Annotated in this window: 51 protein-coding genes and 4 tRNA genes (2 of these 55 only partly in view); 24 read left to right on the top strand and 31 right to left on the bottom strand. The window is 50.8% G+C overall.

Annotation, left to right across the window (positions count from 1 at the left end; all coding sequences use genetic code 11):
- Positions 1–828, bottom strand: the 5' portion of a protein-coding gene (leuC, locus tag C4F51_RS10610) for a 3-isopropylmalate dehydratase large subunit (protein WP_193909624.1). The gene continues 597 nt to the left of window position 1, outside the view; only the first 828 of its 1,425 coding nucleotides appear in the window; it begins with the start codon at positions 826–828; its stop codon lies beyond the left edge, outside the window.
- Positions 829–986: 158 nt separating this feature from the next.
- Between leuC and C4F51_RS10615 the strand changes: the two genes are divergently transcribed.
- Both C4F51_RS10615 and C4F51_RS10620 read left to right on the top strand, forming a co-directional pair.
- Positions 987–1,862, top strand: coding sequence for a LysR family transcriptional regulator (locus tag C4F51_RS10615; protein WP_193909626.1), 876 nt, complete (start codon positions 987–989; stop codon positions 1,860–1,862).
- A gap of 168 nt (positions 1,863–2,030) precedes the next feature.
- Positions 2,031–2,762, top strand: a complete 732-nt coding sequence (locus tag C4F51_RS10620; protein WP_193909628.1) for a TIGR04219 family outer membrane beta-barrel protein — start codon at positions 2,031–2,033, stop codon at positions 2,760–2,762.
- Between the two features lie 345 nt (positions 2,763–3,107).
- On the opposite strand, the gene C4F51_RS18405 is transcribed toward C4F51_RS10620, so the two are convergent.
- The 12 genes from C4F51_RS18405 to C4F51_RS10680 form a co-directional block, all read right to left on the bottom strand.
- The gene (locus C4F51_RS18405) at positions 3,108–3,359 is read right to left on the bottom strand and encodes a cytidine/deoxycytidylate deaminase family protein (RefSeq protein WP_407926920.1); all 252 of its coding nucleotides are present in this window, start codon (positions 3,357–3,359) and stop codon (positions 3,108–3,110) included.
- Positions 3,360–3,641: 282 nt separating this feature from the next.
- A complete protein-coding gene (locus tag C4F51_RS10630) occupies positions 3,642–8,195 on the bottom strand; it encodes a beta-propeller fold lactonase family protein (RefSeq protein WP_193909630.1) in 4,554 nt (1,517 codons plus the stop codon).
- A 799-nt stretch (positions 8,196–8,994) separates the two neighbouring features.
- Positions 8,995–9,438: a hypothetical protein gene (locus C4F51_RS10635; protein ID WP_193909632.1), complete on the bottom strand. Its 444-nt coding sequence runs from the start codon at positions 9,436–9,438 to the stop codon at positions 8,995–8,997.
- A 113-nt stretch (positions 9,439–9,551) separates the two neighbouring features.
- Positions 9,552–10,325, bottom strand: a complete 774-nt coding sequence (locus C4F51_RS10640; RefSeq protein ID WP_193909634.1) for an amidohydrolase — start codon at positions 10,323–10,325, stop codon at positions 9,552–9,554.
- Positions 10,326–10,418: 93 nt separating this feature from the next.
- The gene (aroC, locus tag C4F51_RS10645) at positions 10,419–11,516 is read right to left on the bottom strand and encodes a chorismate synthase (RefSeq protein ID WP_193909636.1); all 1,098 of its coding nucleotides are present in this window, start codon (positions 11,514–11,516) and stop codon (positions 10,419–10,421) included.
- A gap of 166 nt (positions 11,517–11,682) precedes the next feature.
- Positions 11,683–12,606 carry a 50S ribosomal protein L3 N(5)-glutamine methyltransferase gene (prmB, locus tag C4F51_RS10650; protein ID WP_193909638.1) on the bottom strand — a complete coding sequence of 308 codons (924 nt, stop codon included), beginning with the start codon at positions 12,604–12,606 and terminating at the stop codon, positions 11,683–11,685.
- A 128-nt stretch (positions 12,607–12,734) separates the two neighbouring features.
- Positions 12,735–13,670, bottom strand: coding sequence for a DUF4892 domain-containing protein (locus tag C4F51_RS10655; protein WP_235992320.1), 936 nt, complete (start codon positions 13,668–13,670; stop codon positions 12,735–12,737).
- A 4-nt stretch (positions 13,671–13,674) separates the two neighbouring features.
- A complete protein-coding gene (locus tag C4F51_RS10660; protein WP_202987665.1) occupies positions 13,675–14,547 on the bottom strand; it encodes an alpha/beta fold hydrolase in 873 nt (290 codons plus the stop codon).
- Positions 14,548–14,590: 43 nt separating this feature from the next.
- Entirely contained in the window at positions 14,591–15,055 is a 465-nt protein-coding gene (gene sixA, locus C4F51_RS10665; RefSeq protein ID WP_193909639.1) for a phosphohistidine phosphatase SixA, read from the bottom strand.
- Positions 15,056–15,069: 14 nt separating this feature from the next.
- On the bottom strand, positions 15,070–15,495 hold the full coding sequence (locus C4F51_RS10670; RefSeq protein ID WP_193909641.1) for a DUF4389 domain-containing protein: 426 nt from the start codon (positions 15,493–15,495) through the stop codon (positions 15,070–15,072).
- Entirely contained in the window at positions 15,495–16,514 is a 1,020-nt protein-coding gene (locus tag C4F51_RS10675) for an NAD(P)H-dependent glycerol-3-phosphate dehydrogenase (RefSeq protein WP_193909643.1), read from the bottom strand. Before C4F51_RS10675 ends, C4F51_RS10670 begins: the two co-directional genes overlap by 1 nt.
- 523 nt (positions 16,515–17,037) lie before the next feature.
- A complete protein-coding gene (locus C4F51_RS10680) occupies positions 17,038–17,532 on the bottom strand; it encodes a flavin reductase family protein (protein WP_193909645.1) in 495 nt (164 codons plus the stop codon).
- A gap of 218 nt (positions 17,533–17,750) precedes the next feature.
- Between C4F51_RS10680 and C4F51_RS10685 the strand changes: the two genes are divergently transcribed.
- The 10 genes from C4F51_RS10685 to ppnP all read left to right on the top strand — a co-directional run bounded on the left by C4F51_RS10685 (position 17,751) and on the right by ppnP (position 23,110).
- Positions 17,751–17,827 (top strand) — tRNA-Pro (locus C4F51_RS10685).
- A gap of 37 nt (positions 17,828–17,864) precedes the next feature.
- A tRNA-Arg gene (locus C4F51_RS10690) sits at positions 17,865–17,941 on the top strand.
- A 47-nt stretch (positions 17,942–17,988) separates the two neighbouring features.
- Positions 17,989–18,064, top strand: a tRNA-His gene (locus tag C4F51_RS10695).
- 373 nt (positions 18,065–18,437) lie between these two features.
- The gene (folD, locus tag C4F51_RS10700; protein WP_193909647.1) at positions 18,438–19,286 is read left to right on the top strand and encodes a bifunctional methylenetetrahydrofolate dehydrogenase/methenyltetrahydrofolate cyclohydrolase FolD; all 849 of its coding nucleotides are present in this window, start codon (positions 18,438–18,440) and stop codon (positions 19,284–19,286) included.
- A 228-nt stretch (positions 19,287–19,514) separates the two neighbouring features.
- On the top strand, positions 19,515–19,814 hold the full coding sequence (locus C4F51_RS10705; protein ID WP_193909649.1) for a hypothetical protein: 300 nt from the start codon (positions 19,515–19,517) through the stop codon (positions 19,812–19,814).
- 87 nt (positions 19,815–19,901) lie between these two features.
- Positions 19,902–20,663 carry a tRNA pseudouridine(65) synthase TruC gene (gene truC, locus C4F51_RS10710; RefSeq protein ID WP_193909651.1) on the top strand — a complete coding sequence of 254 codons (762 nt, stop codon included), beginning with the start codon at positions 19,902–19,904 and terminating at the stop codon, positions 20,661–20,663.
- Position 20,664: 1 nt separating this feature from the next.
- A complete protein-coding gene (rsuA, locus tag C4F51_RS10715; RefSeq protein ID WP_193909653.1) occupies positions 20,665–21,354 on the top strand; it encodes a 16S rRNA pseudouridine(516) synthase RsuA in 690 nt (229 codons plus the stop codon).
- Between the two features lie 2 nt (positions 21,355–21,356).
- Complete coding sequence (locus C4F51_RS10720; RefSeq protein ID WP_193909655.1) at positions 21,357–22,403, top strand: methyltransferase; 1,047 nt, start codon at positions 21,357–21,359, stop codon at positions 22,401–22,403.
- Positions 22,404–22,624: 221 nt separating this feature from the next.
- Positions 22,625–22,700, top strand: a tRNA-Asn gene (locus C4F51_RS10725).
- A gap of 128 nt (positions 22,701–22,828) precedes the next feature.
- Positions 22,829–23,110, top strand: coding sequence for a pyrimidine/purine nucleoside phosphorylase (gene ppnP / locus C4F51_RS10730; RefSeq protein ID WP_193909657.1), 282 nt, complete (start codon positions 22,829–22,831; stop codon positions 23,108–23,110).
- 89 nt (positions 23,111–23,199) lie between these two features.
- Here ppnP and C4F51_RS10735 read toward each other — a convergent pair whose 3' ends face one another.
- From C4F51_RS10735 to C4F51_RS10745, 3 genes are read right to left on the bottom strand one after another with little or no spacing between them, the layout of a single operon-like run.
- A complete protein-coding gene (locus tag C4F51_RS10735) occupies positions 23,200–24,675 on the bottom strand; it encodes an alpha/beta fold hydrolase (RefSeq protein WP_193909659.1) in 1,476 nt (491 codons plus the stop codon).
- A 50-nt stretch (positions 24,676–24,725) separates the two neighbouring features.
- On the bottom strand, positions 24,726–25,406 hold the full coding sequence (locus C4F51_RS10740) for a TIGR01621 family pseudouridine synthase (RefSeq protein ID WP_193909661.1): 681 nt from the start codon (positions 25,404–25,406) through the stop codon (positions 24,726–24,728).
- Positions 25,399–26,931: a putative bifunctional diguanylate cyclase/phosphodiesterase gene (locus tag C4F51_RS10745; protein WP_193909663.1), complete on the bottom strand. Its 1,533-nt coding sequence runs from the start codon at positions 26,929–26,931 to the stop codon at positions 25,399–25,401. Before C4F51_RS10745 ends, C4F51_RS10740 begins: the two co-directional genes overlap by 8 nt.
- A 588-nt stretch (positions 26,932–27,519) precedes the next feature.
- Between C4F51_RS10745 and C4F51_RS10750 the strand changes: the two genes are divergently transcribed.
- Genes C4F51_RS10750 through C4F51_RS10760 form a run of 3 tightly spaced genes read left to right on the top strand, consistent with a single transcriptional unit; the run spans position 27,520 to position 30,298 of the window.
- Complete coding sequence (locus tag C4F51_RS10750; RefSeq protein ID WP_193909665.1) at positions 27,520–28,170, top strand: acyltransferase; 651 nt, start codon at positions 27,520–27,522, stop codon at positions 28,168–28,170.
- 54 nt (positions 28,171–28,224) lie between these two features.
- Entirely contained in the window at positions 28,225–29,778 is a 1,554-nt protein-coding gene (locus tag C4F51_RS10755; RefSeq protein WP_193909666.1) for an FMN-binding glutamate synthase family protein, read from the top strand.
- A complete protein-coding gene (locus tag C4F51_RS10760) occupies positions 29,771–30,298 on the top strand; it encodes a DUF3806 domain-containing protein (protein ID WP_193909668.1) in 528 nt (175 codons plus the stop codon). Before C4F51_RS10755 ends, C4F51_RS10760 begins: the two co-directional genes overlap by 8 nt.
- A gap of 100 nt (positions 30,299–30,398) precedes the next feature.
- On the opposite strand, the gene C4F51_RS10765 is transcribed toward C4F51_RS10760, so the two are convergent.
- Together C4F51_RS10765 and C4F51_RS10770 are read right to left on the bottom strand one after the other, a co-directional pair.
- Entirely contained in the window at positions 30,399–30,809 is a 411-nt protein-coding gene (locus C4F51_RS10765; RefSeq protein ID WP_193909670.1) for an HIT family protein, read from the bottom strand.
- Positions 30,810–30,854: 45 nt separating this feature from the next.
- On the bottom strand, positions 30,855–31,694 hold the full coding sequence (locus tag C4F51_RS10770; protein ID WP_193909672.1) for a 4-alpha-glucanotransferase: 840 nt from the start codon (positions 31,692–31,694) through the stop codon (positions 30,855–30,857).
- A gap of 73 nt (positions 31,695–31,767) precedes the next feature.
- On the opposite strand from C4F51_RS10770, the gene C4F51_RS10775 reads away from it, so the two are divergent.
- Entirely contained in the window at positions 31,768–32,223 is a 456-nt protein-coding gene (locus tag C4F51_RS10775) for a YaiI/YqxD family protein (protein ID WP_193909674.1), read from the top strand.
- Between the two features lie 594 nt (positions 32,224–32,817).
- Positions 32,818–34,671, top strand: coding sequence for a DEAD/DEAH box helicase (locus tag C4F51_RS10780; protein WP_193909675.1), 1,854 nt, complete (start codon positions 32,818–32,820; stop codon positions 34,669–34,671).
- 47 nt (positions 34,672–34,718) lie between these two features.
- Here C4F51_RS10780 and C4F51_RS10785 read toward each other — a convergent pair whose 3' ends face one another.
- Positions 34,719–35,210, bottom strand: coding sequence for a TlpA family protein disulfide reductase (locus C4F51_RS10785; RefSeq protein WP_193909677.1), 492 nt, complete (start codon positions 35,208–35,210; stop codon positions 34,719–34,721).
- Between the two features lie 17 nt (positions 35,211–35,227).
- Positions 35,228–37,342, bottom strand: coding sequence for a TonB-dependent receptor plug domain-containing protein (locus C4F51_RS10790; protein WP_193909678.1), 2,115 nt, complete (start codon positions 37,340–37,342; stop codon positions 35,228–35,230).
- A gap of 323 nt (positions 37,343–37,665) precedes the next feature.
- Here C4F51_RS10790 and mntR point away from each other — a divergent pair, with 323 nt between their 5' ends.
- Entirely contained in the window at positions 37,666–38,103 is a 438-nt protein-coding gene (gene mntR / locus C4F51_RS10795) for a manganese-binding transcriptional regulator MntR (protein ID WP_193909680.1), read from the top strand.
- Between the two features lie 53 nt (positions 38,104–38,156).
- On the opposite strand, the gene C4F51_RS10800 is transcribed toward mntR, so the two are convergent.
- Positions 38,157–38,438, bottom strand: a complete 282-nt coding sequence (locus tag C4F51_RS10800) for a hypothetical protein (protein WP_193909682.1) — start codon at positions 38,436–38,438, stop codon at positions 38,157–38,159.
- Positions 38,439–38,462: 24 nt separating this feature from the next.
- On the bottom strand, positions 38,463–41,384 hold the full coding sequence (gene rapA / locus C4F51_RS10805; protein ID WP_193909684.1) for an RNA polymerase-associated protein RapA: 2,922 nt from the start codon (positions 41,382–41,384) through the stop codon (positions 38,463–38,465).
- A 171-nt stretch (positions 41,385–41,555) separates the two neighbouring features.
- On the opposite strand from rapA, the gene C4F51_RS10810 reads away from it, so the two are divergent.
- The 3 genes from C4F51_RS10810 to C4F51_RS10820 all read left to right on the top strand — a co-directional run bounded on the left by C4F51_RS10810 (position 41,556) and on the right by C4F51_RS10820 (position 48,270).
- Positions 41,556–42,470 carry a D-hexose-6-phosphate mutarotase gene (locus tag C4F51_RS10810; RefSeq protein ID WP_193909686.1) on the top strand — a complete coding sequence of 305 codons (915 nt, stop codon included), beginning with the start codon at positions 41,556–41,558 and terminating at the stop codon, positions 42,468–42,470.
- Positions 42,471–42,617: 147 nt separating this feature from the next.
- Positions 42,618–44,519 carry an acyltransferase family protein gene (locus C4F51_RS10815; RefSeq protein ID WP_193909688.1) on the top strand — a complete coding sequence of 634 codons (1,902 nt, stop codon included), beginning with the start codon at positions 42,618–42,620 and terminating at the stop codon, positions 44,517–44,519.
- A gap of 733 nt (positions 44,520–45,252) precedes the next feature.
- Positions 45,253–48,270: a TonB-dependent receptor gene (locus tag C4F51_RS10820; protein WP_193909690.1), complete on the top strand. Its 3,018-nt coding sequence runs from the start codon at positions 45,253–45,255 to the stop codon at positions 48,268–48,270.
- 172 nt (positions 48,271–48,442) lie between these two features.
- Here C4F51_RS10820 and C4F51_RS10825 read toward each other — a convergent pair whose 3' ends face one another.
- The 5 genes from C4F51_RS10825 to C4F51_RS10845 all read right to left on the bottom strand — a co-directional run bounded on the left by C4F51_RS10825 (position 48,443) and on the right by C4F51_RS10845 (position 52,705).
- Positions 48,443–49,426, bottom strand: coding sequence for a malate dehydrogenase (locus tag C4F51_RS10825; RefSeq protein WP_193909692.1), 984 nt, complete (start codon positions 49,424–49,426; stop codon positions 48,443–48,445).
- Between the two features lie 225 nt (positions 49,427–49,651).
- Entirely contained in the window at positions 49,652–50,287 is a 636-nt protein-coding gene (locus C4F51_RS10830) for a dUTP diphosphatase (protein WP_193909694.1), read from the bottom strand.
- Between the two features lie 58 nt (positions 50,288–50,345).
- On the bottom strand, positions 50,346–51,134 hold the full coding sequence (locus C4F51_RS10835; RefSeq protein WP_193909697.1) for a TatD family hydrolase: 789 nt from the start codon (positions 51,132–51,134) through the stop codon (positions 50,346–50,348).
- Positions 51,135–51,238: 104 nt separating this feature from the next.
- On the bottom strand, positions 51,239–51,592 hold the full coding sequence (locus C4F51_RS10840) for a PilZ domain-containing protein (protein WP_193909699.1): 354 nt from the start codon (positions 51,590–51,592) through the stop codon (positions 51,239–51,241).
- Between the two features lie 72 nt (positions 51,593–51,664).
- Positions 51,665–52,705 carry a DNA polymerase III subunit delta' gene (locus tag C4F51_RS10845; RefSeq protein ID WP_193909701.1) on the bottom strand — a complete coding sequence of 347 codons (1,041 nt, stop codon included), beginning with the start codon at positions 52,703–52,705 and terminating at the stop codon, positions 51,665–51,667.
- Between the two features lie 96 nt (positions 52,706–52,801).
- On the opposite strand from C4F51_RS10845, the gene C4F51_RS10850 reads away from it, so the two are divergent.
- On the top strand, positions 52,802–53,440 hold the full coding sequence (locus C4F51_RS10850) for a pseudouridine synthase (protein WP_193909703.1): 639 nt from the start codon (positions 52,802–52,804) through the stop codon (positions 53,438–53,440).
- Here C4F51_RS10850 and tmk read toward each other — a convergent pair.
- Positions 53,437–54,084: a dTMP kinase gene (gene tmk / locus C4F51_RS10855; RefSeq protein WP_193909705.1), complete on the bottom strand. Its 648-nt coding sequence runs from the start codon at positions 54,082–54,084 to the stop codon at positions 53,437–53,439. The genes C4F51_RS10850 and tmk overlap by 4 nt on opposite strands.
- 232 nt (positions 54,085–54,316) lie before the next feature.
- Here tmk and C4F51_RS10860 point away from each other — a divergent pair, with 232 nt between their 5' ends.
- Together C4F51_RS10860 and lpxH are read left to right on the top strand one after the other, a co-directional pair.
- Positions 54,317–54,808 (top strand): peptidylprolyl isomerase, encoded by a 492-nt coding sequence (locus tag C4F51_RS10860; RefSeq protein ID WP_193909707.1) that lies wholly within the window; start codon positions 54,317–54,319, stop codon positions 54,806–54,808.
- An 8-nt stretch (positions 54,809–54,816) separates the two neighbouring features.
- On the top strand, positions 54,817–55,539 hold the full coding sequence (lpxH, locus tag C4F51_RS10865; RefSeq protein ID WP_193909709.1) for a UDP-2,3-diacylglucosamine diphosphatase: 723 nt from the start codon (positions 54,817–54,819) through the stop codon (positions 55,537–55,539).
- Between the two features lie 12 nt (positions 55,540–55,551).
- Here lpxH and C4F51_RS10870 read toward each other — a convergent pair whose 3' ends face one another.
- The 3 genes from C4F51_RS10870 to C4F51_RS10880 all read right to left on the bottom strand — a co-directional run.
- Complete coding sequence (locus tag C4F51_RS10870; RefSeq protein ID WP_193909711.1) at positions 55,552–55,917, bottom strand: DUF2956 family protein; 366 nt, start codon at positions 55,915–55,917, stop codon at positions 55,552–55,554.
- Positions 55,914–56,354, bottom strand: coding sequence for an META domain-containing protein (locus C4F51_RS10875; RefSeq protein WP_193909712.1), 441 nt, complete (start codon positions 56,352–56,354; stop codon positions 55,914–55,916). The genes C4F51_RS10870 and C4F51_RS10875 overlap by 4 nt, the downstream gene beginning before the upstream one ends.
- A 245-nt stretch (positions 56,355–56,599) precedes the next feature.
- On the bottom strand, positions 56,600–57,671 hold the 3' portion of the coding sequence (locus C4F51_RS10880; RefSeq protein WP_193909714.1) for a sensor histidine kinase. The gene runs 218 nt beyond the window's last position; the window shows 1,072 of its 1,290 coding nt (coding positions 219–1,290); its start codon lies off the right edge, out of view; its stop codon occupies positions 56,600–56,602.

Below are 57,671 nucleotides of genomic sequence, written 5' to 3' on the forward strand. Positions count from 1 at the left end.
ACCGTCGTCGCTGACCAGCTCACGCCAGGCGGTAACCGCCTTTTCCCAATCATCACCTTTGGGAGCGTAGGTGCGACCTTTAACGTAATCGATGGTGATGTCGTCCACAGCGACCATACCGGCACGAGCACCGGCTTCAATCGCCATATTACAAACGGTCAAACGCCCTTCCATGCTCATATCGCGGAAGACTTCACCGGCGAATTCCATGGCATGGCCATTGCCCCCGGCGGTGCCGATTTTGGCAATAATGGCCAATACCACGTCTTTCGGGGTAACGCCGTCGCCCAATTTTCCGTCTACACGGATCAGCATATTTTTCATTTTCTTGGCAACCAGACACTGGGTTGCCATCACATGCTCAACCTCACTGGTGCCGATGCCGTGCGCCAAAGCGCCCAAGGCGCCATTGGTAGCGGTGTGAGAATCGCCGCACACTACCGTCATGCCCGGCAAGCAGGCGCCGGTTTCCGGACCAACTACGTGCACGATGCCCTGACGGTGATCATTGATTTTGAATTCCACGATGCCAAATTCATCGCAGTTGTCATCCAGCGTTTGTACCTGAATCAGCGAGACCGGATCCTGAATACCCTTCACGCCAAACGCGCGCTCTTTGGTGGTCGTGGGTACGTTGTGGTCCGGGGTAGCCAGAATGGTATCTACGCGCCAGGGCTTGCGGCCCGCCATACGCAGGCCTTCAAATGCCTGGGGCGACGTCACTTCGTGGACGATATGACGATCAATATAAATCAACGCGGAACCATCATCGCGCTGCTGTACAAGGTGGGATTCCCACAACTTGTCATAAAGAGTTTTTGCGACCATTTTGACCTCACGGTGCGTCTTATCAACGCTATGTTTATGAGTAAATATCGTCGAGGACATTTACCGGTTGTTCGTTGTGCATGATAAATAGACAGCCGCCATAAAACAAATTTATAATTTTTATACATTGAATTCCAAATAGGAATACATCATTCATTATGGACAGTCGTTCTCTGAAAGCATTTATCGCAGTGACCGAAACCGGCTCCTTTTCGGCCGCAGCGGAAAATCTGCACCTGACCCAGCCAGCTATCAGCAAACGCATTGCCTTGCTGGAAGAGCAACTTGGCGTGCTGCTATTTGACCGCGCCGGGCGCCAGATTGCACCCACGCAGGCAGGTCAGGTTTTGCTGCCCTGGGCGCGGGAAATTCTGCAAGCGGTTACCGACGCCCAACGCGCCATTGATGATCTGCAAGGCGAGGTTCGCGGCAAACTCAGCATCGCTACCAGCCACCACATTGGCTTGCACCGCTTGCCACCCTGGCTGAAAGACTTCTCCAGGCGTTACCCGGATGTGAAACTCGACTTGCACTTTCTCGATTCGGAACAGGCCTACCAGGAAATTCTGCAAGGCCGCTTTGATCTGGCGGTAATTACCCTCGCCGAAGAGCACGACCCGCGCATAAGCTCGCAGCCACTCTGGATGGACCGGCTGCAATTTGTCGCCGCCCCGGGCCACCCGCTCACAGCGCGCAAACACATCAGTATTGAAGATTTGTCCGGTTTTCCGGCAATCATGCCCGACGCCAACACCTACACGACCAGACTGGTGCGCAAGGTATTTGATCAGCAACAGCAAACACTGGATGTCACCATGGTAACCAACCACCTCGACACCATAAAAATGATGGTGTCCATTGGGCTGGGCTGGGGTGTACTGCCAGAAACCATGCTGGATAAAAATCTCTCATCACTTGATGTCGACACACCCACATTGACCCGTCCGCTCGGTTGTATTTACCACCGGCAACGAAGCCTTAATAACGCTGCCAGCCGCTTTCTGGAGAGCCTTAAACAGACGCCAGCATCATAATTTCACGCAATTTTATGACACAGCCAACGAAACCCGAAAAAAAAGCGTTGGTCAGGCGCAATGTCTTTTAGGCTTGCAGTATTAGTGAATTTTCTTGCGTAAAATTCCCGTTAATTATCCTTGGTTTTATTTATCCCTGACTTTATTTATCCCTGAAGAGGAACCCACATGAAAAAAATCATCCCGGCGCTGGCCTTATCGCTGTTATCGCCACTCGCCTTCAGTGACAGCTTGCTCGGTATTCACGCCGAAGTGGGTCGCTGGAATGCCGATTACCACGGTGACCTTGGTGACCCGTCTATCAACGTTCGTGATTTGCGATTGCGCGAAAGTGATAACAATTTTTACTCGCTGGCACTGGAGCACGGTGTCCCCTTAATCCCCAACGTCAAATTGCAATACACCGACATCACCAGCTCGCAAAGCGCCACTATCAGCGACTTCTTTACGCTGGATGGCACCAGCTTTCTGCCGGGAACCGAAGTCGACACCCACGTTGACCTCAGCCACACAGACCTGATTCTTTATTATCAGCTGCTGGACAATACCGTTGAACTGGATTTGGGGTTGAATGTAAGACGTTTTGACGGCTACGTTGAAGCCAGCAGTTTTTACGCCAGCGAAAAAGCCAAACTGGATGAAACCATCCCGCTGGTTTACGCCAAAGCCATGTTCCACCTGCCCTTCAGTGGCTTCGCCGCCGGTGTTGAAGGCAGCTTTATAAAATACGACGGCAACCGCCTCAGCGACTACACCGCCAAAGTTCGCTACCTGTTTGATGGTGCAATCGACCTGGGCGTAGAACTGGGCTACCGCGAAATGTCATTCGACATTGATGAAAGCGTCGTGGCAGATGTGAGCTTGAAAGGACCTTATGCGGCGTTGTTGTTGCATTTTTAATCGTCAAAAAAGCAGCCGAGGGAGGCAGCCGCCTCCCCTGGTTTAGCCCGAATAAAAACCGGGTACTTATCATAAAGGCACATCAAACAGTTATAGATGCGGCCAATCGTAGAACACATCAATATCCGATTTATTTTTCCCACATGTTGATACTTGTTCTAGTCGCAACAGACTGTATGACTATCAAGAAGTTTTCCCACAGCGCTGATAGAAAATAGCACCTCTCTGTTTAAAACAGTCTCCACCTGAATCTCTATAAAACAGGCAAACCCTGGTGATTTTTGGCACTTATGCTCCATACTTCCTGCGAAGTGCTGACGCGCTAAACCACGTGACTGATAAGAACTACAGAGCAGCCCCATTTACCATAGACCAATGGTAAGGCATGAGTTCTCGCAGTGTTTTAAAGACCAGCCTGTTCTCATTGTTACTCACCGCAACAGCAACATCACCGCCCCAGTGAGACAGGCGCTCCTGACAGATTCCGCAAGGCGTTAAAATGATAATTTCAGAAACTTCGGACTCACGACACAAGCACAGAGAGTGCGTTATTTTTTCGTTAATTTTATGTGCTTCAATACACGCACCGGTTTCCATACACAATGACAAAGCATCATTTTTTGTATCCGGTGCAACGCTGGTTAATATTTTTCTGTTGCCAGTGCAGCCGCTCCACCCCAGCCAGAGGGATAGCGTGCATTGATCAGATTCAAAGCAGCGTCAAACAGTTTTTCTTCCATTTTATTATCCATATTCCCTATCTGTACTGAATGCTCAGCTCGTGCTTATTAACAATATATTTTGCTATCCAAAAACCGGCTGGAGAACCATAAAAAAACCCCACTTTTACAAAGTGGGGTTTTGCAATACTCCGGGCTATCAGATCGACAGGGCGACTCTATTCCGTAGTCTGCGTGAGCGGAACACACCCATCAGTCCTAGTAGAAGCAAGCTGATCATGCCCAGGCTACCACCGGACTTGCCCTTGCCTTCATTGACCGGCGGAGTTGGAGTTACCGGAGGTTTGGGCTCTTCAGTTGCCAATGCCACCGCGAGTACACCCGGGTCGCGAATCACACTGTTAGCAACACCATCGGCATCATAGGGGCCACCGTCTTCAATAGTCAGGCGCACACAATCCAAACCTTGAACCAGACCTTCCTGCCAACTATCGGCGGAAACACCCGGACATTGACCCAAAGCATTGCGACTGGCACTGTGGAGCTGGTTGTGATCGTCAGCGACAAAGTCATGCCATTGGTTGTCAATGAATTTGCGCCATACGGCTTTTTCGGGAATGAGTGTACCAATTGGCAAACCAATCGCAACAGACACTGCCTCACCGGCGTGCTCCAGACCTGTCACATCAAAATTCAGGGTGGCACCCAGGTGGTCATAACCAGGGTCACTTAGCGACTGATCATTGACCGCAATACCAAACTGGCCAGTTTCCCAGGACTGATTTCCGGACAGCTCGCCAATAGACAAGGCGTAGTTTCTTGGTACTTCTGCATAAAGTGCCTCGCTGCCTATTGTGCGGCAACTCTCTACGCGGTTAGCCGCTTCATTGACATTCGGGCAAACAGGAATACGATTTGGCGCTGCGGCGAATGGATTAACACTGGCCGGAATACCACTGGTACCCGTATTTTCGCAACTTCCAATTTCGCAGTCAGCAACAACGCGCTGCGCCAGGTCATACCGACCTGTGCGACCATCCAGAGTAGTAGCATGCACAGTGATGATATAAACACCTGGCGGTACCATTGCCGGATTAAAACTGGCGCTGTCACCGTTCGGGATTAAAATCAAACCGTCTGATGACCATTCATAAGTAGCGGCGCCATCATTCAATTCTGCAACATTCAAAACAACTTCACCGCCCATCGCATTAACCACGGTACTTTGCTGTCCATTCTGCTCGGATACCACACGCAGAGCTAACGAAGGCAATTGCTGCTGCACAGTCAGGTCATGTACAGAAGGCGTACCAACCCGTGCTTTGACCAACCCTTCTTGCTGAAGGCTCACGCTCGCGCCATCGGCAATTGCCACGACATTGAAGGTGCGAAGCAAATTATCTTCTTCGGTCAGTTCAAATCGCTCAACCGACAACCGGGCACCGGTACCTGTAAAATCTACTACCACCGGGTAATCGATCGGTTCATCACTCAGCCAGACACGCAGAGTGGTAGCAACATCTTGCTGCACAGGTTGTCTGCTGGAGGTAAACGCAACATAAGGTAATACATCAAAGCTCACCTGGCCACGCTCACCAGATACGACATCGACAAAGGTCAAGGTATAGCGGCCAGTGAGGTTACTACTGAACACATAGCTGCCATCGGCCTGCGCACTGATCAACGACTCGGCAACCGCAGGTTCAAGCAGAGTTTCCTTGCCCGCACGCTTGAGCAATGCCTCTGTTAATGTTTTTTCGCCAACGCCACCCAGCACTCTGAAACGGCCAGGTTCACTGCTAACGAGAGGCTTGTCGGTATCATTGTTGATTTCCAGTGAGGCGTGAACAGAGACATTAATGACACAGTCAGCAGTAATAGCCGCAGTAACTATCTGGCTACCTGACAAAGCAGCATTACAACTACCACCCAGGGAAACATAATCACCGGCACGCATCAAATTCAACGTAAAGGTTGCCACAGAACCTGACGGCACTTGCCGTGTATTCGGCGTCACGACCCCATCACCCACCACGTTCACCGTTACAGTATGACTATTCAATGTGTATTGCGCAGTGATGGTGAGATTGGACGTAACATTGTTGAAACTGCGGTTCCAGCCGGAAAAGGTTTTACCAACAGGCGGTGCAAACACCGGCTCTGTTGCCGCCCCACCATGACTTACGGCCTGGCTTAAAGCGCCACCACCGTGACGACTGCCACCATCCAGATTGAAAGTTACTGTGAAGGTATTGGCTGCGTATTGTGCAGTGATCGTGAGGTTGGCCGTAACATTATCGAAACTGCCGCTCCAGCCAGTGAAGGTTGTACCTGCCGGTCCGGTAAATACTGGTGCCGTTGCTGCCTCGCCGTAATTAACGGTTTGCGCCAAGGCACCGCCACCAGTGCGGCTACCGCCATCCAGATTGAAAGTCACTGTGTAGGTATTGATTGTGTATTGGGCTGTGATGGTGAGATTAGCGGTGACATTATCGAAACTGCCACTCCAACCACTGAAGGTTTTTCCTGCCGGAGCACTCAACACTGGAGCCGTTGCTGCCTCGCCGTAATTAACGGTTTGCGCCAAGGCACCGCCACCGGTGCGGCTACCGCCATCCAGATTGAAAGTCACTGTGTAGGTATTGATTGTGTATTGGGCTGTGATGGTGAGGTTGGCCGTAACATTATCGAAACTGCCGCTCCAGCCACTAAAGGTTTTTCCTGCCGGAGCGTTCAACACGGGGGCTATTGCTGCCTCTCCGTAATTAACGGTTTGTGCCAAGGCACCGCCACCAGTACGACTACCACCATCCAGATTAAAAATGACGCTGTAACTATTGATACTGTATTGAGCGGTCACGGTCAAATCGGCGGTTACTGTATCGAAAACGGTACTCCAGCCAGTGAAGGTTGTACCTGCCGGCCCGGTAAATACTGGTGCTGTCGCTGCCAGACCATAATCTACCGTCTGGGTTAAGGTGCCACCACCGGTACGGCTACCGCCATCCAGATTGAAAGTCACTCTGTATGTGTTGATTGTGTACTGGGCCGTCACCGTCAAATCAGCCGTTACATTGTCAAAAGCCAGATCCCAGCCGGTAAACCCGTAGCCAGTGCGGCCTGGCGCTGCTGGGGCTGTCGCTGCACCACCGGAAGTAATCAACTGCGAACTTAATACCGCGCTATCCCAGTCAACAAACGTGACGGTAAAGCCGTCCGGTTTTTCTACAGCTACTGTGATTGCGGCAGGTGCACTGGTGTTATTGTCAGTATCTGTAACCGAGAATGCGATGTTTCTTGAAGAACTTGCTCCTGCTGCCAGAGAGGGATCGGCGCCAGCCTGGTAGCTAAGGCTTCTTAATGCTGTCTGGTAATCGGCCAGTGTGGCGTTACCGCTTAATGTCAATATGCCAACAGCGCTATCATAGGATGCACTGATACCTGCAACCGTTTGCACTGCCAGCGTATCTGTGCTGATAAAGCCGCTGGTAATGGATACGGTTGCAGAGAGCAGATGAGTACTGTCTGAATCAAAAATGGAGAGCGCATTATCCAATGTTACCGCAGCGCCTGAAACCTGAGCCGTTGCTGTCGTTGTTGTCAGGCTTACTGCTGGTGTTGGTAAAGAAAACACAACAAGAGCACTGTCTGCTTGACCTGCGACGTACAGATGGCGGTTTAGCGGGTCAGTGCTCATTCCTGAGGGGGCGCTCAGACCTATTACGCTATTTGCATTGTTATTGACTACGCTATCCAATGTCAGCAAGCCGGTAGATGCATTACGTGAAAATATAGTAAGGGCATTAGCTGTTATCGCACTGACCATCACATAACGGCCATCCGGACTCACTGCCAGGCTGCGGGCTCCAGTCAGCTTTTCAATACCACCGGCACCATTTGTCATCTTATCCAGATAAGTCAGTTCGCCCGTTGTGCTGTCGATACTGAACACGGCTACGGAGTTTTCACTTTGCCCGGTGACATATAAATGTTTGCCATCCGGAGAGCGTTTGGCGGATGAGGCTGTCAGAATACCATCGACTCCGTTTGTGCCATTTTTATAAACAGCAACCTGGGTTAATGCACCGGTAGTGGCATTTCTGCTGAACAGGGTAATTGCACTATCGACTGTTGAGGTAACATAGACAAATTGTCCATCGGCACTGGTGACGATATTTTTGATCGGGCTGAAGGTAGGACTGAATTGCTGTCCAAGCTCATGACCATCGACGTTATCTTTGTAATCGAACAGTACGGTCAGATCGCCAGTTTCCTGATCCCGACCAAATACAACCAACCCACTCGGCTGGCCGCCCACACCATAAACATGCTTGCTGTCCGGGCTGACACTGACAGAAACAAAACCAGCGGTACCGCCGACTGTTCCCACACTATTTACCACTGTCAGGGCCCCGGTTTCTGCATTGCGGGAATAGGCAAAGATTTTGCCTCCTGTAGGTGATGCGGCATAGACACTTTCACCATCGCCGCTGACATCGACACTAAAGGCGGCTATCGCACCGGTAATGGTGCTGCGGTAGGTCAGTTGCCCGTTTAGCAGATTACGCTCAAATACGCTGACCGCACTCGCTCTATAGGACGAGGCATAAACAAATTTACCATCGGGGCTTACTGCAATATCGCTAATGCCGTCAAGTCCGACCACGTCATTCTGAGCGTTAACCTGAGTTTCAATATAATTAACAGTATCTGCCTGGGACTGTGCTGCCGCACCGATGAGAAATAAGGTCAAGAGGCTACCAATGCAGGTATGCCACCAACGTGAACCAAACAAAATCATAAACGCTCCAATGGATAAAACAGCCAGGCGTGTGAATTGCCATGGTGATGTACAAAGATGTGGTTATCCCACTTATCAACAAATATTGATTGTCTCTATGCTATTACCACACCTCAACCGCAATCAGGTGGAGCGCACTGGCAAGTAACGTTCAAAATTCAGGGTCACATTGGTTGGCAATTCCAAACAGTAAGCCAAACCAGATTGCAAAATAAATCGACACTTACAATAACGTCAAGAAAAATTTGTGATCCATAGCACTCTTTTTTCGCCTTCTATCCTGTACGAGCACCAATTAAGGCGATAAAGAGTCGTTGCTATTCGAAAAACCCCATTGATTTTTGTGTTTTTACGAAATGAGCTATAAGAAGCGTCAATTATCCGGCCGGTTAAGTGAGACAGATAATCAATCAGGATGCACAAAAATCAGCCTGACTATTCAGCGCGGAAATTCGGATCGAATCGGTATTGGCAGGAGCTACCGGGACACCCGGGATCTGATACCTGTGCACGAAGACGCCAAGGATCTGACGTGAATTTCCTGAAGTTTTTGATTTGATCCCCTCGAAATACCAGAGTTGGTATTTTTAACGAAATTCTGCTGAAAGGTATGGCTGAATTGCAGGGCATAGCAGCATAATTAGCGAAAAAAATTATGCAATAAGAAAGAGTTTTTAGTAAATTCGGGCGTTAAAAAGGTGGGCGTTTGCCAGCGCTGTTCATAAAATAAAATTTTTCACTAAAAGCATCCTTATAAAAAATCCGCGTCCTCTGCCAATTTTTTTATCTGTTCCACTGCCTGCATCCAAAGCTTTCGATGGAAAGCGGCATTCTCTTCGCCAACGCCCCCTACTTCTACCTCAAACCGTGAAAAATTTTCACTGGATCGAGTGATAGTAAATTTTTCATAGTAGTCGCCCAACGAAGCATCTACTGCAGGCATTACATCGTCGTAGTAACGCAGCTGTAACAAACAGGGGGGCTGAATTCTTTCTACGCGGCCATTGGCACCGATATTACCTTCGGCATCTTTCCAGATAATGCTCGCACCTTCTTCCCACACCACATCCACCAAAGTACCTTCTCCAAAAGCCTCACCCCATTTTTCGGGTGAGAGAAGAACTTGCCACACACGACCTTGCGATGCATGAATTTGTATGGCACAGGTGAATCCGGTGTCGTTTTGGTCTTTCATAGGCCACCCCTCTGGAAATTTACCTGGTAAAAAAATAGCCTTCCGTAAAAAGATTAAAGGATTTCTCCATTTACTATAGACCAAAGGTATAACAGGAACTTTCTCAGTCGTTGTCAGGTGCGAATATCAAACTCGTCAGCATCCATCCACGCAGGAAACGCTTCACGATAAGCTTGCAGTGAAGATAGCGAAATATTTTCAGTAAAGCAGCCTGCGGTCGATTCCGGTTGCAGGTGTGTTTTACCGTCCGGGCCGGTGATGACACTATCACCGGAATAATATTGCAGATGCTCATCGGTACCGATGCGGTTTACACCAATAACATAAGCGAGATTTTCAATGGCGCGCGCCGGCAGCAGGCTTTTCCAATGCAGTGCTCGGGCAGCAGGCCAGTTAGCCACGTAAACTGCAAGATCATAATCGTTACGATTGCGAGACCACACCGGAAAACGCAAGTCGTAGCAGACTTGCAAGAGCACCCGCCAACCGCGCCAGCTTACAATCACCCGCTCTTTACCATCGCGATAACGCAGGTGCTCACCTGCCATGCGAAATAAATGGCGCTTGTTGTATTCGGTGTATTGTCCGTCCGGCTGCATCCAGACCATGCGGTTGTAGTAGTCGCCATTTTCCAGCACGACCAGGCTGCCGGTAACCACCGCGTTATGTTTTTTTGCTTCTGCGGCCAGCCATTGATAAGCGCGACCGTCCGGTGCTTCTGCGTAGTCACGAGCACTTTTGCAAAAACCGGTGGTAAATACTTCTGGCAGAACAATAAGGTCAGTTGCTTCAATGGACTGCAACATTGCAGAGAGGTTGTCGAGATTTTGTGCGGGGTTATTGGCGAGAATATCGTATTGAACCAGGGTAACGCGTAGATCATTCATCCGGAAAGTCTCCGAAAAATACGACTTGCAAATAAAAACGTGATTCAAAAATAATCGCCGCTGCTAACGGCGATTATTTTTGCAAATTCAATATCAGGCTTGAGAAGGAATAACCGGTACACCAGCGTGTACATCAGCATTTTGGCCACGGTTACGCAGCAAATGATCAATTAACACCATCGCCAACATCGCCTCCGCAATCGGCGTGGCACGAATACCAACGCAAGGGTCATGACGCCCTTTGGTGATCACTTCTACCGGGTTACCCTGCACATCAACACTGCGCCCGGGAATGTGCAAGCTGCTGGTTGGCTTGAGCGCAATGTGGGCAACAATATCCTGGCCGGAAGAAATCCCACCGAGAATACCGCCCGCATGGTTGGAGAGAAAACCCTCCGGCGTTATTTCATCGCGATGTTGTGTGCCGCGCTGATTAACCACATCGAAACCATCGCCAATTTCCACGCCTTTTACGGCGTTAATACTCATCAGCGCGTGGGCGATTTCTGCGTCCAGCCGGTCAAAAATCGGCTCACCGAGACCCGGTTTTACACCGGTGGCGACCACAGTAATTTTGGCACCAATAGAATCACCCTCTTTGTTCAGGGCTTTCATAAATTCTTCCATCGCCGGTACTTTGCTGGCATCCGGACAAAAGAAAGGATTGCGCCCTACCTCCTCCCAATCGACCGATTCAATTTTGATCGGGCCCAGCTGCGAGAGATAACCGCGGATTTCAATGCCGGCAACGGCCTTAAGGTATTTTTTAGCTACGGCACCCGCAGCGACCCGCATGGCAGTTTCACGAGCAGAAGAGCGGCCACCGCCACGGTAATCGCGCACACCGTATTTGTGCATGTAGGTGTAATCAGCATGAGCGGGGCGGAACTGGTCTTTAATGTTGCTGTAGTCTTTGGAGCGCTGGTCGGTATTTTCAATTAGCAAGCCGATTGGTGTACCGGTGGTTTTGCCTTCAAACACGCCGGAGAGAATCTTCACTACGTCATCTTCACGACGCTGGGTGGTAAAACGGGATTGGCCCGGCTTGCGGCGATCCAGATCAACCTGAATATCTTCTTCGGTGAGCGGCAGACCCGGTGGGCAACCATCAATGATACAGCCCAACGCCAAACCATGACTTTCACCGAAAGTCGTGACCGTAAACGATTTGCCAAAAGTATTACCAGACATAGAAAGAGGCTCTGTAGAAGGCGAAGCGGTAAGGGAGACCGGGATAATAAGATCCGGTGCCTGCAGGGCACGGAATCGACCTTACCACTTTGGAAAAAACAAGCGAAAAATTATACGTGAACCGGGCGGCAAGAGCCATTCCTGCCCTCGCCGGTTGTTTGGCGGATTACAACAAACCCTGCTCTGCTGCCATGCGCAACTGGCCGGAGGTCAGTACAAACACCCCATGCCCGCCGCGCTCGAACTCCAACCAGGTAAAAGGAATATGCGGATAGGCTTCTTCCAGCGCTACCCAGGAGTTGCCCACCTCAACCACCAACATGCCATTTTCGCTCAAATGGGCTTCGGCCTCACGCAACAACCGGCGGGTAAAATCGAGCCCGTCCGGTCCGGATGCCAGGCCGATGGCCGGCTCTGCATGATATTCGGCCGGCATTTCGGCCAGGTCGTCAGCATCTACATAAGGCGGGTTGCTAACGATCAGGTCATAACGCAGGGAGTTAAGGTCGGAGAAAAGATCCGATTGAATAGCACGCACCCGATCCTCCAGATGATGAGCGGCAATATTGCCCTCTGCCACCGCCAGCGCCTCAGGGGAGATATCACTTAAATCTACCGCGGCCTCAGGAAAGGCGTAAGCGCAGGCGATGCCAATGCAACCACTACCGGTACACAAATCCAGAATATATTCCGGCTCTTCGGTCAGCCATGGCTCGAAACGCTTTTCAATCAATTCAGCAATAGGAGAGCGCGGCACCAATACATTGCTATCAATTTTAAAAGGCAGGCCAGCAAACCAGCTTTCACCGATCAAATAGGCAGCGGGGATGCGCTCGTTAACGCGCCGCTCAAACAATTGCACAATGCGTTCGCGCTCTTCGGTAACAAGGCGAGCATCCAGCCAGTGATCGTCCACCGGCGGCGTAAAATGAACTGCATGCAACACCAGCAACTCGGCTTCGTCGTAAGCATTGTCGGTGCCATGCCCGAAATACAATTCAGCCGCCCGAAAGCGGCTGGCTCCCCAGCGGATATAATCGCGCAGGGTTTTCAATTCATGAATGGCACTTTTCCAATCAGTAGCAGGCATTGCTATAAACTCCAGATAACGGCTTGTACACGAGCTGCCGCAAAAACGTTTGCCATACGCCGGCTTCTTTTAAACGTTTTTCGACAACCCGCTGATCATGTTAAAAATATTTAAAAAAATGTGCCGCATTATGGCAACAAAACCACCTCTACCCGCCCGCCCATACCGGAGCGCCCGGCCGGAGCGAGACTGCCCAGCCCGTGGGTTTCAATACGTGCGGCATTAACACCTTTGGCCACCAGAGCAGCCTTTAATTGGTTGGCGTAAGTGAGTGAGTATTGTTGCTGTTCGGCAAGATTTTTACCGTGATAATCATGCCCGGTTAAGGCAATTCGCCACGCCGGGTGCTGCTGCAACACCCGCACCAGCGATGTCAGATGTTTTTCGCCGGATTGCAATGAAGGTTTGCCATCGGCACCATCAACCACCACATCCGGGAAAACATAATAACCTTTGGATTGCAGTACATTGATCAATGTTTGCGGATTGGTGGCAACCACGTCATCGCCGACTTTGTCCGAGTTAAGAATATCCACTTGCACGTAAACCCGCTTGTTGCCACGCTGCACGGCATAAAGAGAAACATAGGCGGGCGAAGAACCGGGGCGATTGACTTCATACGCCGCATAGAACTGATTTTGATCCTGCCCGTAAAGTTGCAAAATTTTGAAATGGTTATTTGCCCAGGCATTGCTGGCACCGCAGGATCTTGCCTTACAGGAAAATAACTCACGTTTGTCCATGGCTTGCAAACGGGAGAGATAAAATTCAAAGCCCGCTTCAGCAGTGTGGTTTTCCGGCAACTCATAGGTTACCCGGGTTAATACACCACTCAAGCGCTGTTCGCGCTCGGATTGCCAAATGCCTTCGATTTTGCGGTAGCTGCCGAGCGCCAGAGAATACTCTTCGGTACGCTCCTGACTGCGAAACATCGCGCGAGCGCCGTGATAATCCTCCAGTTGCAGGGTTGTTTGTGCCATAGCGGGCACTTGCCAGCCAAGCACAGCGGCTCCGGCTAATATCATCACTTGCGCAGCAGTTATCATTTTTTTCAGTCGTGGCATGCGGTTATTTTCCTCCGGAGTCCGGACAGTTTGTTGAAATAAGGGCACGAATTAATGCAGCAATTTCTGCTACGGCTTCTTCCATATGTAAATGGTGGCCGCCGGCGAGATGGTGGATGCGTATATTGGGAAATTTTTTGACGTCATTGAGCAAATTGGGGAATAGCTCAGTGACGCCCTTATCACCCAGAATCAAATCCGCCTGCGCTTCTATTCGATCCATAAAAGCGACTATCTGTTCCCTGGATAATTTATACGCGGAAGGTGCCAGCAGCTTTTGGTCGGTACTCCATTGAAAACCGCCCTCCACTTCACGAATGCCTCGCTCAGCCAACACATGCGCGGCCTGCTCTGACAGTGGAAACATACCCCGCTGGCGCGCCCGCCCGGCCGCCGCCGGATTTGCAAAGGTTTTTAAGGGACGGGATTCCAGATGGCGCAGGGTTTTAATGGCATTGGCCAATTGCTCGGGCGCAGCGTCAAGCGCAACCGGCTCCGGAAAAATGCCTTCTATCAAGCAAAGCCGGTCAATCCGCTCCGGGAAAGTGCCAGCGGCCAAGGCGCTGATGATAGCGCCACGCGAGTGCCCCAGCAGGCTGAAACGCTGCCACTGCAGTTGATCTGCAATCGAAAAAATATCCTGAATATCGTCCAGGATGCTGTAAGGCGCATCGGTTTGACGATGATCGCTCTGGCCGTGGCCAGCCATATCAATCGCCACGATATACAGGGAGTCAAGCAAAGGGGCTACCAGGGAAAAACTGGCGCTGTTATCCAGCCAGCCGTGCAGCGCCAACACCGGATGCCCCTCCGGGCTGCCCCACACTTGCGCAGCAATACAACGCCCATTCAGCTGAAAACGTATTTCCTGACTCAATGGATCTTCCTGCTATGGGGAATGAAAAATCCCTGCTGTGACGTCAGCAGGGGTATGCATGTTTTATCCAGCGCAGTTTGCCAAAATCTCTGGCGACCGGATCAGCCTCAATACACGCCAGCGAAGCGGTATCCATGACCACCGAACCTGGCAGCAAACCACACAGGGCTTCAATCAGCTTGCTCACCAGCGGCTGATGACTCACCAGCAACACTGACGAGGCGGACAGCGTTTCAAGCTGTGCGATGGCAAAACCGGGGCTGGCGGATGGTTCCAGCCAATCGTGCAGATCAAACGCGGAAACCGGCAAAAAAGGCAAAGCGACATTGGTCGTTTCGCGAGCGCGAATATAAGGTGACGACAACACCCGCTCTACCTGGCTTAATGCTGCCGACGCCTGCTGCACAACACGCTTGACGTCTTCGATGCCCTTATCTACCAGCTTTCGCGTCTCATCATCGGCCCGGTAAGGCTCTGCCTGGCCATGACGAAGAATAAAAATTTGCACGACGATATCCTCGTTTACCAGCGTTTGTCTGGCAGGGTTCCCAGATCAATTTCCGGACCACCGGTAGCAGAAGGCTTGTTGCTATCGACCGGGGTTTCAACCACGGGCGTTGCAACCGGTGTAGCAACCACCACAGTAACGTCCGCTTCGGTCACTACTTCATTTTCGGAAGGCCAATCAGCAAACGGGAAAGGTTTTTCATCGCTGACGTACGTCAGGAATTTCAAAGTCTGGTGGATATAGGTAGACAGCGATGCGCCAAAAGTCCGCAAATTCTTATTGTCTCGACCGGTAATCAGCGAGAAGAGGAACTGCAAAACAACCAGCACCCACATCACCAGCGTTGCCACCTGAAACAACAGCGCGAACAACACCATAAATAGCAAACGCAACCAGTGTTTGCTGGACAACAGATTGGATTTGAGCTCTTCATTATTCATCATTTTTTCCCCAAATAATCAACGTCAAAGTTATTTTCACCTAACATCAAACCGCGTGCGACATCAGCAATCTTTTTATTTTCAAAAAGAATCGCATGCAAACCGGACACCAACGGCATGTAAATGCCGGCTTCATCCGCTTTGTGTTTGACCTGTTTCAGCGTATTTACGCCTTCTGCCACCTGCCCTAACGAAGCAACGGTTTCTTCCAATGGCTTGCCCTGCCCCAGCGCATAGCCGAGACGGTAATTGCGACTGAGGTTGGAGGTACAGGTCAAAATCAAATCACCCACGCCGGCCAGACCGAGAAAGGTCATGGGGTTGGCGCCGAGATGGCTGGCGAAACGCCCCATCTCCGCAAGACTGCGCGTAATGAGCATAGCCTGGGTATTTTGTCCTGCGCCCAGCGCAGCGGCCATGCCACACACGATGGCGTAAATATTCTTTAAAGCACCACCGAGTTCCACCCCGTAGCGGTCACTGTTGGCGTATACCCGGAAGGTTTCCGAGCGCAGCGTATTTTGCACGCACACCGCTACCGACTCATCGTCGCTGGCGACTACCGAACCGGTTTGCTGTTGCTGAACAATTTCCTTGGCGAAATTGGGGCCACTTAATACGCCAATGCGGTGATCAGGCAACTCCTGCTCAAGAATCTGGCTCATCAAGGTGAAACCTTCCGGCTCAATCCCTTTTGCGGTACTGACCACAATGGCATCTGTTTTGAGCAGCGGTTTAATGTCGCGGGTGACCTGACGAAAGGAATGGCTGGGGATAGACACAAATACCAGGTCGCTATCTGACACGGCTTTCACCAGATCGGCAGTGATGTGCAAACCGTCATTCAAACGGTAACCCGGCAGGTAACGGCTGTTCTCACGGGCGGCTTCGATTTCCGCCGCCGCCGAGGCATCTCGCATCCACAAATGGGTGTGGTGGCCGTTGGCTGCAATAATATTGGCGATAGCGGTGCCAAAACTGCCGCCGCCGAGTACCGCCACTTTCAATTCTTTCGTCATACATTAACACCTGATATCGGTAAGCAAAAAAGCGGCGGAAGTGTATTCGCTACACGTGGCAAAACAGGATCCTCTCGCAACTGTAACTTTTTTGCACAATTTTTTTACAGCCAATTTGTCCACATTTTCTGTGGATAAGTTCGTGGATACATTTTGGGAAAGTGTCTCAAAGCCGCAGTATCGCTGGGAGGCATACAGATTGATCACTTTTTGATCTTATTTATTTTTTTCCTTAAAATTCAATAAGTTATAAATTTAAAAAGTCAATAAAAAATCAAATTGGTTGAGTAACAGTCAACTTGTTTATTAACTCATCGAAGGTGTGCATAAAAGGTTAGTGATCATTAACCGTGAAAAAGGCTTAACATAAAAGATTCATAATTCTACGAAAAAAAATGCGCCGTTTTTCCTGCTTTAAAAATGCACAACCCGGAGCTTACGCACCGTAAAAAGGCAATTTTCATCGTCTTTTTATCATGCCGTGCATAGCCAGCGCGCAACACCTTCTGATCGGATTTATAAGTCAGGTAAGTTGTGCATACCGCCCATCAACGTACACCAGCGGGTCTACAGCGCCATCACCGACCTTCACATCATGAATCAACCCTACCACGATGTGGTGTGTCCCGTAGACACTGGCCAGGTCAACCCGGCAAAAAAATACTGCCAGCGCGTCTTCCAGATAAGGAATACCACTCTCGGTGTAAGCCCATTGGCCTACCGTAAAGCGATCTTTCTCATCGTGTCTGCCAGCGCAGCGGTTGGATACATCCTGCTGCGCCTGGGAGAGGATGTTAATAGCAAAGGTGTTACCCAGGGCAGAAAGGTGTTCCTGCTGCGAAACCTGCTTATTAATGCACACCAATAAAGAAGCGGGATTATCGGATACCGAGGTCACCGATGAAACCGTCATGGCAAAAGGCTCATCGTCCTCGGTTCGGGTAGAAAGTACGCAAACGCCGGAAGCCAGTCGGCGCATCCCGGATTTCATAAGGTGGGGCAATTGGGGGTTATTCATAGCTAAACCTGCTGATACGATTTCTACCTATTCTGAACACAGATAAAGGTAGAGACAAGCGCCCGAATATTTTTGCAGCAATGTGTGTACAAATCCTGAACAAAAATAAAAAACTTCATAATCTTTTGGTTTTTCTCATTTTTTTCGTTGACGAGTGATATTCCCATGGGTATTATGCGCACCTCTTCGAGACGAAGCACAAATAGAGAGTCTCTTGTCGGAGTGTAGCGCAGCCCGGTAGCGCGTCTGCTTTGGGAGCAGAATGTCGGGGGTTCGAATCCCTCCACTCCGACCACTTTTTTCAAACCTTTCGAGGTTTAGGATCCAGCAATGCGCCCGTAGCTCAGCTGGATAGAGCATCCGCCTTCTAAGCGGATGGCCGCAGGTTCGAATCCTGCCGGGCGTGCCAAATACAGATTTGCAGGGAGCATTTTTAAAACGGATTTGATTGCTACGGTGGCTGTAGCTCAGTTGGTAGAGCCCTGGATTGTGATTCCAGTGGTCGTGGGTTCGAGCCCCATCAGCCACCCCACTCTTTCGAAATACCCTCCAGGCATTACCTTACAAAACCCGGTTTTACCAATACTTCTATTACAGAACAAACCCTGTGATATCTTCTGCTTCACCCCTGTTGCTACCCACCTGATCCTTTAGCACAAAGCCGCTGAAAATTTATTTCTATAGCCTCCCTTATATACTTTTTTCTGCAGCACCGGTTTTCCAGCCTCTTTTTCTGCATCTCGTCAAAATATTGTGCTGCTTATTGCCGCTTTAAAACACACCTTCTTTTTATATCCTCCAAAAGCGCACCATTGATGTGCCCGGACCACCCGCTGCTACTTGGAACCCCGTACAAGCTATGGGAAAATGCCGCACTGAATTTTTACCTCTACCAGGATCATAATATGTCGGCACTTATTCTCGATGGCAAAGCGCTTGCTGAAAAAACCGAACAGGAGTTGTCTGCTCGTGTAACCAGCCTGAAAACAGGCAGCAAGGGCCAAACGCCTATTCTCGCCACGATTCTTGTGGGGGATGATCCCGCCTCTGCCACTTACGTGAAGATGAAAGGCAATGCCTGTCAGCGTATTGGCATGGAATCGCAAAAGGTTGAATTGCCCGGCACCACGACGACGGAAGAGTTGCTGGCGAAGATTGTTGAACTGAACAACAACCCGAACGTGCACGGCATTTTGTTGCAGCATCCGGTGCCAGAGCAGATTGATGAGCGCCTTTGTTTTGATGCTATTGCCGCCGAAAAAGATGTTGACGGTGTGACTTGCCTCGGCTTTGGCCGCATGAGCATGGGCGAGGAAGCCTATGGCTGCGCCACCCCGAAAGGCATTATGCGCCTGCTGGAAGCTTACAATATCGAAATCGCTGGCAAGCATGCCGTGGTTGTTGGCCGCAGCCCTATTCTTGGCAAGCCAATGGCACTGATGCTGTTGAATGCCAACGCTACCGTGACCATTTGCCACTCGCGCACCCGTAACCTGCCGGACCTGATCAAGCAGGCCGATATTATTGTCGGCGCCGTGGGCAAGCCGGAATTCATCAAAGCCGAGTGGATTAAAGACGGTGCAGTAGTTGTTGACGCCGGTTATCACCCGGGCGGTGTGGGCGATATCGAATTGAAGCCGCTGGTTGACCGTGTTGCCGCTTATACGCCGGTTCCAGGCGGTGTTGGCCCCATGACGATTAATACGCTGATTTACCAAACCGTCGATTCGGGCGAGAAAAAAATTGCCGGTTAAGCGTTAACCCTTATAAAGCAGAAAGTGTTTGCCGTTTTATGACACGGCAAACACCTCGCAAAGAACGGCGCGATTCGAATCTGTTTTGGTAAAACCGCTCAGCTGCAAAATAGGCGGGCGCAGCAACAACATTTGCAGGAAAAAGTGTAAAAACCTGTGCTTTTTGAAGTAACCGACTATATTGTTAAAAACCGGTTTTGATATTTTTTCGTCACAAGGAGATTGTTCATGCAAAAGTTATTTATTTCCATGTTGCTTACCAGCTTCTGTTCGGTTGCACTGGCAGCCCCCAATGTGATTTATCAATGTACCCAGGGGAATGAAGAACGCACCATCGAAGTGGTTTATCAAAATAGCGACAACACCGTGCCATGCAACGTTCGCTATGAAAAAAATGGCCAGTCTGAAACACTGTGGACTTACAACAACGAAGCAGGACAGTGTGAGCAACAGGCGCAAGGTTTTGTAGAAAAACAACGGGGTTGGGGCTGGCAGTGCAGCGAGCAATCGGCTGCTGCCGCCGAATAAATCCCGCAGATTATTTAATGCACTTTCTTTCAGGCGCTCAGGCGCCTGAATTTTTTTATTGATTCTCTTTTTGGCGTAACCGCTTTTATGGCACAGCAGGAAAGGCTCGACATTCTTTATCAGGACGACTGGCTGGTTGCCATCAATAAACCTTCCGGCCTGCTGGTTCACCGCAGCATGATTGATCGCTCCGAAACCCGCTTTGCCATGCAATTATTGCGCGATCAATTGGGGCAGCATGTCTTCCCGCTGCACCGCCTCGACAAACCCACTTCCGGTGTACTGCTCTTTGCGCTCTCCTCCGATGCGGCACGCGCTGCCAGCAGTTTGTTTGCCGACCGTCAAACCAGCAAAACCTATCTTACGGTGGTGCGCGGCCATACGCCGGAGGCAGGCCTGATTGATCACCCACTCAAAGAAGAACTCGACAAAAAAACAGACCGGCTGGCAGACGCCGATAAAGCCGCCCAGGACGCGGTTACCCGCTTTCAGTGTTTGGCAAAGGTTGAGTTGCCGATAGCGGTGGATCGCTACCCTGTCGCGCGCTATTCACTGGTGCAATGTCACCCCGAAACCGGCAGAAAACATCAAATTCGCCGTCATATGAAGCATATTAGCCACCCGGTCATTGGTGATGCCAAACACGGTAAAAGTGTTCACAACCGCTTTTTTCAGGAACATTTTTCGGCGCATCGACTATTGCTGGCTGCAACCCGGCTTGGCTTCACACATCCGATCACCGGACAACCACTCATCATTAACGCACCACTGGATGATACATTCAGACGGGTCATCAGCGCGCTGTCATGGCAAGATGCCGTTCCATCGTGCTGGCTGGGAGATATTTGATATGCGTTTGGACAAATTTATAGGCAATAACAGCGATTACTCCCGCAAGCAAATTCAGTACATGGCCAGACAATCACGCATTCGGGTTAACGGCGTTGTTGAAAAAAATACCGCTTATCAAATTGCGGCCACAGACCAGATAAGTGTTGACGATACGCCTGTTCAAGCGGCGGGGCTTCGCTATTTTATGTTGCATAAACCCGCTGGTGTAATTTGTGCAAATACAGACCCGGCGCACCCTACCGTTATTGATTTACTCGACATGCCGCGCAAAAGTGAATTGCAAATTGCCGGTCGCCTCGATGGCGACACCACCGGGCTGGTGCTGATAACCGATGATGGCCAATGGAATCACCGTGTGACAGCCCCCACACGCGCCTGTAAAAAACGCTACCGGGTAACCACCACCGAGGCGATTGACGAAGCGCTTATTGATTTATTCAAACAAGGCGTGCAGCTGCACAATGAAAAAGACCTTACGCTGCCCGCCGAACTGACCATTCTGAACAGCCATGAAGCTTTACTGGAAATTCAGGAGGGACGTTATCATCAGGTAAAACGTATGTTCGCTGCCGCCGGCAACCATGTTGTGGCGCTGCACAGAGAATCCGTTGGCGCTATCCTTCTCGACCCACAATTGGCGCCCGGTCAGTATCGCCCGCTCACCGCTGAAGAAATCGCGAGTATTTAATTATGTTTGATGCATCAAGCCAGTGGCTGCTCAATACCATTCGGCAAACAGGCGATGGCAAGTGTCTGTGGTTTGCGGACGAGAACACCCTGCCCTTGTTACAGAGCCTGCCGGAAAATTTTAAAAACCTGATCATTATCAGTAATCGTTTTGATGTCGCCGACGCTGCAAAAAGCCGTTCACAACAGGTTTTATTTAATGACTTTGATGCAAGCAGTATAGAAAGCGCCTCTCTGGATTACGTGTTTTACAGAATATCCAAAGAAAAACCGCTGGTGAATCATTTATTAAAAACCGCTGGTCGGGTTTTAAAACCCGGCGGCACACTGGTGTTATGCGGCGAAAAGAACGAAGGTATAAAAACAGTTATCGACAAAGCCGCCCACTACTTTGAAGACACCAGCAAAGCCACCAAGCAAGGCAATTTTTATTACGCATTTATTCAGCGTCACACATTGCAGGAATCTGCAACACCGGACGATAGTGACTACCCCCGGCTAAGGCCGGCTGGCCAGCTGAATGGCATCGACTGGATGAGTAAACCTGGCATTTTTGGCTGGAATAAAATTGATGAAGGCAGCGCGTTACTGGTTGATCAGGCGCTCGGTTTTTATCAGCAACATACACCACCGGAACGCCTGCTCGACCTCGGTTGCGGCTATGGTTATCTTACGCTGGCGACCAGCGCACTGCCCGTACAAAAACGCGTACTTACCGACAACAACGCCGCCGCACTGATCGCAGCCGAGGCCAATTGTCTGCAACATCATTTAACAGCAGAAGTCATTGCCGCTGATGCGGGCCTTCAATTGGGCGGTAATTTCGATTTGATTCTGTGCAACCCGCCCTTTCACCAGGGCTTCGGCACCGATGGCGACCTCACCGACAAATTTTTGCAACAGGCGCACCGCTTGCTAAGCAGCGGCGGTAATGCATTTTTTGTAGTAAACCAATTTATTCCGGTGGAGCGAAAAGCAGCCCCCTATTTTCGACACATAGAAAAGCTGACCCAACAACGCGGTTTTCAGGTTTTCCGACTGACCCAATAACGAACATCGCTACAAGCACCCCGAAGCGAAGGTTTGTAGCGATGGGCGTCTTCTCCCGCACCGCCAGCAAGAACACTTTTTAACCATTGTGTTTACCTGAAATACACTTTGCCGAAGACCTGATCGCACGCGGGTAATTTACTGATTTTTTTGAAAAAATAGTTGACCGACCCGGTACCCGGCTATATGATACGCACCACTTCCACAACGGAAGTCGAAGATCCGCCTTAGCTCAGTCGGTAGAGCAAATGACTGTTAATCATTGGGTCGCTGGTTCGAGTCCAGCAGGCGGAGCCAGATATATACGAAGAAGGTCGCATTTATGCGGCCTTTTTTGTGGGCGACTGTTTTTTTGGCTTCATCAACGCCCTGCGGTTATGAACAATTCATCGGCTTATGCCATCTCTACGAAACGGGAGAGCAACATGTTCAAAGTTAACGAATACTTTAACGGCGCAGTAAAATCCATCGCTTTTCAAACCGAAACCCTGCCGGCCACTATTGGCGTTATGGCCAAGGGCGAGTACGAATTTGGCACCAGCCAGAAAGAGTACATGACCATTACCAGCGGCAACCTGCGCGTACAATTGCCGGGCGAAAGCGACTGGAAAACCTTTACCGCCGGCGAAACATTTATTGTAGAAGCCAACCAGCGCTTTAAAGTTGCTGCAGAAGCGGATACTGCTTATCTGTGTCTGTACGAATAAGTAACAGATAACCGGTAGTCAGCCATGACTGGCTACCGGCAATTTCACCCTCGCTGCACCGCTCGTCCTTCCCTCTTCTCTTTCAGCATTTACCAACAACCGGTAAATTTTTTATCCGGATGATCAAAAAAATCTACCGCCCGCTCAAGCAAGCAACCGTGAGTGACGGTTACCGCGTGACCGGTATTTTTCATTTCCAGCCACTGGCTTGATGGCCATTGCTGATGCAAAGCTTCGGCCCAATGCGCCGGGGTAATCGGGTCAATATCGCCAGACAAAAGTAACGCTGGCTGCTCGGGAATATTTTCTGCATTCAACCGCAACGGCGCCGGAATGATATTCGGGTCACAACGCTGAAACTGCCATAAATCCCGCGTGTAATCTGCCAGCAAGGGATAGCGTTTTATATGATCTTCATAAACGTCCTGGCGCACCGCTGTTTGATCAGCACAATCCACCGCATCGAAAACCATCGGAAAAAAGTCTGTACTGACCGCCTGGTTAACCAGCGATTGCATCAGCTCCGCCATGCGGGTGCGGTCAGCATAAGGGTAAAAACCTTTCTCGCTGCCCAGCACAATACTCATGGCTTCAGAGATGTGCGGCCAACTATTAGCATCGTAAATGGATGAAAAAAGAAACGATAAAAAGCGGTGGTCGTTTAATAAAAGCCGCACCGGCCATTCGCCATCCCAGCGAGCTACCGATAAAGACACAGGATAGGCTTTCAATTGCTGCAACACCTGCCGCAAGCGGGCAATAAAATTTTCCCGGGATTCGCCGGTGCATTTCGCATCCGCATCACACCAGTTGGCAAAGCGTTGAATCGCCTGATCAAACACTTCAGGCCACTGCTCCATATCGCCACGGCCCGCAGGATAAGGCGAATCCAATACCATGGCGCGCACCGCCGGAAATTGAAACGCGGCTGCCATTGCCAGGCGAGTGCCGTAGGAAACGCCAAACAAATTCCACTGCGGATACTCAGGTAAAGCATTGATCAAACCATGAATATCACTGGCGCTTTGCTGCGTGCCAAAAAATTCCGGGTTGAAATAGGCATTGGCGGCGTGACGAAAACAGGCTTGCATGCCAAGATCACCGCGACGGAATTCTTCCTGCAAGGTGATATCTTCACGCAGTATTTCCAACGATAGTCGGTCGAAACTGGCGCATGCCAATTGCGGCTTGCTATCGCCGGTTCCGCGCGGGTCCATAAAAATTACATCGCGTTTAAAGTTGGCGTTATCGCGCCACGCCAACCAGTAATCAATACCGGCATCGTTCAAACCTGCGGTGGAACCAGGCCCGCCTTGCAAATACAAAACCGGGTCGGGACGACGCTCTTCCGATTGCTCATGAATGATGACGACAGGCAATGAAAAACCACCGGTGTTATCCGGCGTTAGCAATCGGCCGCAGCTGATTACTTCTTGTTCCGGGAAAGAAAACCAGCAGTCAACACGATCAAACCGATAGTCATTATTTTCCATTGCCACTGGCGGTGTGGTGTCGGCAGGCAAACGTGTACTGTGGTAATACCACCCGGCCAGCAATATCAACACACCAACAACGGCAATACCCGGCCACCACTTAAAAAAAAACCTGGAGAAATTTATGGCCATAAAAGATTATGCGGTTCGTTAATGGTCGGCAGAAGTGCGCAGAAGGCTTCATCCTGAAACCAGTCACCTTGTCGCGGTAACGCCTGAAAGCGATGGGTTTTTCCGTGAAGTGAAAACGCCAGCTGATAAGCGTGCAGATAACAACGGTCAGCATGGCTTGCCAGGGCTGCATCATTATAAAGTGCATCGCCCGCAATAGGAGAACCAAGGCTTTTCATTGCTACGCGCAATTGGTGCGTTTTTCCGGTGCGTGGCCGCAACACAAAAAGACGACGCCCTTCAGCCAGAAAGTAGCTGAAAAATTGTGTGACGGCGGGGTTTTCCAAAGAGGACTGAAGCCTCCAGGCACCCCGGCGAGCTTTTACCATGTCGCCTTTGATCATGCCCTGTTTTTTGGAAGGTTTTTTTTCACTGATGGCGAGATAATATTTTTCTGTGGTGCGCTCGGCAAATTGCTGGCAAAGCGCCAGATTCACCGCCTCGGTACGCGCCATCACCAGCAACCCGGACGTCACTTTATCCAGCCGGTGTACCGGAAACAAACCTTCCGGGGCGTGATCCGCTTTTACCTGTTCAAACAAACCGGCTTCATCTTCTTCGCGGTGAAAATTGATGCCGGGGTATTTATAGACCACAATAAAGTCGGTATTTTTTTCTACAACGTCATACATGTTTTATGTTGGCAACCTTTTGGTATTCGTCAAAAGCCATGGGCCTGGCAAGATAAAACCCCTGCGCATAATCGACCGACAAACTCTCCAGCATCTCCAGCTGCTCGCGGGTTTCAACGCCTTCGGCAACAATGCCCAGTTGCAGCGCTTGCGCCATGGCCACGCTGGCTTGTACCAGAGCGTAATCCTGTGGTGATTGCACCATGCCCTGAATAAATAATTTATCAATTTTGAGAAAACTGAAGGGATGCATGCGCAAATAACTGAGCGATGAATAACCCTGCCCGAAATCGTCCATGGATAAACGCACACCCATGGCGACAACCTCTTCCAGCAAGCGCGCGGCGCCGGCGATCTGCCCGATAAAAACCCCTTCGGTAATTTCCAGCACGACCTGGGTTGCGTCTATTCCGCTGATGTTAATCGCTTCCTGCAAGTCGGCAATAATATCATTACTGGCAAATTGCACCGGCGAAACATTGACTGCGATGACCAGTTTTTTCCCCAGCTGTTCGCTGAGCAGCCGGGTATCGCAGCAGGCGCGCTTCAGCACCAGCGCACCCAGCGCACGAATCTGACCGGTACTTTCTGCCACCGGAATAAAGTCAGCGGGCGATACAAAACCGGTTTTATCCGGCCAGCGCACCAGCGCTTCGGCCCCCACCAGTTCGCCGCTGCCGGGCGCATAAAAGGGTTGGTAGTAAACCTGCAATTCGCTGTCGATCAATGCTTTGCGCAACCCCTGCTCCAGATCGAAGCGATAGCGAAAAGAAGCGCTCATGGTTTCATCGTAGAAACGTAAGGCGGGCTTGTACTTTTTACTGAAATGCAACGCCAGGTCAGCGTTGCGCATTAGAATGGTGGAGCTGGTGCCATCTTCCGGGTAGCGGGTAATACCAATACTGGCCGATACCAGCAACGACATGCCATCGACCACAATGGGATCATTGAACATATCGAGAATGCGTTTTCCGTAGCTTTCGAGACATTCGCGCCCGTTGACCTGGTTGAGGATAATAATAAACTCGTCACCACCGTGTCTTATCAGAATCTCATCAAACTGCAGGCAGCCCTCCAGCCTTCTGGCTGCAGCCACAATCACCTTGTCGCCAATCGAATGCCCCAGGGTGTCGTTAATGTGCTTGAAATTGTCCAGGTCAATAAACAGCAAACCGAAGAATACCGGCACTTCTTTTTGTTGATGCAAATGAAGCAGGCGGCGCAAGGAGCGCAAACCCATACGTCGATTGGGCAGCCCGGTAAGGTCGTCCGTGTAGGCTTTGCGGCGCAATTGGTTGAGGTGCGATTTGCGGGAATGCATTTCGCGGGAAAGGGCTTTGTGCAAACGCACCGCCAGCCAGTAAACCAGCCCGCTACTGAGCAATACGAAGGCAATGCCCTTCAAGCTCTGGTAGCGCAATAAATAGTCAGGACGCTCCACCAGAAAATGCAGCAGATTGTCTGAAAAAATGATCCACATCAGTGCAGATATGAAATAAACCAGGGCAACTCGTAGCGGAGTCATAAACCGTTTTTCCCGGTACTCAAAAGTAAAATGCTACAGGTTTGTCGATCGCAACACTGCTCAGCATCAAGCATGCTCGACAAGGGCACATTCAATCCTGACAGGATGTGAGGTGGCAAGCGGATCGCAAACCCTGTTTTCCTGACTTCCGGTACAGCCGACCTCCATTTACGGCTGACACTCAAGACCAGGGTGCGCAGTATCCTACGCTGTTGACGGTGTTATTTGACCGGCAACAAGTTCCTTGCAAAATCTGTTCAAAAACCAGGGCGTCTTTTCAGGTTACCATTACACACTTATAGCAAATTTATGGTTATTTAATAATGAATGGATAACGCTGAATGTTCTTTCGCCAATTTTTCTACCCGCTATACTAAAGAGCAGGTGTTTACAGGAAATGCGACCCGAAGGATTTATATCCTGCACCGACGCCCGATAAGGTGTCGACGATCAGCCACAGTACACTGTTTTCTGATCGATACGTAACAGCTTTCCTGTAAATACCTTTTTAATTTATGATCGTCCGGCTTTTACTAATAGCTGAACTCTATAACACTAGCCAACTTTTCCCTACCAGTCCCCTGCCCTATGTCTTCAAGTCAACCTACCAGCATTGATTTCTATCGCGCCCAGCACAAGCGGCGATTGAGCTATATGCCCTGGTTGTACGCACGCATTAAAGCGAAACATCTTGCCTGGGCGCAAGCATGGCAAGAAGAGATTCAAAGCGAACTGCAACGCCTTGAAACGGTCATTATTGGCAAGCATTGTTTTATCGCCCCGGAAGCAAAACTTTTTGCCGAGCCGGGGAGAACAATTATCATTGGCGACAACTCTTTTATCGCCGCAGACACGGTTATGCACGGCCCTATCACCTTGGGCAAACACGTTTCCATTAATCACCATGTCACTATGGATGGCGGCCGAAAAGGGATTATGATTGGCGACCAAACGCGCATCGCTGCTTATTGTTCGCTGTACGCCTTTAACCATGGCATGGCGGCTGACCGCCCCATTCATGAACAGCCGGTGACGTCAGAAGGTATTGTGTTAGGTCAGGATGTTTGGCTGGGTGCACACGTAGGCATTGTTGATGGCGTCAGCATTGGCGATCACACCATTGTGGGTATGCAAAGTGTTGTCACTCGCTCAATAGCCTCCGGTGTCATTGCCGCGGGGAATCCGGCCAGAATTATTGGTGAGCGTACCCGCAGCAATATCAATGTTGTGGATGACTAATTAACAGACTAGGCCGGCGATGTACCGGCTGGTCAGCAGGATGAGTGACAGGTTATGTCGGCTGAGCAATTTACGTTTACTTTTCTCAATGTTTTGTCGTTGATGTTTATTGTGCTTATTGTTGGCGCAATTTTGCTATTTATTGTTTATTACATTATTGATATCACCCAACATACGCATACCTTGCGGCGCAACTATCCGGTTATTGCCCGCTTCCGCTACTGGTTTGAACACCTCGGGACTTTTTTTCGCCAATACTTTTTCGCCATGGATCGCGAAGAAATGCCCTTTAATCGCGCCGAGCGTGCCTGGGTGTATCGTGCCGCGAAAAATGTAGACCCCAATGCTGCATTTGGCTCAACGCGAGACCTCAACCCTACCGGCACCATTCTTTTTCTTAACTCTGCATTTCCGGTGCTGGAAAAAGACGCAGCGCTGCCCTCGCCGGTGACCATCGGCCCTTACGCCCGCACGCCTTACACCACCAGTTCGCTGTTTAATATTTCCGGCATGAGTTATGGCGCCCTGTCAAAACCGGCATTATTGGCGTTATCGCGCGGCGCAAAAAAAGCCGGTTGCTGGTTGAACACCGGCGAAGGCGGCCTTTCGCCCTATCACCTGGACGGCGGTTGTGACCTGATTTTTCAAATAGGTACCGCCAAATACGGTGTGCGGGATATGGAGGGCAACCTGAGCGATAGCCGTTTGCAGGAACTGGCCGCGATTGATGCGATAAAGATGTTCGAAATCAAACTCAGCCAGGGTGCAAAACCCGGTAAAGGCGGTATTTTGCCCGCCGAAAAGGTATCTGAAGAAATTGCTGCCATTCGTGGCATCCCGGTTGGCCATCCATCCATCAGCCCCAATGGCCACACCGATATCCGCTCGGTGGATGACTTGCTGGATATGATTAACCATGTGCGCACGGTGACCGGCAAACCGGTAGGCTTCAAGGCGGTTATTGGTGAAACCACCTGGCTGGTAGATTTGGTAAAAGCCATTCGCAACCGGGGCATTGAACATGCACCGGACTTTATCACCATTGATAGCGCCGATGGCGGCAGTGGTGCAGCACCGCAACCGCTGATGGATTATGTGGGCCTGCCGTTAAAAGAAAGCCTGCCCTGGGTGGTTAATCTGCTGATTGAAGCGGGCCTCAAGCAGCGCATTAAACTGATTGTGGCTGGCAAGTTGATCACCCCGTCGCTGGTAGCCTGGGCGCTGGCCTGCGGCGCCGACTTCGTCAACAGCGCGCGCGGTTTTATGTTCGCCCTGGGCTGCATTCAGGCGATGCAGTGCCATAAAAACACTTGCCCTACCGGCGTTACTACCCATAACCCCAAACTTCAGCGCGGGCTCGATCCTACCGACAAGGCTAATCGCGTCGCGTTTTACCACCAGAATATGACCTACGGTGTGGGTATGATTGCCCACGCCTGCGGCGTCAGCGAACCCCGACAACTCTCCAGTCGCCACGTACATATTGTGACTGCGCCGGGAGTTTCTGTATCGCTTGATGATTTTTATCCGCAACCGGTTGTCATAGTCGATAATAAACCTGCTACCCCATCCACCGAGCCAACCAATTCCGAGGTCCGCCATGGTTAAAACGCTTGTTTCTCTGTTGTTCGCAGCAACCCTCTGTGGCAGTGCTTACGCCGCCAATTCAAAGGTCGTGCTCGAAGAGCCGGGTATGATGGATCGATCTTTCATGGATCGCCAGGTCGATAGTATTGATCAGCTGGCACGCACTCGTCTGGGCAGTCAGGTGCGAGGCAATATGTCGGATCTGGATTTACTTCAGACCATAATTAATCAGGGCTTGATTCCTTCCACTGACACCGAAGCCTTGCAGGCGCTGGGCGCTGTAATGGGACGCGTGCTGGAAGCTGACCTGCCCTCCTTGCAATGGAAAATTTATATTGATCGGGTTGGCCGCAGCCGCGCCCTGTGCATCACCGGCACCCAACATTGCCTTTTTCCAATGACTATGTTGTCCCGCCGCATGAGCACTGGTCTGAAGCCGGATGTGCACAAAGTGTATGAAGGCGCGATTGATTTGATTGAAGAACATTTACCACACGCCCCCTACGGCGGCGACATACTGCGCAACTTCCAGCCGCGCTAGGGCTTACCCGCCGTCCAACGTAAAAAGAGCTGCGCCAGGCAGCTCTTTTTTTAGCAATTTTCCTGACAACAACTCATTAACCCGATGTCCGCATTCATGGTCAGGCGGCGCTGCTCTCTGCCGCCAACACCTCACGAATTTTTTCCGCAGCAGCAGCCAGACTTTCTGCATCGGCATTTTTTGCATGGGCAAAACTGAGGTCTTCCATGGAATCAATCGGTACCAGATGGATGTGCGTGTGAGGCACTTCAAGGCCGGCAATCATCAAACCCACACGCAACGACGGAAAAGCTTTTTTTAGCGCATTGCTGATTTTATGGCTTACCTGCATTAAATGCGTAGCGGTTGCCAACGGCAAATCTGTCCATTGATCAATCTCTTCCCGGGGAATCACCAGCACATGCCCCGCCCGGATGGGTTGAATGGTCATGATGGCGATGCACTGCTCGTCGCGCCAGACAAAATGTCCTGGAATTTTTTCTTCCATAATCAGCGTAAACACACTGGCCATTGGTAAATCCTCCGATAGTAATGCGTCAATTTGCAGCGACCGGCCTTAGTAAACGGCCATGCCATGCCGAAATAATTCTCTTGCCAGCACTTCGTCCAACAAGGGTAAATCTGTATCGCGTAATTCGAGAAAGCTGATTTGATGCTGTCGATAACGCTGCTGCTTTTCCAACTGGTTGGAAATGGTCGCGGCATTAGCTTGCGCATCCCAATAGTCTATACACAAGCGAATTTCCGGTACAAAAAAATCCGCAGTAACGCCAATATCTTCAGCCAGGGCATAGCTGGTTGCGTAATTGACGCCAGTCAGATAAAGCCAATTATTAATCAGGCGTTCTGCGCTATTGCGATACCCCTGACCGTTCAAGGCACGTCCTTCTGTGACCGATAAATTCGGCGAAAGGCTCATAACAATGTGTTGGTAAGCGGGTTGTTCGAGCAGAGTTTCCGGCCAGGTCACATAAGGAATGCCGGATTGTTCATTTTCCTGCTGCTGCCCGCCAAGCGCTGCGCCCGCAGGCGTCAAACACCAACCGTGCAAGTATTTTTTAATCCAGCCACGCTCTGCCAGTAACAGGTTAACCAGGCGTGCGGGCAAGCCGGCTTTTTGCCCCAGATGCGTTGCACTCAGCGGTGCGTCCGGTAGCATCAAAAATATCGGGTGGTTTTGTACCGACTCCGGCCAGGCAATGTATTCACCAAACTTGGGATGGGTAAGATAAATGCCACCTTCGAAACGTCCTTTGGCGGTCAGTTGCCAATGACCATCCACTTTGATAATCCAGCCGCCTTTGGCCAACAGTACAAAAACTTCCTTACTCTCCTTGGCCAGCGAACGGGCCAGGGCGGTGGTAGAAATATGTTTTTCATGCGTCGATGCAGTCATTGCAAATCTCTGTCTTTATCCTGAACCGAGTGTAACAGGTATAATTGGCGTTTTCGTTTGCGGAACCCCTGTCATGCAAATCTGGATTGATGCCGATGCCTGTCCGAAACCGGTCAAGGAAATTGTTTTTCGCGCCGCGGTGAGAACAGCCACTCAAGTGACTCTGGTCGCCAACCAACCGCTTTCGGTTCCGCCATCACCCTTGATTCGCGCCATTCAGGTCAGCAGCGGTTTTGACGTGGCCGATAATTACATTGTCGACACTGCCGTCAGTGGTGATTTGCTGGTAACTGCCGATATTCCGTTAGCTGCCGAAGCGGTTGCCAAAGGGCTGATTGTGGTCAATCCACGCGGCGAAGAATACACCCGCGAAAATGTGCGCCAACGATTAAACATGCGCGACTTTATGGAAACACTGCGCAGCAGCGGCATCAACTCCGGCGGCCCAGCCCCTTATTCGCCGCAGGATCGCCAGGCATTTGCCAATTCGCTGGACCGTTTACTGGCACGCTTTCGCCTCGCAAACTGAACAAATAAGCCAATAGCAAGGGTTTATTATATTGACGCTGGTAAATTGTTAAAGGAATCACTATACTGCGCCCACTTTCAGTAAAGCCTCTGTAAAACCCAATGATGTCGCGCGGGGTGATGCTGAACAGACCGGATGTCTGAAGGCTGCCCGTAATCATTGATTTCCTTTATCGTCGACGCAAGTCGCGATCCAGCCTTTCCAAGTGACGTAATCCTTTATCGAGCAAGGTTGCTCAAAGGTTACATGGTACCGCTTGAACGTATTGTTTTAGCATCAGGTGCCAGGGATATGTTGATCCAATTGTTCCAAATGCCAGTATACCCATATCAGTTTGTTTGCTAACAGCATTGGTGTTGCCGTCGGTTGATGGTAATTATTGCTGCCAGCTTGCAATCCGGGTTATCGACTGCATCGCGAATTAATCAGATCACAGCGCTTCTGTTTCCCCTGTTTGTTCGCATGGTTACCGCCAATACGATCACTCGCATCAGAGCGTCACAGGTTTTATTTAAATACATTAACGACAAGACCCTGCGTAGTTTGCGTGACCGGGCAATGTCGTTTTCCATTGCTTCACAACAAGGTTCAAGCATGTCATCACCTGTATTATTTAGCGATCTCGCTCTTTCCGAACCCGTTCTTAAAGCCATTCAATCTGTTGGCTACGAACAACCTTCACCTATTCAGGCTGCCGCAATTCCGGTATTGCTCAACGGTGGAGACATTGTAGGTATGGCGCAAACCGGCACCGGTAAAACCGCTGCATTTGCGCTGCCATTGTTATCCCGTCTGGATATCAAACTGGCCGAACCCCAAATTCTGGTACTGGCGCCAACGCGTGAGCTGGCCATTCAGGTTGCTGAAGCCTTCCATCGCTACGCCAGCGAAATCCCCGGTTTCCATGTACTGCCAATTTACGGCGGTCAGGACATGACCAGCCAGCTGCGCTCCTTAAAGCGTGGCGTTCACGTCGTCGTTGGCACGCCCGGTCGTGTTATGGACCATTTGCGTCGCGGTAGCCTTAACCTCAGCAACCTGAAGAGTCTGGTACTCGACGAAGCTGACGAAATGCTGCGCATGGGCTTTATTGACGATGTAGAGTGGATTCTGGAACACACTCCGGCAACCCGTCAAACCGCACTTTTTTCTGCCACCATGCCACGCGAAATCCGCAAGGTAGCAGACAGCTATTTGCGCGACCCGCAAGAAATCAAAATCGCCAGCAACCAGTCTACCGGTGACAACATCGAGCAGGTTTACTGGATGGTAAGCGGCACCAACAAAGTGGATGCGCTTACCCGTATTCTGGAAGTTGAGCCATTTGACGGCATGATTATTTTCGTGCGCACCAAAACTGCAACCGTTGAGCTGGCTGAAAAACTGGAAGCTCGTGGTTACGCAGCTTCTGCACTGAATGGTGATATGAACCAGCAGCTGCGTGAGCGCACCATTGAGCGCCTGAAAAATGGCAAACTCGATATCGTTATCGCTACCGATGTAGCCGCGCGCGGTATTGACGTTGAGCGTGTAAGCCACGTTGTTAACTACGATATTCCTTACGATAGCGAAGCTTACGTTCACCGTATTGGCCGTACCGGTCGTGCCGGTCGTAGCGGCAAAGCGATTCTGTTTGTTGCACCGCGTGAAAAACGCCTGCTGTACACCATCGAAAAAGCGACTCGCAAGCCTATTACGCTGATGGAATTGCCAAGCGGCGCTACGGTAACTCGTCACCGTATTGATCAGTTTACCCAGCAAATTTCTACTACGTTGGCAGAGCAAACTGACCTGACATTCTTCAACGATTTGTTGGCAGAATTCAGCCACAAAAATGATGTTTCACCGGAAGAGATTGCTTCTGCGCTGGCGTTTTTAGTGCAAAGAGAGCGTCCGCTGCAAGTGAAATTCACTGACGTTAAACCAGACCGCTCACGAGATGAACGCGGCAGTTTCCGCGAACGTGATGATCGTGGCGGCCGTGATCGCGATAGTCGCGGCGAGCGCAGTGACCGTCCTCGTGGCGGCAGCCGTGAAGATCGTCCGCGTCGCGAATTCGCCTCTGACGAAAACATGCAGCGCTACCGCATTGAGGTAGGCCGCAACCACGAAGCACGTCCTGGTGATATCGTTGGCGCCATCGCCAATGAAGCCGGCATTTCCAGCAGTAACATTGGCCATATCAAACTGTTTGATGATTTCTCAACCGTTGATCTGCCCAAAGGTTTGCCAGCAGAAACGCTGACCCAACTGAAGAAAGTGCGCGTGCGCAACCGTCCGCTGGAAATTACCGTGGACACAGGTGCAGGTGGCAACTTCTCTCGCGAACCGCGTGAGAAACGCCCTTTCTCTGACAAGCCGCGCCGTGAAGGTGAGTTCAAGGGCAAGCCGAAAGTGCGTGACCGCGATACCAAAAACAAAGGTTACCGCGGTAAAAAGCCGGAGTAATCCGCTAAAAAAAATGGCCTGAATAATTCAGGCCATTTTTTTATCTGTTATTTTTGCAATGCACGACAAGTGCTGCCGGTCAGCCAGTTGGCCGCCGCCAGCAACTGCTCTTCATTCAGGTAGCCACGATAGCGCCCTGCCTCTTCGCCTTGCGCATTTAACACCAGTGTCATCGGGGTTGCTTCAACACCACCCACCTTGCGCAGAAAAGTTTCTGTGCCAGCAAAAGCCGGTAGCTCACTGCGATGACGTCGCAGCTCTGCTCTCAATTGGCGATCACTGCCGCGAATACCGACCAATTGCATAACCACTTGCGGGCAAGCCGACTGCACCGCTTGCATTGCCTGCATTTGCAAACCACACCAGCGACAATCCGGCTGATAGAACATCAACAATTGCGGCTTTTTTGGTTGCAGCGAAGCATCCGGGTGATCTGATAACACGTTTAGCGGCATGCCAGACAAAGCTGCACTGACCGGCACAGACATACCCAACCACAGCCCGATGCAAAAAATCACCGGGCCATATTTTCTAATCATTATGGGGTTGCCATCGCTTAAAAAGACCATTTAACCCCGGTATAAAATTCCCGGGAATCCATCGGGCCGTATATATAGGCCACATCGTACCCTCTCAAATACATCAGCGGTGAACCGGATTTTCTTACCTGGCTGTAATTGAATACATTGTTAGCGCCGGCATAAACACTGAAATCATCGCTAAATGCCCAGGCCGCTTTGAAGTTTACCAGCGCATAAGATGGCGCTTTTAACGGCTTGGCAATTAACTCCGCCTCATCATCGAACCCTTCATAACCGTATTCAGCAAGGTTACGCGAGGCATACCAGACCGCGTCCATATTCAGCGAAAACTTATGCCATTGAAATTCCGTACCCAAAGTAATCCGCTGCTCAATAGGGGCGATGGCGTAAGAGGCCTTGAATGCATCATCATAGTCAAAATTTTCGAAAGAAAATCGAGCGCCCCAATAGTCGGTGATTTGATAGCCAAGCACCAGATCTGCCGTTGTGACGCTCGCTTTTTCACTGAGCTGCGACAAAACCGGCACGCCCTCTTCGGTGTGCTCCAGCGAAGCCAGATTGTTCAGACTGGTGTATGCCACAGAAAAAGTAGCATCCAGTTTTTCGCCTTCATAACTTAATGCGTAATTGGTAGAAAGCGATTCTTCCAGCTTATCGACATCAATTAAATAGCCCATTTCCGCATCAAGAATGCCGTGCTCGCTCTCAAAAAAAGACAGGGGCGCGCGATACCCTTTCCCGATGGATAAACGCGAAGTAATAGCGGGCGTATGAAAAAAACGGGCATCCAGCCGGGGGGCAATAAAAGTTTGCTCAATCTCGACACCGGGTTTGGCAGGATCGATAAAATCTGCCTGGACGCGATCTACCCGCAATACGGCAGAAATTTCCATCGGCAGGGCCGGCGTCCAGGTGTTTTGCAGAAAAAAGCCGTAGGTATCGTAATCAAAACTGTCCGAGATAAAGTTCTCAACGTCCTGCAGCGCTTCAGTTTTTGAGCGCAAGGTTTCCGAGCGATGGTCAACACCAAAGGTGAGCAAATGCTGCGGATGCCAAAGCCAGTCGAAGGCACCGCGATAATAATTCATGGTGTTCTCAGCGTAATAATCAATACCTTCGTAGAAAGAATCCTGCGTGTGATCGGCATAACTCCAGGCGAATTCAGCGCTCAGCGTATCAGAGAATTCTGTCAGCCATTTTAAATAGGCCTCTTCACGGGTGGTATCAACCCACTCCAGGGTTTCCCAGGGTTTGCCAATAAAACGGTTATTCACATTACCGCCTTCAAACAGCTGCTCCGACTCGACACCATCGTAACTGGCCAAGGCAGAACCGATACTGTGCACCACATCGCCCAATACCGGCCCGCCGAAAACCTCTGAATTAACGCGGGCGACTCGCAGCTGGACATTGTTATGGTCGTTTATATCGTGCGATAAACGCGCACTCAGGCTGCTGTTTTCCTGGAAAGGCTTTTCGGAAACCCCATTGTTATCACCATCGGTCTGATCATGGGTGTCGTACTGGGCAATGAGCGTCAAACCGGTTCGGGCATCCGCCGAAACGCCGGTCGCATAGGCTTGCAGGGCCTGATAACCATGCTGCCCGGCAGAAATATCAGCTTCCAGATAATTGCTTTGCGCATCCCGGGTAACAACGTTAACCGTGCCACCAATTGCCTCGGGTGCAATCAATGAGGCGCCGGCACCGCGCGCAATCTCGATGCGATCAATGCCGGTGGTTGCCAGCGCATCAAGAGCGTAGAAACCGGAGATCATGGTATGCACCGGCAAGCCATCCACCAGAATAGTGGTGTGTTCACCGCGCATGCCATTGAGCATTACCCGCTTGGCACCGCACATGGAACATTCGTTGGAAACCCGAACGCCGGGCTGATGTTGAATAGCCTGGGATAAATTCAGCGCCTGACGCGCATCAATCAGGGTGCTGTCCAGCACTTCGGTTTTCTGAATAACATCCTGCAGCCGCCCGGCGCTCGCCAGACGATCACGCAGCCCGGTGACCAGCGTTTCTTCCACTGCGGTAGCAGCAAGCGCCCCGTGCCCCACACTTGCCAACAGACAGGCCGAAACGGCCAGTGTTACCTTCCGAAGCTGGTTCTTTTTCATACGCCGGGTTCCCGATGCCGATTGCTGAAATCTTCAATGATGCCAAAGCAAACAAATTTAGCAGTTGCTACACTTTTGCGTCAAGAGCGATGCAAGAGATTCTCAGGTGAGAAAGAATAATGTTTGTTAAATCGGGAAGTGGTGCACGCGCCTATAGCAGGGCTTTACTGATCTGAATCATAGCTCCAGGGTAGCGGTTGCTTTAAGATAGCGACACGGTTTCCTAACCCTTATGCAGAAGACTCCATCCGCCGGCTCATGCAAGCCGGTGGTGATGACGCAGCAACGAAGCGCCGTCATATCCTTTTCCCCAGGAGCAGGTTGTGCCCAAACAACTGGTTGACCCACAAATTCAGGCCAAATGGTTCTCAAGAGTTCGCGAGGCCCATAAGGTAGAAACGACGGAAGATTACGTCGAACTGATCGCCGATTTGATTCATGTAAATCAGGAAGCCCGCCTGAGCGATCTGGCGCAACGCCTTGGCGTTACACACGCCACCGCCAGCAAGGTATTAAACCGTTTGAAAGAAGAGGGTTATGTTTCCAGCCAACCCTACCGGTCGATATTTTTAACGCCGACCGGCGTGGATTTGGCAGAAAAGTGCAAAACGCGACATCAGATTATTCTTAATTTTCTGATCAGTCTGGGCGTGAGCCGCGAGGCGGCTGAGTACGATGCAGAAGGCATTGAGCATCACATCAGCGAAGAAACACTGGAAAAATTCAAAGCCTTTACCGCCGACCACAAAAAACCGGATTGAACCTGCCAAAAAATAGACGAATGACCGAACAGCGGTCATTCGTCTATCCCGTTTTACTCATCAAACAACTGAATCATATAACCGGTTTTTATGGCTTCGGCCATTGCTTTATCGGCCATCACTACCCGCGGATCTTCCAGCAAATTTTTTGGCACCAGCTTGCGCTTTTCAATTTCAATGGCGGTAAAACCGGCGCGCATTAAATAAATTTTGCATAACTGTTCGGCACCGAATAGATCGGCAAAATGAATGTAAACAATGAAAGCTTTTTTTTGACCGATTTCAATATCATCGCGAGCTTTGCTGGCGGTGGCATTGGCTGAAAATATATACATGGTTTATTTCCGATAAAAAGTCGATTAAATAATCATAATGACACGAAGCGCATCCAGCCGCAGCGTAGCCTGGGAGAGATAAGCCAGGCTGTCGTCAAGCCGTTGTTGCAAATTATCAATTTCCAATTGGCGCACGTTGGGGTTGACCAGCTGCAAGGCTTTCATACGCTCCAGCTCGGCAGTCAATTGCGCAGTAATGGAATCCTTTGCCGCCTGAATCAATTCGTGTTGTTTTGCTGCGGTTTTCTCTTCCGCTTGCGAGAGCATGGTTAACAAGGTAGGCCTGGCGTGACGCACAATGTCCCGAGCGTTATTACGGGGCACTTTTTGCAGCAGTTTGCTAATTTGCTCTACACCCAATACCGCCGCCAGATCCTTGCCATTATTATCCAGCAACACCCGCAACATGGATTGCGGCATATAGCGGAACAACTGCAAATGCGCCGGCGCACTGCAATGCAAAATAAACAGGGCTTCCAACATTAACGTGCCGGGTTTTAACGGAGGCAGTTTTAAGGTGCAAAAAGCAGTATTACCAAAATCGCTCAGTGTCACCAATTCCTGGGCGCCGCGAACCAGCGGATGCTCCCAAGTAAGATATTGCATATCTTCACGGGATAACGCCTGGGTGCGATCAAAGGTGACGGTGACGCCGCCTTCGGGCAAACACGGGAAAGATGGCACCCGCATGTGATCGCCCGGATGCAACACCAGACTGCGCTCGCTATGACGCTCCGAGTCGACACCGAACGCATCAAATACCGCATCCAGGTAGTTGGACAAAACGGCGGGTTCAGCCGCTTGCAACGCATCCACCAACTTTTCCGCCTGTTCGGGCTTGCAGGAGTTCAGCTCCAGCAAACGATCACGACCTTCCTGCATTTGCTGCACCAGCGATGCGCTGTGCACTGCGGCTTCTTTCAACAAGTTATTGAAGTCGCCATCATCGCGCTGAGTGAGTGCCTGCAAAAAGCGGTCACCAAAATGGGAAATCACCGCCTGACCAATGGCCGAGGTTTTTTCAAAGGCATTAAGCCCTTCATGGTACCAGGCTAGCAAACGTTGCTGCGCGGTGGCCTGATAAAAAGGAACATGGATATTGACGGTTTGGGTTTGACCAATACGATCCAGACGGCCAATTCGCTGTTCGAGCAAATCCGGATTTATCGGCAGATCAAACATCACCAGGTCGTGGGCAAACTGAAAGTTGCGCCCTTCACTGCCGATTTCAGAACACACCAGAACCTGCGCGCCCTCTTCCGTATCGGCAAAATAAGCTGCCGCGCGATCGCGTTCAATTAAATTCAGGCCTTCGTGGAATACCGCCGACAATACGCCTTTTCTCAAACGCAGGTAGTCTTCCAGCGATTCAGCCGTTTGGGCTTTAGCACAGATGATCAATACTTTTTTGCGACGGTTTTGTTTCAACCATTCGCTCAACCAGGTTACACGCGGGTCAGCCAGCCACCAGGCTTCATCGGATTGCTGTTGCCAGAATTTTTCCGGGCGCAACACCTCAATCAACTTTTCGCCATTAAGCGCTTCGCGCTGCTCTTCAGTCAGCTCAATTTCATGAGCATGCAATTGGCGGTCGGGAAAGCCGCTTACCGAGTTACGGGTATTTCTGAACAACACGCGACCGGTGCCGTGACGATCCAGCAGCTCGGCAATCCAGCTGTCGATTTGTACGGAAAAATCACCGGCTTTTACCGCCGCAGGCGTTGCCGATGGCAACCAGGTAGCGAGTTGTTTTATCAAGGCATCGGGCAGCGAAGCTGCAGCAGAATCCTTGTGCGCCAGTAATTGCTGCACCAGGTTGTTCAGCGGCTGATAAGCCTGCTGTTCTTTAATAAAAGCCGGCAGATCGTAATAGCGATCCGGGTCTAACAAACGCAACCGGGCAAAATGACTCTCCAGCCCCAACTGCTCAGGCGTAGCGGTTAACAATAAAAGCCCCGGTGCCACCGCCGCCAGCGCTTCGATACAACGGTATTCATTGCTGACATTATTTTCGCTCCACAACAAGTGGTGCGCTTCGTCAACCAGCAACATGTCCCAACCGGCGCTTACTGCTTGTTGCAAGCGCAATGGGTTGCCGGTCAGAAAATCCAGAGAGCAAATTACCAATTGGGCGGATTCAAACGGGTTGTCATTGGTGACTTCGGACGCGCGCTCGTCATCATCTTCATCATGATAGTCAACCGAGATTTCGTCACTATCCAGCCCGGTCAGCGCCTGACAGCGCTTTTCATCAAGCAAGGTGAAGGCAAGATTGAAACGGCGCAGCATTTCCACCAGCCACTGGTGTTGCAAGCTGGCCGGCAGCACGATGAGCGCACGATTGACCTGACCGCTGATCAATTGTTGATGCAGAATCAAGCCGGCTTCGATGGTTTTACCCAAACCCACTTCATCGGCCAGCAAAACGCGCGGCGCGTGTCGTGAAGAAACTTCGCCGGCGATATAAAGCTGATGCGGCAGTAACTGCACCCGTGGCCCGGCGAGGCCATAGGCAAGTGAGTGTCGATGCTGATGCAAGTAATGAAGGGTTTGATAGCGCAGTGTGAAATGGCGGTGCTTGTCCAGCTGACCGGCAAACAAGCGGTCTTTAGGGGTAGAAAACTGTACAAAGCTGTCCAGTTCGAATTCCGGAATCGCCAACTCTTCACCGTCGGCAGTGGTGCCGAAATACAGCAGACAACCCTGTTGTTCAAGCACGCGGGTGATAGTGATGCCGGTGCCATTCTGGTGATTCACTTTTTCGCCAACCTGATAAACCACACGACTCACCGGGGCGTTGTCTACAGCGTAGGTACGGCGCTCGCCTGCTGCCGGAAAACTCAGCGTGAGCCGACGATTGGCCATGTCCAGCACAATCCCCAATCCCAGCTCGGCTTCAGATTCACTGATCCAACGTTGCCCAATAACAAATTGCGGTTTACTCACTTGATTACCTTTCACTCATCAAAATCCGGGGGCGCATGATACTGTGTATGGCCGTCAATGCCAAAGCCGACGGTAACACCCATGAGAATTGGGATGCAGGATGTTCAGCCATTGGTTAAAATTCGCCACTTGCTGTTTTCTATCGCCAACCTCCTGCAATAAGGTTTGTACATGTCTGTATTGTCTTCGGCGACACTCGCCCTGATTGAACAATCTCCATTTCTGCAACTGGTTTCCAGCCGCGATCGCTACCCGGCAGCGCCGGGCGAAGGTTTGCCACTACTGGAGGTTAAAACGTCTGCGTTTGAAGCGGTAATCGCCTTTCAGGGCGCGCACTTGCTGTCATTTGTTCCGACCAGGGGCGAGGATTTACTGTGGTTGAGCCCCAACTGCAATTTCTCGGAAGGTGCTGCGCTGCGCGGTGGCGTTCCGGTTTGCCTTCCCTGGTTTGGCCCTCACGAAACCGACAGCCAGGCCGCCAAACACGGCTTTGCTCGCAATAACGTATGGCAACTGACCTCAGCCAGCACCTCCACAGACAACACCGTTGAGTTGCTGTTCAGCTTTGCGAGTCAAAATCACCCGCTGTTTCCCCAGGCATTTTCGGCAAGCCTGCGCTTTTCATTGGGCGCATCGGCCAAACTGGAATTGACGGTCAACAACGACAGCGAAAATGACTTCACTACCAGCTGGGCACTACACAGCTACCACCCGGTGAGCAATCTGGCGGCAGTAGAAATCCCGGTTCTGGCCGGAAAAACCTACCTGGACAATCTCGAAAAACACGCCAGCAAGCAACAACATGGCCCGCTGCAATTCCACGGCGAAGTAGATCGCGTATTCCCGGCGGTTAGCGAAAGTCTGGTTATTGAAAACTCCCAACCACGCATCCGCATTGATCACCACAACGCCCCCAGCGTGGTCACCTGGAACCCGGGCGCTGCCAACGCTGCCAACATTGCCGATATCGGCGCCGGCCAGGAACAACACTATATCTGCATGGAACGCGGTGCCGTACTGACCGAAAAATGGACAGTGCCCGCTGGAAAATCCGTCAGTGGCTGGTTGGAAATTACAAAACTCTGACGGATTTTATTAAATTGTGGGCATAGTCTTTAACAGCAGGTAATTCAATAACGGGTTGATCAGGAGCCTCGAAAAAGAGGCTCTTGTAATTGGCAGCCTTAACAATAAAACGATCAACCGCCTGAACGACCCCTGGTGATTTTATCTATGACGCAATCTCGACCTGGCAACGCTTATTTTCCGCACATTGACGGGTTGCGAGGCGTTGCCATTCTGGCCGTTTTACTCTTTCACCTGGACATTGCCCTGTTTAGCGGCGGTTTTATCGGGGTTGATGTTTTTTTTGTCATTAGCGGCTTTTTAATCACATCGCATATACGCAACCTGATAGAGAAAGATCGTTTTTCCCTGGCAGACTTTTACGTGCGCCGGGCGCGTCGACTGCTGCCCGCCTTACTTTTCACCCTTGCGCTAACATTGATAGCCGGCTGCATACTTTTTTCTGCATCACAACTGGAAGCGCTGGGAAATAGTGCTTTGCAGGCACTCTTCTCGGTCGCCAATATATTTCTCTGGTTAGAATCCGGTTATTTTGGTACTGACGCGGCAATGAAACCCTTGCTGCATATGTGGAGCCTTTCCGTTGAAGAGCAATTTTATCTGGTCTGGCCGTTCTATTTATTATTTTTCGCCAGGCGCTGGTCAATTGCGGTATTAATTATTCCCGGTGCCATTTCACTGGTTTGCGCCCAGTACTGGTTATTGCACGACAGCTCGATGGTTTTCTTTATGATGCCATTTCGAATTTGTGAATTTGCCCTTGGCGCGATGGCCTTTTATTTATATCAATCACAAATAAAAACCCGGGCGCTACGGGAAGGCGTCTCACTTATTGCCCTGGCCCTGATTTTAACACCGGTATTTATTTACCAGAAAGACACACTATTCCCAGGCTTGAGCGCTATGATTCCGGCACTGGGAACCGCACTATTGATTCACTCAACGGCCAACACATCCACTGCAAGGCTACTTGGGAGCAGCCTGCCACGCTTCACAGGACTGATTTCCTATTCCGCTTATTTATTGCATTGGCCATTGATCGTTATTTACAAGTACGCTTTTTTCCCGGTGCTCACATGGACCGCTCAATTGTCGATTGCGGTATTAAGTTTCGGTGGCGGCTATTTGATGTACCGCTTTGTAGAAACACCTTTTCGAAAAAAATCCGGTCACCATTTCAAAATCTCAGGAAAAACGCTGGCGCTCACTCTGCTTCTGTCCGCCGGCATTATTACCGCAAGCAGCCTGATTATTATCCAGAGTGACGGTTGGCCCTCGCGGTTTGGTGCCAATCAGTTTACCCAGGAAAAAATCGAAGAAGGTATGGGTGATCGTTTCCGGCTTTTGTCCAGATTGTGCAAAACACGCGCATCGGATAACTGCCAAGTGCCCTCTCCCGATAAAACCAACAACGTTTTGATTATGGGAGACAGCCATGCTCCCGATGCCCTTAATATGTTTTTAACGGCATTTCCTGAAAAGCATTATGTAATGGATACTTTGCCTGGCGGTTGTCCGCCGCTTATTGCCGAAGATCAGAGTCTGTTAAGCCCTCAACATCCTGATCGTCAAAAATGCATTGATCACAACCGGAAAATACTGTCGGCTGATTATTTGAAAGATTTTGATCAGGTTATTATCAGTGTTTACTTTGATTGGTACCGGGCAGAAAATTTGGCCAAAACTCTTGAGGCAATTGAGGCGCTGTCGGATGCAAATATCATTGTGCTCGGCAATTACATCGTGCTGAACCGGGGCATGGCGGAGCTGGTTAACCAGCAAATAGATATTCGTCAATCGCAGGAATTTATCAAGAGCTTTGCCTTGTACGAACAGGAATTGAAAACCTTGCCGTCAGATCGGGTGGTATTTATCAGCAAAAAAGCATTGTTGTGTGACGGCGATGATATTGGCAGTTGCCGACTGTTTTTTAACAACAAACCTTTCAGCTGGGATGAACATCACCTGAGCCTGCAAACCGGTATCTATCTGGGCCAGAAACTCAAAGAACGATACCCTGAGTTTCCTGTGCCGGCCAGGCCACATTAAGCTGCCCTCCGAAAACACTTTCGCGCCTGGCGAGCTTTAAAATCGGGATATCCCAAGGCTTCACATTAGCCTGACAGATGAAACCCGTCGCCAGCGCCCTGGATTGCCATTCCCGTGATATCCCTCACTGCATCCGGCCGGGCCCCGCCGGATTTTTAACACCGGGAGCCCCCGGTTTTCCCTGCCAATTCCAACCAGCGACCACAGCAAGAAAGTCGGGATTCCTTAATGAGGAACGGCTACTGAAGTGCTGACTTCGAGTAACCATTCCAGGCATTTTCCATCAAGGAAAATATGTTTCATGCGACAAAAATGTAAACGGTTACTTAATATCATGCGATATTTGAGATTTTCAATGGCAGTAAGCCCTAAAATAGTCCACCACTAAAAAACAATTAAGTTACTGATAATAAACAATAATAGATATTTATTAGCCCCAAGCCGTATTGCATTGCCAACACTTCTTTAAAAATTTTAACCTTTTTCACGTAAAACGGTTGTAAACGATTACATAATCTAACATTATTACGCCCGTTTCTGGATTTCAGCATCCAACAACATAAAAGCAATAAGCGATAAGTAATAAACAAAGGTGTTCCGCCTATTCATTGAGTAACCACATTCCATTGACGGGTCGTCCCTGCTGGCAATCATCCTGCTGTTTTTCCGCAGCGATAAGGCTGATCGGGGTTGTCTGTGACATGTTATGGGGTTCAACCATTACGAGGATTTCATGGGCTCTCCACATTTTAAAAAAACCATTTTGTCATCTTGTGTCGCTGCTTTGTCGGTAGCGGTATTGGCCAGCCCGGCAATTGCGCAGAACGCAGGTGTGGACGGGGGCTCGGTTGAAGAAATCGTAGTTACCGGTATTCGCGGCTCGCAGAAAGCGGCTGTAGATGTAAAGCGTAATTCTGCTGTGATTGTGGATTCAATCGTTGCGGAAGATATCGGGAAATTACCCGACGTAACCATCGCCGACTCCTTGCAGCGTGTATCCGGCGTGCAAATTGACCGCGAAGCCGGTGAAGGCTCAAGCCTGAACGTGCGCGGTATGCCGCAGGTACTGACTACATTAAATGGAGAAGCTTTCCTTAGCCCATGGTCCCTTACCAAGGTTAGCGCTAACTACTCCGACATCCCTGCCTCCATGGTTGCCGGCGTAGACGTTATTAAATCCCAGTCTGCATCCACTGCTGCGGGCGGTATTTCCGGTGTAATTGATCTGAAAACCCGCCGCGCTCTGGATATGGAACAGGGTTGGACTGGCACCGCTGCACTGGAAACCTCTGAAGGCTCCATTACCAAAGATGCCAACCACGACGTTAATGCTTTCGTAGCCTGGAATAATGGCGACCTCGGCTTCACCTTTGGCGCATTCAGCTCGCTGACCAACGCAGCCAACTATCAAATGTACGAAGACTCACGTCTGGGCTTCGTGAACGCCGGTGGCGACCCGCTGGATTTGAATGGCGACGGCAACACCACTACTGACCGCTATCTGGTACCGGCAGGTTATGGCGTAAAAGCTTATGTAATGGAGCGTGAGCGCGAAGGCTTTGCCACCTCGTTCCAATCCCGCCTGAGTGATTCATTAACATTCACCGGTGAAGTTTTTTACACCAAAATGGACCAATACGATCGTGGTGTAGAAACACAATTTAATGGTAGCCGCGACTCCAACTATGATGTGTTGCGTCCAGGGTCTGTCACTACCAAAGAGACTGTAGTGCGCGGCACTGGCAATACACCGGATCGGGTAATCAACTCGCTGCAAGTCGCTGTCGTTGAAGCGCCGGATTTCCAGGCAACTACCAAAAGCAAACAAAACCACACTGACGCAATCAACAGCAACTTCGAATTGGCGTTTGATTCAGGCGAAGCCTTCAAAGGTTCTGTGCGCTATATCCACGCTGAAGCGAACAGAAAATCGGAAGAAGCCAGTTTTCAACAAGGTACACCTGCCTGGTATTGGATTGATGCCGATAACGATGGCGTAAATGATCCACGCGATCCTTTCCTGGTCACTGTGGATTACACCAAAGAATATCCAACCTTTACGTATGGCGATGATTTGTCCAGCATCGACCGTTTGAATTTGTTCCAGGCAGCTGCCTTTGAACAAAAAGACGAAGCGACCATGGATGTATTGCGCGCTGACGGCTCCTATGAATTTGAAGTTGCTGACTTCAAATCGTTTGATTTCGGTGTGCGCGTGGATCGTCGCGATGTAAAAACTACCAAATCCGACTATATGACCCCCACTGGCCGTTACTCAACCTGGGCAGACCCGGCCGTTCCTGAAGAACTGCAATTCAAGGAATTGCCAGGCGATTATGTATGGCAACGCTACCCGGATTGGTACGACTTCAAAGGCAATGCTGACATGGGGCAAGCACCCTTCGACAACTTGAAATCCCAGCTGATTTCCTACAACGATTTCGGTCCGTTTAACGGCTTTGAATCAGGTGTGGCGGCGTTGAATCCAAAGTCTCTGGATAACGTCAATGGCTTTATGAATTCACTTTACCCTGGCGCCACCAAATTTGCCGACCCGGCAAAGGCTTACTCGGTTGTTGAAGATTCTGCGTCGATCTATTTCCAGGGCAACTTTGAAAATGACCAGGGTCTGTTTGGTATTCCTTATGCCGGTAACCTCGGTTTAAGAGTTGTTGAGACCAAGCGTGAAGTGGTAAACAGCACTTACGCTGCTGGTGCCGTTCCAGCACCAGGCAGCTACTACGGTGGTGGTGCAGAAGCTGCAATGGGCAAACCACCAGCCGGCTGGCAGGTAATGTATAAGCAGCTGGGTACAAAGACTACGAAAACATCCTTCACCGATGTTTTGCCAGCGGCGAACATCAGCTTCTTCCCAACGGATGATGTGATTGTGCGTTTCGGCTACAACAAAACCATGAGTCAAAACGACCTGGTTAACGTTGGCGAAGACGAAGTTCTCTGGTATCAGGAATACAAGGTTTATACCCCGGACGGTACGCGTGAAGATGCCGAAGGCAAATACAACGTAGTGACCAGCCCGGGCGGTGGTAACCACCAGGGTAATCCGAATGTTAAACCCTGGCGCGCGGACAACTGGAACGCCTCTGCCGAATGGTATTTTGCAGAAGGCAGCATTCTGGGCATAGGTGTGTTCCTGATTCAGGTAGATACCGCGACTGAAACCTTGCAGGAAGCGCGCACCTATCCGGATTCCGACGGCGTGGTTCGCCGTACCGCTAACGTGTGGACGACCCAGAACGTATCGGCCTCTGACCTCGCCGGTTTCGAAGTGGGCTACAAGCAATCCTTTGATTTCCTGCCGGGCATCTTCGGTAATACCGGTGTTGAATTTAACTACACCTATTCCGATAGTGACTCGGGCGATGAAGATCTGGAAGGCAAAAGCTTCCCGCTGCAATCCAACTCGGAGCATCAGTACAACGCCATATTGTGGTACCAGGGTGAAAAACTCAGCTCGCGTATTGCTTACAACTGGCGCAGCGATATTTTCCAGGGTCGTGTTGGCTTGAACACCAACGAAGCCCCCATCAGTATGGGTAACTGGACTGAAGCAGCAGGCTATCTGGACGTGTCCGTTAACTATGATGTTATCGACAACGTAACGGTGTATGTTCAAGGTACCAACCTGACAGAAACCAACTATCGCAACTACGCACAATTCGAGAATCAGTTCCACTCGTTATCTGTGCAGGAGCGCCGGATTGCTGCCGGTATTCGTGTACGTCTGTAATCTACTCGCTTGATGGCCGGCGCTTGCCGGTGACGACAAAAAACCCCGCTCGATAAATTCGAGCGGGGTTTTTATTTACGTAAAAAATTTAATCCAATAAAAAAGCCCTTGCTTTGCGAGCAAGGGCTTTCCCGGAAACCACTCTCTCAAGGAGAGAGTTTATTCAGAAGACTTACGCTGGCAGCAATTCTTTTACTGCGTCGCGCTCTTCCTGCAACTCTTTTTCAGTAGCTTGCATTTTGCCACGTGAGAATTCGTTAATTTCCAGGCCTTGAACGATTTCCCAATCGCCGTTTTTGCAAACAACCGGGAAAGAGTAAATCAGACCTTTTTCGATGCCGTAGCTGCCATCGCTGTAAACGCCCATGCTGACCCAATCACCTTCGGCAGAACCCAGAGCCCAGGTGCGGATGTGATCAAGCGCAGCAGAAGCAGCAGAGGCAGCAGAAGAAGCACCACGGGCAGCAATAATAGCAGCACCGCGCTGTTGTACAGTCGGGATGTAGTCTGCTTCGTACCAGGCCTGGTCAATCAGGTCAGTAGCGGTTTTGCCGTCAACAGTTGCGTGATGAACGTCCGGATACTGGGTGGCAGAGTGGTTGCCCCAGATGATCAGTTTTTTCACGTCGTTTACGGTTTTACCGGTTTTTTGCGCCAGCTGGGTCAGGCCACGGTTATGGTCCAGACGGGTCATGGCAGTGAATTGGCGCGGGTTGATATCCGGCGCATTGCGCTGGGCAATCAGGGCATTAGTGTTAGCCGGGTTGCCAACAACCAATACTTTAATGTTGCGGGAAGCGTGATCGTTGATCGCTTTACCCTGCACAGAGAAGATAGCAGCGTTGGCAGACAGCAGGTCTTTACGCTCCATGCCCGGGCCGCGAGGACGAGCGCCTACCAGCAAGGCGTAGTCGGTATCTTTGAAAGCAACGTTCGGATCGTCAGTGGTCACGATGCCAGCCAGCAATGGGAAGGCACAATCGTCCAGTTCCATTGCTACACCCTGAAGTGCTTTAAGTGCCGGAGTAATCTCCAGCAATTGCAGGATTACCGGTTGATCTTTGCCCAACAGGTCGCCAGCAGCGATGCGGAACAGAAGAGAGTAGCTGATTTGGCCAGCTGCGCCAGTGACGGTAACTCTTACAGGTGCTTTCACAATAGAACTCCGTTTTTAATAAATTCGGTTGATAAAACAGAAGAACCGGCATCTTGTGCCGTTGATCGGGGCGGGATTATAGCGTTATTTGATAACCAATTTCATCTATCAAATCACTGCAGAGCAGTTATTCGCTGCCCTTTGCCACTCCCGCTCTTACAGAGCGCGGCCATTTACCAGGGGCGTAACGCGCTGGTTTTGCGGCAAAAAATGCCGCGTAAATCGTTAATTTTGCTGATAACGCGCCAGTAATCTAGCGTAAAGCTGCTCGCTGAAATCAGCCAGCGAGGCATCCAGCTGGCTGACCACCTCGACCAGATGTTCATTATCTTCGCGACCGTCCTGCCACAATTTCCGGTAGCTGCCGGATTGGTAGCCGTGGTCCTGACGGAAAAAATTCAATACATTTTTACCCACGTAGCCTTTGTACAAATCATCAAAGGTCATTTCTACGCCTTGCATCAGGCCGGCAAAATGTTGCACATGAAAATGCTGATCCTGAAGCGTTGCCAACGCAAAGGCTTCTACATCTTTACGAAAATCAGCGCTGGTGACAGGTTGCACCAATTGCGCCAAAACCTCGCTCACCATCGCATCGCTGGCGGGGCTTTTTTGCAACAAAATACTTAATCCAAAATGCCAGATATCGATCAGCTCCAGCGCAACCTGGTCTACGTCCGGCTGCTGCTTTTTCCACCACTTCCAACCGTAATGGTCGAGTAATTCAGCACATTCCACCCAGATAGCGCGATACCAGGCATTGCCCTGCTCGCGCCAGGCGCTGTGAACGCGGGTGTTCATGCTGTCTTGCAATTCCAGCATTTTAAATAGTTGCTGTCTCTGTACTTGTTGCTGCGTCATAACTGGGTCCGTAATAACTGGGGCGGTAAAAACCAGGTTCGTATTTTCGGTGCAGGGTTTAGGGCAAATATTGCTTTGCCTTGCCAAACAAACGATAGAAATTTTCAGTGGTGTGTTGTGCCAGCTCTTCAAACGGCAGGCCTTTTACCTCGGCCACAAACTCAGCCACTTCACGCACATTTTTCGGTTCGTTGGGCTTGCCGCGATAAGGCACCGGTGCCAGATAAGGCGAGTCGGTTTCCACCAATAGCCGGTCAATCGGCATTTTTCTCACCACTTCGCGAATTTGCTCGGCATTTTTAAAGGTCACTATGCCGGAGATCGAGATGTAGTAGTTCAGTTCCAGCGCCTCGCGGGCCATCTCCCAGTCTTCGGTAAAACAGTGTAGAACACCGCTGAACTCGCGGCTGGCATGTTCACGGATCAGCGCCAGGGTATCGGCTTTGGCTTCACGGGTATGTACCACTACCGGCAAACCGGCTTGCGCACCGGCGTGCAGGTGCATGATGAAGCTTTCCTGCTGTAGCGCTTTGCTATCGGTTTCGTAGTGGTAATCCAGCCCGGTTTCACCGAACGCAACCACTTTGCTTTCTTTCGCCCAGTCGAGTAACTGCTCAATGCTGGCAGTACCGGCAGTAACATCGCAAGGATGGATACCTACCGAGGCGACCACAGAAGGATATTGTTGGGCAATGTCTACCACCTGACGGATATTCGCCAGACTGATACCAATGCAGAGCATTTGCTGGACACCGCGAGCATGAGCTGCAGCGATGGCCTGATCAAGGTCGCCACCATAGACATCAAGCTTTAGTCGATCAAGGTGGCAATGAGAGTCAATTAACATGAGATAACACCGTAATCATCGCAGCAGATGCTGCCGGGATGATGGTCAATAATTGCGTCAAGGAAGCAGAAATAAATAGAAAGGCAGCAGGCAGAACAACCGTGTTACATGGTGTGCGTAGGGCGATCTGACGAAAGCGCACCGGCCAGATAAGTTTCAATGCGGGTAACCGCGGTATTGTCCTGATCACTGAACTGCACACCAATGCCGGCAGCCCGATTTCCCTGTGCGCCTTTGGGTGTAACCCATACCACCTTGCCCGCCACCGGGATTTTCTCCGGTTCGTCCATCAGGCTCAGCAACATGAAGACTTCGTCACCCAACTTGTAGCTTTTACCGGTGGGTATGAACATGCCGCCGTTTTTTACGAAGGGCATATAGGCAGCGTAAAGTACGGCTTTATCCTTGATTGTCAGAGAAAGAATGCCATTTCGGGCACCGCCACCGAGAGGTTGCATATATCCATCCATCGAAGTTGAAACTGTTGCCGGTTACGCCAGCATGAATGCGGGAAACACTAAATGATCTTCCTAGCGATGTCCAGATAACTTTCCGCCGCCCGCTGCAGCGTTTTGCCCGCTGCGCAGCAGTGCGCTCCAGTCCATTAGCAGCTCTTCCAGCATCAGTTGTTTATTGGGGTTGGCGCCACTATTCCACAACCGCTTAATGTGTAACAACTTCTCCAGATAGCGCTGCAACACGTCGCTGCGCAGCGATTCCAGGCTGACTTTGAAGTCGGCAGGTAAACGGGCAACCACCGCATCTTCATGGCCGTGCTGCAACCGGGCAACGCTGTGCAGCAAAGCCGATAGCCATTCCAGCAACGCGGTAATATCGCCGGTATGCCACTGCGCCGCCAGTTCTACGGCAGAGATGCCACCCTGACTCAGGCGCGCCAACTGCAGCTGCCATTGTTCGCGCTGCTCCAGAGTGTCGTCTTTCAGCAATGACAAGGCGGTTAAGGGTGCGCCACGCGCCAGATCAATCAACAGTTCCGGTGCAACCTGGCTGCCGCCCAGCAACGGCGCTATCCAATGCAGTACCTGCTCACGAGCCGGCATGGGTAACATTTTCAATTGGCAGCGGGAGCGAATGGTAGGCAACACACTGAAAGGCGCATGGCTGATCAAAATCAGCAGGGTTTTGTTGGCCGGCTCTTCAAGCGTTTTCAATAAGGCATTGGCGGCGTTGGCGTTCATGGCTTCGGCCGGCTGCAACACCACCACTTTAAAACCGCCCTGCTGGGCGGTTTTGCTCATGGATTCGGTCAGTGTGCGTATCTGGTCAACCTTGATGGTTTTACTGTCTTCTTCCGGAGCCACCTCCAGCAAATCAGGGTGAGTGCCCGCCTGATTCAACTGACAACCCCGACATTTACCACAAGGCACACCCATCACGGGCGATGCACACAACACGTAGTGCGCCAGCGCCAGCGCCACATGGGCTTTACCAATCCCTTTGGGTCCGGCCAGCATGATTGCGTGGGGCATCCTCTCGCTGGCCAGCAATCCCAGATATTGCTGCCAGACCTGTTGCTGCCAGGGATAAGGTAAAACGGGGAATTCAATCATGCCAAAAATCCGGAGGTTGCCAACGCGGGGTTATTGCAGCTTACCAACAGCAGCTGTTATTTGCGATAATTCGTTTTTCAGCTGAAATGTGTGCCCATGTCTTCTGCCAATATCACCATCCTCTATCAGGATGACGACCTGCTTATTCTCAACAAACCCGCCGGATTGCTTACCGTACCCGGCAAAGGCCCCGAGAAACAGGACTGCCTGATCAATCGGGCGCTCAAATTCAACCCCAACGCGCGCGTGGTTCATCGGCTGGATCAGGGTACGTCGGGAATTGTCATGATTCCGCTGAATTATCAAACCTTGCGAACCATGACCAAGCAGTTTGAAGCGCGCGACATACATAAGCGTTATATGGCGGTGGTAGGCGGCTTGCTGGAACAGGATGAAGGTGAAGTCATGCTGCCGCTGATTTGTGACTGGCCCAACCGGCCGTTACAAAAAGTTTGCCATGAACACGGCAAACCGGCGCATACCCGTTATCAGGTCATAGAACGCGATGAAGCCCGGCAAGTCACCCGGGTGAAGCTGGAACCGGTGAGTGGCCGCACCCACCAGTTGCGGGTTCATATGCTCAGTATGGGTCATGCCATTCTGGGCGATCAGCTGTATGCTCCCGATGAGCTACGGGCAATGGCGCCACGCCTGCTGCTTCACGCCTGCCATATCCACCTGCACCATCCCATTTCCGGAAAATTTATCAGTATTGATTGCGAGCCGGAGTTCTAGAGAACTTCTGAAGAATGTTGTTCAGGTAACAAACGCTCCAGCACCTGATCGATTTGTCGCTGCACATCCTCAAGCGGGTTGCCGGCGTCAACCACCGCATAACGGCCAGGTGCTGCCGCGGCTCGTTCGCGATACCCGGCACGCACTCGCTCGAAAAAGGAAACTTCTTCCCGCTCAAAACGATCCAGCACCCCGCGATGGCTGGCGCGCTGCAAGCCGGTTTCCACGTCGATATCCAGCACGATGGTCAAATCCGGCTGCAAGCCCTGCTGCACCATCGCCTCCAACTGCAAAATCATCGCTTTGTCCAACCCTCTTCCGGCGCCCTGATAAGCATAGGTGGCATCGGTAAAACGATCGCACAACACCCAGGCGCCCCGGTCGAGCGCGGGCCGGATAACGCCCGCCAGATGCTGCGCACGCGCTGAAAAAATCAGCAACAATTCGGCCACTGCATCAAAGGCTTCATTGCGTTGGGCCAGCAAGACTTCGCGAATTTCTTCGGCGAGTGGTGTACCACCAGGTTCGCGGCTTACCACCACATCAATACCACGCTGTTCAAGCCAATTGCGAACGTGGATCAAATTGGTCGACTTGCCGACCCCCTCGGTACCTTCAAGCGTAATGAATTTGCCAGGATTCATAAATTAACCACCAACATTATTGAATAATTTTTATTCGCAACTCTTTAAAAGCCGCCAGTAAAGCCATCTCAAAAACTGACGCGAAATGCAGCAAAATCAGCCCTCAGTGCATTTACTCTACATTTATTTACTCAGGAAACCCACTCCAATATCAACCCGAACTGGTCAAGTCAGGGGTGGACGCGTATTATGCGCAGCTCGTTTCATTACACCAGCGCTGGAGGACTTACCCATGATCACCTTGCACACCAATTACGGCGATATAGTGCTTGAGCTGGATTTTGAAAAAGCGCCGGTTTCGGCCGCCAATTTCAAGCAATACGCTGAAGAAGGTTTTTACAGCGGCACTATTTTTCACCGCGTCATTGATGGCTTTATGATTCAAGGCGGCGGCATGACCGAAGACATGGAACAAAAAACGACCCGTGAGCCAATTCAGAACGAAGCCGAAAACGGCCTGAAGAACGTTACCGGCAGCGTTGCCATGGCTCGTACCAACGATCCGCACAGTGCCACTGCACAATTTTTCATTAACGTGAAAGACAACAACTTCCTGAATCACACCGCACCATCGGGTCAGGGTTGGGGTTATTGTGTATTCGGCAAAGTTACTGATGGCATGGACGTTGTTAACAAAATCAAAGGCGCTAAAACAGCAACCAAAGGTTATCACTCCGACGTACCGGTTGATGCTGTGGTTATTGAGCGCGTAACTGTCGCTTAATTGTTGTTATGACCGCTCTGTTCATTTCCGATTTGCATTTGAACGAATTACGCCCGGATATCACCCGGGCGTTTTACGTTTTTTTGCAGCAAAAAGCAGCCGGTGCTGATGCGCTTTATATTCTTGGCGATTTTTTTGATGCATGGATCGGTGACGATGATGATTCAGAATTATCACAAGGCGTTGCCACTGCGCTGAAACAACTGTCCGATCAGGGCACTCGCCTGTTTTTTATGCACGGCAACCGCGATTTTCTGCTTGGCCAGGATTACGCCAGCCGCTGCGGTGCCACACTGATTGATGAAGGCACCCTTATTGATTTGTATGGCTGCCCTACACTTTTACTGCACGGCGATAGCCTTTGTATCGACGACATTCCCTATCAGCAATTCCGCAATCAGGTTCGTATGCCCGCCTGGCAACAACAGGTGCTGGCACAGCCATTGGCTGTTCGCCGCGTTATGGCCGCCAATATGCGTTCGCAAAGCGAAGGCATGAACAGCCTTAAAGCCAGTGACATTATGGATGTGAATCTTGCCGAGGTGAGCCGCGTTATGCAGAGCGCCGGTGTGCAACGCCTCATTCATGGCCACACCCACCGCCCCGCCCGCCATCAATTGGAAATCAATAACCAGCCCGCCGAACGGATTGTGCTGGGTGACTGGCACAGCCACGGTTGGTGCCTGACGGCAAACGAAGAAACGCTTGAATTGGAAAGCTGGCCGCTTTAATAAACCGGGCAATCAGCGGCTGAAATAATAAGCTGCAAATAATATCCACGAACCTGACAGCAACAACCAGGGCAGAACAGACCGCTGAGCTGACACGGGTGGCTGCAGGGGTTGCGACAAATTACCAGGCTCTTTTACCGATTCCGCATGACGTAATAATTCACGAGTCTTTTTTGAGCGCTTGTCCAACTCGCGACTACGCTCATTTTGTTGCCGCAACCACATTTCCATACCCTGCTGCAGGCCGGCGCGAATAGCGCGACTTTCTTCACGGCTGTAACCGCTTTGCTGAATAGCATTGGCGATTTTAGTCGCCTCCTGCTTCAAATCGCGCCGATCTTTTCGCGAGCTGTCACGCTCTTTTACCATTTGATTCATTCAGTTTCCGACTCATCGCGCGCCGCGCGAATAATTTGCTGTCCGGCAGCGTCCCGCAAAATTAATATTTCATTTTCCAACGTGGCCTGGGCGGCGGTGGGAAAGGCTGCCAGAAAACGCGCCTCCTGCTCCATCAGCGCGGGAACGCAAGCCATTTTGGTAGTCCCCAGGGGTTCAATAATCAGCGTTTCTTCGGTATAGCTGTATTTGCCGAAGAAACGATTGCAACTGGCATTGCCATTCAGCGTACCGTCTTCCGCAAAATGAATACGTGCCGGGCTGCGGTCAACAACCGGCCGGTCGCCGATATATTCAACCACCCAGATACCAGGAAGATAGGATTGGATCACTTCAATTTTACCCGGTGCAGAAAATTGTTTGCATGCCGCCAGCGTAACCAGCAACGACGTCAATAATAAAAGAATCGTGTTGCGCATTGTTATTTCCACCCTTGCATTATTGTTGGTATGTCGGTTATGGAGAAGCCACCTGACGGATGAGACTGCCAGCCGTGGTAAAAGTTTAGCCAACCTGTGCCGGCCTTGAAGCGCGCAATGAGAAAATCGTCAAATAATTCAGAGAATGGTAAGAATCATACCGACATTCTGTCGTATTTAGCTACATCAATAATGTGAAATCATGGATCTCCCCACCCTTGCTTCAATGCCCCGCTAATAAAACCTCAGCGATCCAGCGCTGGCAATACCAACCTGAAACGTGCACCGCCCAAGGCAGCACAGCGCGTCACGGCTACGCGCCCTTCATGCCATTTCATAACTTCCACCACAATGGCAAGACCAAGGCCGAAATGGGGTTCAGCACTGGCCCCAGGCGCATCCAGCCGCACAAAGGGCTGCAGAATGCGTTCAAGATCAGCATCAGCGATGCCTGAGCCGTCATCACTGATATCAATAAATACCTGTTGATCCTCGCGGCCAATGCGAATCTGCACCCGGGTGCGCGCATAACGACAGGCATTGACCACAATATTGCTCAGTGCCCGTTCGAACCAGAGCGGATTAATGGCAGCGCGTATCGGTGCATCGGGCACGTCAATGGATAAGGTGAGCTGATGTTGCAGCAATAAAGGCGCTATGGTTTCGCGATAATTCGCTATCCAGGAGTTCAGCGCCAGCGGTTGAAACGTCAGCGTGAGTGCAGTGCGCGATAAACTGGCGTATTCCAGAAACGAATTCACCATCGCTTCCATCCGGTTAACGTCCTGTTCCATTCGCTCCGCCAGCCGACGGGTTTGTTGAGCATCTTCCGACTCCTGCAAGGCATCAAGCCCGAAGCGCAAGCAGGCAATGGGCGTGCGCAAATCATGCGACATGCTTTTAGCCAGCAAACGGTTTTCGTGCAACAGCTGACTGATTTGCTCTGCCATGCGGTTGAAGCTGTTTTCAAGCGTGGGAATATAACTGAACCTTGACGGCGCCATGCGGGTTTCATGCTCCCCTCGTCCGAAGAGTTCGGCAACCCGGGTTAATAGCAACAGCCGGCTCAACAGCGGCCACAACCACAGCAGCAGCAATAGCGCCAACCCGGCATAGAGCACCAGGGTTAACCACAAACCCAGCGGGTGCTGATCTTCGCCGTCAGGTAAAGCCAATTTGATCAGCCATTGCGGATGCGATGGTAATTGGCGCACCAGATAATGCTGCTCGGCCGTCGCCAGCGCGAGGCCGCCCGGCTCGGCAAGCTGCTGCATTAATTCAGGCGGCAACGCCAGCGCATGAAAGGGTTCGAGAAAT

It is taken from the genome of Cellvibrio polysaccharolyticus (assembly GCF_015182315.1).
Lineage (GTDB): Bacteria > Pseudomonadota > Gammaproteobacteria > Pseudomonadales > Cellvibrionaceae > Cellvibrio > Cellvibrio polysaccharolyticus.

Coding starts and splice junctions, on each gene's coding strand:
- C4F51_RS10615 (WP_193909626.1), top strand. CDS start 987: ATGGACAGTCGTTCTCTGAAAGCATTTATCGCAGTGACCGAAACCGGC.
- C4F51_RS10620 (WP_193909628.1), top strand. CDS start 2,031: ATGAAAAAAATCATCCCGGCGCTGGCCTTATCGCTGTTATCGCCACTC.
- C4F51_RS18405 (WP_407926920.1), bottom strand. CDS start 3,359: ATGGAAACCGGTGCGTGTATTGAAGCACATAAAATTAACGAAAAAATA.
- C4F51_RS10635 (WP_193909632.1), bottom strand. CDS start 9,438: ATGAAAGACCAAAACGACACCGGATTCACCTGTGCCATACAAATTCAT.
- C4F51_RS10640 (WP_193909634.1), bottom strand. CDS start 10,325: ATGAATGATCTACGCGTTACCCTGGTTCAATACGATATTCTCGCCAAT.
- aroC (WP_193909636.1), bottom strand. CDS start 11,516: ATGTCTGGTAATACTTTTGGCAAATCGTTTACGGTCACGACTTTCGGT.
- prmB (WP_193909638.1), bottom strand. CDS start 12,606: ATGCCTGCTACTGATTGGAAAAGTGCCATTCATGAATTGAAAACCCTG.
- C4F51_RS10655 (WP_235992320.1), bottom strand. CDS start 13,670: ATGCCACGACTGAAAAAAATGATAACTGCTGCGCAAGTGATGATATTA.
- C4F51_RS10670 (WP_193909641.1), bottom strand. CDS start 15,495: ATGAATAATGAAGAGCTCAAATCCAATCTGTTGTCCAGCAAACACTGG.
- C4F51_RS10675 (WP_193909643.1), bottom strand. CDS start 16,514: ATGACGAAAGAATTGAAAGTGGCGGTACTCGGCGGCGGCAGTTTTGGC.
- C4F51_RS10680 (WP_193909645.1), bottom strand. CDS start 17,532: ATGAATAACCCCCAATTGCCCCACCTTATGAAATCCGGGATGCGCCGA.
- folD (WP_193909647.1), top strand. CDS start 18,438: ATGTCGGCACTTATTCTCGATGGCAAAGCGCTTGCTGAAAAAACCGAA.
- C4F51_RS10705 (WP_193909649.1), top strand. CDS start 19,515: ATGCAAAAGTTATTTATTTCCATGTTGCTTACCAGCTTCTGTTCGGTT.
- truC (WP_193909651.1), top strand. CDS start 19,902: ATGGCACAGCAGGAAAGGCTCGACATTCTTTATCAGGACGACTGGCTG.
- rsuA (WP_193909653.1), top strand. CDS start 20,665: ATGCGTTTGGACAAATTTATAGGCAATAACAGCGATTACTCCCGCAAG.
- C4F51_RS10720 (WP_193909655.1), top strand. CDS start 21,357: ATGTTTGATGCATCAAGCCAGTGGCTGCTCAATACCATTCGGCAAACA.
- ppnP (WP_193909657.1), top strand. CDS start 22,829: ATGTTCAAAGTTAACGAATACTTTAACGGCGCAGTAAAATCCATCGCT.
- C4F51_RS10740 (WP_193909661.1), bottom strand. CDS start 25,406: ATGTATGACGTTGTAGAAAAAAATACCGACTTTATTGTGGTCTATAAA.
- C4F51_RS10745 (WP_193909663.1), bottom strand. CDS start 26,931: ATGACTCCGCTACGAGTTGCCCTGGTTTATTTCATATCTGCACTGATG.
- C4F51_RS10750 (WP_193909665.1), top strand. CDS start 27,520: ATGTCTTCAAGTCAACCTACCAGCATTGATTTCTATCGCGCCCAGCAC.
- C4F51_RS10755 (WP_193909666.1), top strand. CDS start 28,225: ATGTCGGCTGAGCAATTTACGTTTACTTTTCTCAATGTTTTGTCGTTG.
- C4F51_RS10760 (WP_193909668.1), top strand. CDS start 29,771: ATGGTTAAAACGCTTGTTTCTCTGTTGTTCGCAGCAACCCTCTGTGGC.
- C4F51_RS10765 (WP_193909670.1), bottom strand. CDS start 30,809: ATGGCCAGTGTGTTTACGCTGATTATGGAAGAAAAAATTCCAGGACAT.
- C4F51_RS10770 (WP_193909672.1), bottom strand. CDS start 31,694: ATGACTGCATCGACGCATGAAAAACATATTTCTACCACCGCCCTGGCC.
- C4F51_RS10775 (WP_193909674.1), top strand. CDS start 31,768: ATGCAAATCTGGATTGATGCCGATGCCTGTCCGAAACCGGTCAAGGAA.
- C4F51_RS10780 (WP_193909675.1), top strand. CDS start 32,818: ATGTCATCACCTGTATTATTTAGCGATCTCGCTCTTTCCGAACCCGTT.
- C4F51_RS10785 (WP_193909677.1), bottom strand. CDS start 35,210: ATGATTAGAAAATATGGCCCGGTGATTTTTTGCATCGGGCTGTGGTTG.
- C4F51_RS10790 (WP_193909678.1), bottom strand. CDS start 37,342: ATGAAAAAGAACCAGCTTCGGAAGGTAACACTGGCCGTTTCGGCCTGT.
- C4F51_RS10800 (WP_193909682.1), bottom strand. CDS start 38,438: ATGTATATATTTTCAGCCAATGCCACCGCCAGCAAAGCTCGCGATGAT.
- C4F51_RS10810 (WP_193909686.1), top strand. CDS start 41,556: ATGTCTGTATTGTCTTCGGCGACACTCGCCCTGATTGAACAATCTCCA.
- C4F51_RS10815 (WP_193909688.1), top strand. CDS start 42,618: ATGACGCAATCTCGACCTGGCAACGCTTATTTTCCGCACATTGACGGG.
- C4F51_RS10820 (WP_193909690.1), top strand. CDS start 45,253: ATGGGCTCTCCACATTTTAAAAAAACCATTTTGTCATCTTGTGTCGCT.
- C4F51_RS10830 (WP_193909694.1), bottom strand. CDS start 50,287: ATGACGCAGCAACAAGTACAGAGACAGCAACTATTTAAAATGCTGGAA.
- C4F51_RS10835 (WP_193909697.1), bottom strand. CDS start 51,134: ATGTTAATTGACTCTCATTGCCACCTTGATCGACTAAAGCTTGATGTC.
- C4F51_RS10840 (WP_193909699.1), bottom strand. CDS start 51,592: ATGCAACCTCTCGGTGGCGGTGCCCGAAATGGCATTCTTTCTCTGACA.
- C4F51_RS10845 (WP_193909701.1), bottom strand. CDS start 52,705: ATGATTGAATTCCCCGTTTTACCTTATCCCTGGCAGCAACAGGTCTGG.
- C4F51_RS10850 (WP_193909703.1), top strand. CDS start 52,802: ATGTCTTCTGCCAATATCACCATCCTCTATCAGGATGACGACCTGCTT.
- tmk (WP_193909705.1), bottom strand. CDS start 54,084: ATGAATCCTGGCAAATTCATTACGCTTGAAGGTACCGAGGGGGTCGGC.
- C4F51_RS10860 (WP_193909707.1), top strand. CDS start 54,317: ATGATCACCTTGCACACCAATTACGGCGATATAGTGCTTGAGCTGGAT.
- lpxH (WP_193909709.1), top strand. CDS start 54,817: ATGACCGCTCTGTTCATTTCCGATTTGCATTTGAACGAATTACGCCCG.
- C4F51_RS10870 (WP_193909711.1), bottom strand. CDS start 55,917: ATGAATCAAATGGTAAAAGAGCGTGACAGCTCGCGAAAAGATCGGCGC.
- C4F51_RS10875 (WP_193909712.1), bottom strand. CDS start 56,354: ATGCGCAACACGATTCTTTTATTATTGACGTCGTTGCTGGTTACGCTG.